Here is a 55,808-nt window from a genome sequence, read left to right on the forward strand (position 1 = left end):
CAGCCGCTTACCGACCGGATCGAGCCGGACGACGCGGTCCGGGACGCCGCCGACTCCTGCCCGATGGAGGCGATCACCGTCTCCGACGCGGCAACCGGCAGCCAGATCGCACCGGACCTCTGACCGTCGGCACCCGGCTGGGCCGGGCTCGGGCGCGGCCGGGCTCGGGCGCGGCTGGGGTGGGCGCGGCTGGGCTCGGGGGCCGCTGAGGTCGGGCGCGGTCAGAGACTGCCCAGCAGCCGGGTCACGGTGATCTCGATGACCACCCGGTCGGGGTTCGGTCGTGGCGGACGGTACCGCTCGGTGTAGCGGCGCTCCGCCTCCCGTACCGCGGCCGGGTCGGTCCGGACCACCGCGCGGCCCTCGATGGTCAGCCACCGTCGGCCGTCGACGTGGCAGACCGCCACCGCCGTGCCGGGCGCGGCGGCGACGAGCCGGGCCTTGCGCGAGGTGCGTGAGGTGATCACCCGGGCCAGCCCGGCTCCGGCGTCGAAGGTCACCCCGACCGGTACGACGTGCGGCGTGCCGTCCGGCCGCACGGTGGTCAGCGTGGCGAGATTGCGTTCCCCGCAGAACCGGGCGACCCGGTCGTCCCGCGGGTCCAACCGGTGGTCGACCGGGGCTCGTGACATGCCCCGATCATGACACGGGCCGGTGCTCCGGCGCGGTGACCGCCGGCCTGCCGGCGACCCGCCGGCGGTGCGCCAACCGGGTCAGGTAGATCAGGGCCGCCGCGAGCACCCCCATGTCGTCCAGGTAGATCGGGTCCGGCAACAGGTCGACCGGCAGGACGGTGTAGGCAAGCGCCCCGTAGAAGGCGACCCGGCCACCGGCGCCCAGGCTGCCGAGCATGCGTCGGGTCCGGATCACCCGGACGGCCAGCACCACGGCACCGGTGAGGGTCGCGAGGGCCACGACGGCGCCGGCGACGACGAGCAGCCAGGTCTCCTGGGACATGGCTAGACGCTAACCCACCGTCGGGGCGTACGCCGCTTCCCTCGGCGGCCGGGGCGCGTGGCGCGTCCGCCAGGCCCGCCGAGGCGGCCAGGAGCTTGCCCCGGGACATCCGGGCCGGATCAGAAGGCGGGCACCGCGGCGCGTCCCCGGGCCACCGGTGCGGCCGGCAGCACCGGCGCGGTGACCTCCACCGGGTCGACACCGGGCAGGAGCGAGTGCTCCGACTCCGGGGCCGGCTCGGTCGCGGCGAAGGCCTCCTGCCGCAGGCTGCCGGCGGCGGCGACCGCCAGCTCGGCGGCCTGCCAGGCGGCCCGCTCCCGCTCCTGCGCCGTCCGGTGCCGCTCCTGCAGGTTCGCCAGCACCGCCCGCCGCAGGAACAGCTCCTGCTCGACCGGGTGCCGCCGTGGGTCCCAACCGTTGCGGTGCGCGAAGACGTCACTGAGCTGCTCCACCGACAGCTCCCGACGCCAGTACGCGTCCAGGGCGGTCCGGTGCAGGAAACGCTCGCGGTCGGCGTACTCGGCCGGGGTCCGGACGGTACACGGCAGCGGCAGCGCGGCGGCTACCGAGAGCCGCTGGACGTCCGCCTCGACGTCCTGGTACGCCTGCCAGGCGGCCTCCACCTCGTCCTGGGCGGCGAGCCACTCGGCCCGGTGGCGCTGGGCGGTGGTGACCGCCCGTTCGGCGGCCACCGCCACCTCGGCCGCGTACCGTTCCCGGTCGCGGTCCTCCTCGGCCCGTTCCAGGGTGCTCGGCAGGGCGGCCTCGCGGATCCGGCGGGCGACGTCGACGCCGACGCCACCCGGGCGGAGCACCAGCACGGCGACGGTGGTCGCCACCACGGCGATCAGGGCCAACCAGATGGCGGCGGCCTGTGGCACGTCGATCAGTACGGCGGAGAGGACGGTCTGCATCACCAACACCTCGTGATGGTCGAAGGAGGAACTGCCGATCGGGGTGCCCGGGTGCGCGGGGGTCGAACCGCTCGCGGCCGGGCTGGGCACGAGGGGTACGGCACCGACGGATCGTCGCGGGTGGGCCGACGGTGGGCGCAGCGGCGGCTGCGGGGGCCAACCGGGACGGGTGCCGGTGCGGCCGGCCGCCGGTCGGCGGCGTCGGCCGGTCAGGCCAGCGGGGGACCGCGCCGGGCGGGCAGACCCCGGACCGGCTCCGCCGCGGGCACCCGCACGGGCACCGGCACCACGGCCGGGGCGGTGCCGTCGACCCGGGGGGACGACGGCTGCTGCGGGAGGGCCACCTCGGTGACCCGATCCAGGCCCGGGGAGTCCGACCACGACTGCGCCCCGCCGTCGACCGCGAGGTGGTCGACGGGTCCGGTGCGGCTGTGGACCGGGCCGCGGTGGCCGGTCCCGAAGGGACCGTCGAGCACGAGGCGGCTGTCGGTCACGAGGCGGCCGTCGAGCACGAGGCGGCTGTCGGGCGCGGTGGCGCTGCCGGACCCGGCGGGTGCGGCGGACGCGGGCGGACCGGAGAGCGCGAGGGCCGCGCCACCGAGGCCGAGGGTGAGCACCAGGAGGGTCACCGCCAGGCGGGTCAGCTCCCGCAGCGTCACCGGCCACAGGGGGCGGGTGGACGTCACGGGCGGCATCCCACCAACCTAGCGCCCCGGCCCGGCCGGGACCAACCACGTGACCGGACCCATTCACTCCCTTGTGGACGCCGGCACCGGATGGCCCTTTGTCAACCGAGGTGGACGTACCTGGTGGGTCGGCCCGCACCCCGGGGTACGCCGTCAGTTACGACCGTGGGGTTGCCGTGGCCCGGAGGCGCCCAGTTGCTGATCGGTGGCAGCCGGCCGGGTGGCGGTGGTCGGCGGTGTCTGTCCAGGGTCCGGCGCGGCGGCCGACCGAAGGGCGGCGATCTCCGCGGTCGGTGCGGACGGCGACTTCCGAGCGATGAGCTTGTCGATGTGTGCGTCCGTGCCGAACGAGCCGACGTCGATCGCACCCACCCGCAGGTAGTTGTTGATCAGATCCTGGGTCTGCGGGGGGCAGGCCGGCGGGTAGGAGCCATGGTTCAGGACGTTCTTGATCGCGGTGTCCGGGTGGAGCGTCGTCCCGTCCGCGCTGGTGGCCGAGGCGGGCAGGGGCTTCTTCCAGTTCGCGGGTTCATCCAGGTGCTTCATGATGAACTCGCCGAGGTTCTCCCAGTACGTCGCCGGAGACGCCGGGTTGCTGTCCGCTTTTCGTGGCATGGCAGGCACGACGTGTCACCCGGGTTCCGGGTTCAGCCGCGGTGCCGACTTGTTCGGTGACCGGCGGTGAGGCTGGTCACCCGGTGGCGGTCCGGATCCGGTCAGGAGGGCGGGGCGGCGGGGGTGGATCGGGGTGCGGCATCGGCGGTGAAGAGGGCGAGCAGGTCACCCACCTGGCGGTCCGCCTCGGCCGGGTGCCGGAAGTGGCCGTCCGGATTGACGGTGTACTCGTTGCGCCGGCCCACCCGGGTGCGCCGCAGGTAGCCGCCGGCCTCCAGGTCGGCGACGATCGCCTGGGCGGCGCGCTCGGTGACCCCTACCTCGTCGGCGACGTCCCGGAGCCGGGCGGTGGGGTTACGCGCGATGGCGAGCAGGACGTGCGCGTGGTTGGTGAGGAAGGTCCAGTGCCGGGTGCTCCCGCTTCCGCGTGGTGTCGTCGCCATGTCCGTCAAGATACGACCAGCCTTCACGATCGTCGTTCGCGAGCCGGTCGACGTGAACCGTCGTCCCGACACCTGAAATGCATATCACGTATAGCTTGACGTGTCTTGCGCTGCGTGTGAACGTGGTGGCGGACCGCGTCCGTGGCGGACGGGGTCGACCGGTCACCTTCCGAAGGGTGAGGACGTTGATCTCCACTCCGTCGACCGGGTCGCAGTCGGACCCGGAGCTTCCTCCCGCCCAGCCGCCGTCGGCACAGCCCGATCCGCCGCAGACCCCGGAACAGGCGCTCGCCGAGCTGTACGCGGGCAACCGCAGGTTCGTCACCGGTACGCCGCGGCACCCCAACCAGGACGTCGGACACCGCACCGCGGTCGCCGGTGAACAGCACCCCTTCGCGGTCATCGTCGGGTGCTCCGACTCCCGGCTCGCCGCCGAGATCATTTTCGACCGTGGGCTGGGTGACCTCTTCGTCGTGCGGACCGCCGGCCACACCACCGGGCCCGAGGTGCTGGGCAGCGTCGAGTACGCGGTGACGGTCCTCGGCACGCCGCTGGTGGTGGTGCTGGGGCACGACTCGTGCGGTGCCGTGCAGGCGGCCGCGACGGCGGTCAGCACCGGGGCCCGGCCGCCGGGACATCTCGGCGCGGTGGTCGACGCGGTGGTGCCCAGCCTGCGCCGGGCCGCCGCCCAGGGAGTCGACGACCCGGCCCGGATCATCGACATCCACATCGCCCAGACCGTCGAGGAGCTGTTGGGCAACTCGGCCGTGCTGGCCGCCGAGGTGGCCGCCGGCCGCTGCACCGTGGTCGGCATGTCCTACCAGCTGGCCGCCGGAGAGGTGCGGACGGTGGCCGCCGCCCCGGCCGCCGGCTGACCCCGCCCACACCGGTCAGGACAGGCGAACGGGCCGCCCCCGCGTGGGGGACGGCCCGTTCGGTGTCTCGGGGTGGTCAGAGCAGCGAGACGTGTACGTGGTCGGTGTGGTTCGACGGTCCGCTGTAGGAGCTCCAGCCGGTGGCCGGGAACCAGATCTGCCGGTTCCAGATGACGTAGTAGATGCCCAGCCGGTCGGCGTTGCGTACCAGGAACGCGGTCAGGTTGTTGCCGTACATCCGGGTGTCGTTGTTGTGCCAGGGCGCGAAGCCGCTGTTCTGCAGCGACCAGTCACAGGCCCGGCCCTTGGGGTGCTCCCACGGGCCACCGGGGCGGTAGCAGCCGACGAACCGGTCGAAGCCGGCCCGCTTGACCTCCTTGTACATGTGCAGCGTGCGCGCCGTGATGCAACCGGAGGTGGTGGGGTCGTTCTCGGTACAGCTCATCGGGCGCCAGTTGCCGTTGGCGTCGCGGCCCGGGGCGATCTTGGCCACCGGTGACGTGGCCACCACCAGGCCCCCGGTCAGGCCGGTGCCGCCGACGAGGGCGAGCGACTTCTCCGCCTCCCGCTTCTGCTTGGCCATCACCGAGGCCTGCTTCTGCTGCTCGCGTACCTCGGCGTCCAGGGCCTGCTTGGCCTGATCGGCCTTGTCCTTGACCGTCTGCACCTCGGCCAGCTTTCGGGCGTTGACCATGTTCAGCTCGTCGAGCGCCTGGGCCCGCTGGACGAACGAGTCCGGCGCGTTGCTCTCCAGCAGCATGGCCATCCCGCCGATCCGGCCGCTGCGGTACGACTGGGCGGCGATCCGACCGACCTGCGGGGCCAGCTCGTCCAGCTCGTTCTGGGCGCGGCGCACCTCCATGTCGAGCTGCAGCTGCCGCTTCTTGGACTTCTCCAGCTTGGACTTGGCCTGGGTGTAGCTGCGGTTGGTCGTCTCGATGACGTCGTTGAGCAGCTTCGAGTCGCCGTCCTCGTGCCCCGAGGGCTGGGCGGGCTGAGCCATGGCCGGCAGCGGGCCGGAGAAGATGGCCAGTGCGGTGAGCACGGCCGCCGCCGGCGTCAACCAGCGGCGTAGGAGTGCCGTCACAGTCGTCCCTTCCGTCGGCCGCCGACCGGGTTAGCTGACGGGTTCGGGACGGAAGTGGCCCCTACCGCTGGTGCGGATTCACCCCATGTACCTGGTTCCCCGGCTCGCCGTTCGGCGATTGGGCGGCGGTACCGCTGGCGCGGGTGCGCGCCTTCGGCGGTGACCGGCAGCGAGGTTACCCGAGAGTCGGCGCTGGGATCTACGTCCGGATGCCGACTCAACGCGTAATTTCTCCGCGATGTCGCGTGACCAGTGATGTGCTTCTCATCAATGGAGTCGTCGGCGGTCACGCTGAGGAGTGTCACCATGCGGTGTCGGTGCTCCTTTCTTGGTCGGGCCACCTCGCGGGGGCGTCGGGGGACTGACTGGCGGCCCGGGGTGCGCTCAGTGCCTGGAGCGCGTCGTCCCGCGGTGCGGGCGGGCGGGCCGAGCCGGTGCCGCCACCAGGCGGGGTGGGGGCTCCGGCGGTGGTGGCGGCCCGGTCGGTGGCGGTGCCCCGACCGGCGGCGGTCACCAGCGCGGCGAGCGCGGTGGTGAGCGGTACGGCGGCGATCAGCCCGAGCGTGGCGACCGCGCTACGGACGATCTCCTGGGCCAGGAACTCGCTGGTCAGCACCTGACTGACCGGTCGGGAGTCGGCGACCAGCAGAAGCAGCAGAGGCAACGACGCGCCCGCGTACGCCAACACGATGGTGTTGACGACGGACGCGATGTGCGCCCGGCCGACCCGGGTGGCCGACCGGTAGAGCTGGAGCCGGGACAGTCCCGGGTTCGCGTGGGCCAGTTCGGTGACCGTGGCGGCCTGGGTGACCGTGACGTCGTCCAGCACCCCGAGGGAACCGATGATGATCCCGGCGAGCAGCAGCCCGTGCAGGTCGACGTTGCCCTGGAACATCGACAGGGTGGTGGCCTCCTCGGTGCCGTACCCGGTCAGGTGGGTGGCGGCGGTGGCCGCGCTGCCGAGCAGACCGGTGACCACCAGGCTGCCCAGCGTGCCGAGCACGGCCACCGAGGTCTGGGCGCTGATGCCGTGGGTGAGGTACAGCACCACGAACATGATCAGTGCGGCGCCGACCACCGCGACCAGCAGCGGTGACCGGCCGGCGCTGATGCCGGGCAGCACGAAGGTGAGCAGGATGGCGAAGCTCGCCACCAGGCCACCGAGCGCGGCCAGGCCGCGCCACCGGCCGAAGGCCACGATCGCGGCAGCGAAGAGGACGGCCAACCAGATCAGCGGCTTGCCCCGCTGGTGCTCGGCGATGTTGTAGCTGCTCGACTCGGGGTCGGCCGGATCGGTCAACTCCACCAGGACGATCTCGTCACCGACGGCGATGGTCGGCGCCCCCGGACCGTCCGGGATCGGCGTCTCGACCTGCTGCCCCTCGTCGGGTCCCTGCTCGACCCGGACGGTGGCGGTGCCGCACGGGCCCTCGGGGGCGGACGCGGGGCCCTCCGGGGTCGGCGCGGCAGGTGGGCACGCCTCGGTCACCACCCGGGTCACCGTGCCGTGGTACCGGGGCACGTCCCCGCCCCCGTCGACCTGCGGTGCCCGGTCCGGCCAGAGGATCAGCGCGGCGACCAGGGTGACGAGGAAGAGCGGCACCACGGTCGCGACGAGGACCCGCCGTACCCCCGGCGGGGTGGGCGGGGCGGGACGGCTGTGGTCGGCACCCATCTGCGACTCTCTCCAAACGATCCACGACGGATTACGTGTCGCCGCGCCGGTCGGTTCACTCGGCCGGCACACCGGTCCGGTTCGCGGCGTTGCGTGCCGGAGTGGTCACGGACTGCGAACCGGGGGCGGCGGTGGGACCCGGATGCCCGTCGCGGGAATGGTAGCCACTCGGCCGACGGGTGCGGAGGTTGTGGGTCAGCCGCGCTTCATCAGCCGGCCGACGGCGGCCATCATCTCGGTGGCCATCTCGTCGGCGTGCCCCTCGGCGGCGCCCTCCTGCATGCAGTGCCGGGCGTGCCCGTCCAGCAGGCCGAGAGCGACCTTGTCCAGGGCGGCCTGGATCGCCGAGATCTGGGTCAGCACGTCGATGCAGTAACGGTCCTCGTCCACCATCTTCTCGATGCCCCGGACCTGACCCTCGACCCGGCGCAGCCGAGCGAGAAGCTGGTCCTTGCTGGCGGTGTAGCCCCGGGTGGGGGGCGTCGAAGTGGTCATGTTCGCCAGGGTACGCCCTACCCCCGGCGGGTATTCCAGGACAAATTACCCCTACCCGGTAGTGGTTGAGATACCCCCCATGGGTATATGGTGGGCTCCGGTCGAGAGGAGTACGGACATGGTCACCGACATCTACCAGGTGCAGGGCATGACCTGCGGGCACTGCGTGCAGGCGGTGAGCGCCGAGGTCGGCGCGCTGGCCGGGGTCGACGAGGTCCAGGTGGACCTGGCAAGTGGTCAGGTCACCGTCACCAGTGCGGAGCCGCTGGACCCGGCCGCCGTCCGGGCCGCCGTCGACGAGGCCGGTTACGACCTCGTGGACCGGTGAACACGGCGGCCAGGCTGGCCGGGTTCCTGCTCGGCCTCGTGGTGGTCTTCGGTGCGGCGTACGGGGTCGGCCAGGCGGTCGGCCCCCGCACCCCCGGCACCCCACCCCCGGCCAGCCCCAGCCTCAGCCCTTCGGGTTCACCCGGCGTGCCGGGTCACGGGCACAACTGACGGGAGCGGAGTGTGACCACCACCGGCAAGCCCCTGGAGTCGGCACCCCACCGGATCGAACTGGCCATCGGCGGGATGACCTGCGCCTCCTGTGCCGCCCGGATCGAGAAGAAGCTGAACCGGATGGACGGGGTCACCGCCACGGTCAACTACGCCACCGAGAAGGCCACTGTCGACTACGGCGCGGCGACCACCCCGGACGACCTGATCGCCACGGTGCGCAGGACCGGCTACACCGCCGCCCTGCCGCCCCCGCCGGCCCCCGCCGCCGAGCCGACCGGCACCGGCCCGACCGCCGCAGGATCGACCGCCGCCGCCGCTGGGCCGGCCGATCCGGTGCGTACCCGGTTCTGGGTGTCGGTGCTGCTCAGCGTCCCGGTGGTGGTGCTGGCGATGGTGCCGGCCTGGCAGTTCACCTACTGGCAGTGGCTGTCGTTGGTGCTGGCCGCACCGGTGGTGGTCTACGGCGGAGCGCCGTTCCACCGGGCCGCCTGGGTCAACCTGCGCCACGGCGCGGCGACCATGGACACCCTGGTCTCGCTGGGCACCCTGGCCGCGTTCGGCTGGTCGGTCTGGGCGCTCTTCCTCGGCACCGCCGGCGAGCCGGGCATGACCCACCCGTTCAGCCTGGCCATCTCCCGCACCGACGGCGCCGGCAACATCTACCTGGAGGCGGCGGCCGGGGTGACCACGTTCATCCTGGCCGGCCGCTACTTCGAGGCGCGGGCCAAGCGGACCGCCGGGGCGGCGCTGCGCGCCCTGCTGGAGCTGGGTGCCAAGGACGTCGCCGTGCTGCGTGCCGGGGTGGAGACCCGGGTGCCGGTGGGCCAGCTGGTGGTGGGTGACCGGTTCGTCGTCCGCCCCGGCGAGAAGATCGCCACCGACGGCGTGGTCGACGAGGGCACCTCCGCCGTCGACGCGAGCATGCTCACCGGTGAGTCCGTACCGGTGGAGGTCGGCCCCGGTTCGGCCGTGGTCGGTGCGACGGTCAACGCGGGCGGCCGGCTGGTGGTCACCGTCACCCGGGTCGGCGCGGACACCCAGCTCGCTCAGATGGCCCGGCTGGTGGAGCAGGCCCAGACCGGCAAGGCGGCCGTGCAGCGGCTCGCCGACCGGATCTCCGGCGTCTTCGTACCGATCGTGATCGCACTCGCCGTCGGCACCCTCGGCTGGTGGCTCGGCGTCGGCGCCGGACCGGCGGCGGCCTTCACCGCCGCGGTGGCGGTGTTGATCATCGCCTGTCCCTGCGCGCTCGGCCTGGCCACGCCGACCGCTCTGCTGGTCGGTACCGGCCGGGGCGCGCAACTCGGCATCCTGATCAAGGGGCCGGAGGTGCTGGAGTCGACCCGACAGGTCGACACCGTGGTGCTGGACAAGACCGGCACCGTCACCACCGGCCGGATGACGCTGGTGGATGTCGTACCCGCCGCCGACCAGGACCGCGCCGAATTGCTGCGGCTGGCCGGCGCCGTGGAGGCCGCCAGCGAGCACCCGATCGCCCGCGCCATCGCCACCGCCGCCGAGCGGTCCACCGCCCCGGAGCCCGCCGCAGCGGCCGAGCAGCCCACCGCCGAGGGTTCCGCCCCGGCCGCCGAGCAGCCCACCGCTGCGGTTCCCACCGCGGCGGCCGTCGGGAAGCCGGGGCCGGCCGGGTTGCCGCCGGTCAGCGGGTTCGCCAACGTCGAGGGGCTCGGTGTCACCGGGACGGTGGAGCGGCGGCAGGTGCTGGTCGGTCGGCTCCGGTTGGTGCGCGAGCGCGAGGTCGACGTACCGGTGGAGGTGCGGCGGGCGGTGACCGAGGCGGAGGCCGGCGGCCGGACGGCGGTGGTGGCGGCCTGGGACGGCCGGGCCCGGGGCGTCCTCGTGGTGGCCGACGTGGTCAAGCCCACCAGTCGGGCCGCGATCGACCGGCTGCGGGCGATGGGCCTGCGGCCGGTCCTGCTCACCGGGGACAACGCCACCGTCGCCCGGGCCACCGCGGCCGAGGTGGGCATCGACGAGGTGATCGCCGAGGTGCTGCCGGCCGGCAAGGTCGAGGTGGTCGAGCGGCTGCAGGGCGAGGGCCGGGTGGTGGCCATGGTCGGTGACGGGATCAACGACGCCGCCGCGCTCGCCCGGGCCGACCTGGGCCTGGCCATGGGTACGGGCACCGACGTGGCCATCGAGGCGAGCGACCTGACCCTGGTCCGGGGTGACCTGACCGCCGTACCCGAGGCGATCCGGCTTGCCCGGCACACCCTGCGGATCATCCGGCAGAACCTGTTCTGGGCCTTCGCCTACAACGTGGCCGCCCTGCCACTGGCCGCCGCCGGCCTGCTGAATCCCATGATCGCCGGCGCCGCGATGGCCTTCTCCTCGGTCTTCGTGGTGGCCAACAGCCTGCGCCTGCGTGCCTTCACGCCCTGACCTGCCGACAAAAGTGTGCCGGCCGGGGGTTGGCGGCCGGCACCGAGGGTAAATCAGAGCCAACAGCGATGGCTTTGATGACGGTAGGAGTTGATAACGATGGGTTTCGACGACAAGGTTGACAACACTGGTCAGAACGTGGCTGGCAAGGTCAAGGAGGGCGCCGGTCGCGCCACCGACAACGAGCGCCTGGAGGCCGAGGGTCGCAGCGACCAGACCGGCGCCAAGCTCAAGCAGGCCGGCGAGAAGATCAAGGACGCCTTCAAGAGCTGAGCCAGCCCCAGGAGTACGCGCACCACTGTGCCGGGTCGATCACATCGACCCGGCACAGTGCTAACGTCGCCCGGCAGCTCGGTCGGCACGGAGTCCTGGCCACGTACGACGGGTGGGGACACGGCGTCTACACCCGTGGCTGGCAGGACCCCGACACCCAGGGCTGCATGACGACCGTGATCGACACCTACCTGATCACCACCACCCCACCCACCCACGACACCCACTGCCCCGCCATCGAGCCGCGTTGAGATCGTGGACGGTTTCCGCCCGTGGGACCGTCCACGATCTGTTCGGTGCCGGGGTCGTTAAACCTTTTGCTGGTGGGGTCCGTCCTTATGGGTATGGGTGTGGGGGCGGCAGGGCGGCGTGGTGGCGGGCGACAGCGGGCGGCCACAGGGCGGCGCGGTAGCGGGCTGGAGCGGGCGGCGGGGTTGCCCCGGTCGCACCGGCGGCGGCGTCGCAGGGCCGGTGGGCTGCCGGTGGCGGTGGTGGCGGCGCTCGTCCTGGTCACCGGTGGGGTCTGGACGGCGGACAACGGCGGGTTCGACGCGTTGCTTGTCGACGGGGTCGCCACCGGCCGCCCGGTGGCCGGGGCCGCCGCTGATCCGGCCGGCGCGGTCGGCAACCCGGTCCGTACGGCGGCGACCGCCCCTCCGGAACCCACCCGGGCCAGCCAACCGGGGCCCACCTCGGGCGCGACGGCTGCGACCAGCCAACCGGTACCTGGCACCCCACCCGGGAGCGACCAGGCCGGCATCAGTTTCCCGCAGCGGGGCACCGAGCGGTGGAGCTTCGCCACCGTCCGGGGCGAGGTTGCCGGCAACGCCGGTGAGCTGCTGCGTTACCGGGTCGCGGTCGAGGATGGCATCACCAACCTCGATGTGGAACTGTTCGGCCGGGAGGTCGCCACGATCCTCGCCGACGAGCGGGGTTGGACCGCCGACGGGCGGTGGCGGCTGCAGCGGGTCGGCGCGGGCAGCGCTGCCGACTTCACCATCCACCTGGCCACCCCGGTCACCCGCAGCCGGCTCTGCGGCGACCTCACCGACCGCTACACCTCCTGCCGCAACGGCGACCGGGTGGTACTCAACGTGGCCCGCTGGGTCAACGGGGTGCCGCACTTCGGCGACGACCTGGAGACCTACCGGCGATATCTGGTCAACCACGAGGTGGGGCACCGGCTCGGGCGCGGCCACGAGTTGTGCCCGCGCGCCGGCGGGCCGGCCCCGGTGATGCAGCAGCAGACGTTGGGGCTGCACGGCTGCCTCCCCAACGCCTGGCCCCAGGTCGCCGGCCGGCAGCTCACCGGCCCCTCCGGCCAGTACGACGACCCGATCCCGAGCGGAAGCTGACCCCCGGCCTGGCCTCGGCGGCCCGGCCTGGCCTCGGCGGCCCGGCCTGGCCTCGGCGGCCCGGCCTGGCCTCGGCGGCCCGGCCTGGCCTCGGCGGCCCGGCCTGGCCTCGGCGGCCCGGCCTGGCCTCGGCGGCCCGGCCTGGCCCCGGCGGCCCGGCCCGGCGCCGGCGCTGCCGTTGTGGAACCGGCGGAAGCTGACCCCGCCCGGCGTGGGTCGGTCAGGCCAGCGCCGCCACGGCGGCGTCGGTGCCGCCGCGCCAGAGCGTGCCGACCTCGCCGAAGCCGGCCGCGCGCAGGGCGTCCAGGTGCCAGGTCGCCGGGGGCAGCCATTCCTGGCGGTGCTCGGCGGGGTAGATCCGCTGGCGTTGCTCGGCCAACGGGCCGAGGGTGGGATCGGCCGCGACGTGGGCCCACCAGTCCGGCCAGGAGAGCACGGCACCGGCCTGGTACCGGGTCGCGCGGCGGCTGGTGGCCCAGTCGGCCAGCCGCTCGGAGAGGGTGGGCAGGCCGTCGTCGGGCATGTGGTCGGCGTTGACGAAGAGCCCGCCGGGGCGCAGGATCTGGCGGATCTCGGCGTACAGGGCGGTCACCCGGTCCGGGGGCAGCCAGTGCAGGGCGGTGGCGGTGAAGACCGCGTCGTACCCGGAGTGGGGTAGTGCGCTCGACCACCGCGGGTCCCGCAGGTCGGCGCGGACGACGGTGGCCCGCCCGGCCAGCGACGCCTCGGCGATGCCGAGCAGGACCGGGTCGATGTCGGCGAGGGTCAGTTGGGCCTGCGGGAGGCGGGCCAGGGCGCGCAGGCTGATCGAGCCGGTGCCACCGGCCAGGTCGAGCAGGCGTGGGGTGGCGGAGTCGGCGACGGCCTCGACCGCGTCGAGGAGCGTGGCGAAGCGGTGCTCGCGGTCCGGCATGAACGCTTCCTGCTGCCGATCCCAACTCTCCTGCCAGGCGGTTGCTTCGTAAGGAGTCACGAGTCCGAAGGTAGTTACATCGGGGGGTCAAGTCCAGGGCTTGTTGCAAAGTGTTGGCAATTGCTCCGGCCTGCTCGCCGCCGGGGGTGCTTGCGTCCCGGGCCGACCCTCGCTAACGTACAACCGCATGGTTGTAGGTGAGCTGGGCGAGGCGGAGGTCGACCGCATCTTCCACGCCCTGGCCGACGCCACCCGGCGCGACATCGTCAACCGGGTGCTGCACACCGGACAGTCGGTGTCGGCGCTCGCCCGGCACTACCCGATGAGCTTCGCCGCGGTGCAGAAGCACGTCGCGGTGCTGGAGCGGGCGGCGCTCGTTACCAAGGAGAGGCGCGGAAGGGAGCAGGTCGTGCACGGCAACCCGGAGGCCCTGCGTAAGGCGGCCCACCTGCTTCAGGCGTACGAGCGGATCTGGCGCGACCGGGTGCACGGCATCGACCAGATCCTGAACGAGGACCAGGAAAGGTGACAATCTGATGCCCGTGGTGAGTTCACACCGCGACGAACAGGCGCTGACGCTGACGGTCGTCTCCGAGTTCGCCGCCAGCGTCGAGCGCGTCTGGCAGGTCTGGCAGGACCCGCGCCAACTGGAACGCTGGTGGGGCCCGCCCGGCTGGCCGGCGACCTTCGACCGGCACGACTTCACCGTCGGCGGCCAGTCCCGCTACCACATGACCGGCCCGCAGGGGGAGAAGTCCCGCGGCTGGTGGACGATCACCGCGATCGAGGCGCCGTACCGGCTGGAGTTCGACGACGGCTTCGCCGACGACGACGGTGAACCGGTGGCCACCGACGTGCCCACCCACGCCAGCGTCACCCTGACCGCGACCGGGTCGGGCACCCGGATGACGAGTGTCACCCGCTTCGCCAGCCTCGAACAGCTCGAACACGTCCTCGCCATGGGGGCCGAGGAGGGCTTCCGGCAGGCGCTCGGGCAGATCGACGACCTGTTGGCCGCCGCGGCGCGCTGAACCGCGCCCCGGCATCTGGAATCGGAGGGATCCACCCGGTGAGAAAACTGATCGTGAGTACGTTCCTGACCCTCGACGGGGTCATGCAGGCACCCGGCGGGCCGGGTGAGGACGACGACGCCGGCTTCGCCCACGGCGGTTGGTCGGTCAACTACTGGGACGACACGATGAACGAGGCGATGGGGGCGGCGATGGGCAAGCCCTTCGACCTGCTCCTCGGCCGTCGGACCTACGACATCTTCGCCGCGCACTGGCCGCACGCCCCGGAGGACGAGGCCAAACCGCTGAACGACGCCACCAAGTACGTCGTGTCGCGGGGCCGGCCGTCGCTCGCCTGGCGCAACTCCGTACTGGTCGAGGGGGAGGCCGCCGCCGGGATCACGGCGCTCAAGCAGACCGACGGGCCGGAGCTGCAGGTACACGGCAGCGGGGACCTGATCCAGACCCTGCTGCGCCACCAGCTCGTCGACGAGTACTTCCTGTGGATCTTTCCGGTCGTGGTCGGTGCGGGCAAACGCCTCTTCGCCGGGGGCACCGTGCCCGCCGGGCTGAACCTCGTCGACAGCACGGTCTCCAGCACCGGCGTGCTGATCGGCAGGTACGTGCCGGCGGGCGAGATCGTCACCGGCTCGTTCGAGCTGCCGTGACCGTGGGCGGGCACCCCGCTCACGGTCACGTGACCCTGGGCGGGCACCCCGCTCACCGGCGATCCGGTTGAGCGTCCGCCCCGTCGAGGTGCAACAACGATCGGCTCAACGGCTGTCGGGCCGAGGTCAGCAGGGTGGTGGCCGGCCCGTCCTCGATGACCCGACCGTCGTGCAGCACGGCGACCCGGTCGGCGAGCCGGGCGACCACGTCCCGGTCGTGGGTGATCACCAGCAGGGCGAGCCGCTCCACCCGGCGTAACCCGTCGACGAGGGCGAGGATGCGGTCCCGGGTGACCGCGTCCAGCCCGGCGGTGATCTCGTCGCAGACCAGGACCCGGGGCTCGGCGAGCAGGGCCCGGGCCAGGGCGGCCCGATGCAGCTCACCGCCGGAGAGCCGGCCCGGATCCCGGGTCACCAGGGAACCGGTCAACCCCACCCGCTCCAGAGCGGCCCGCGCCCCCTTCCGGGCCGCCGCCGTCGACCGACCGTGCAGTCGTACGGCCGGGCGGGCGACCTGGTCGACGACCGGCCGCCAGGGGTCGAAGCTGGCCCGGGCGTCCTGGAAGACGTACTGCACGGCGGCCAACTCGGCGAGGCGCCGCCGGTCCACGGTGGCGGCCAGGGGACGGCCGGCGAGGGCGACGGTGCCCGTACGCGGTCGGTGCAGGCCGACGACGCAGCGGGCCAGAGTGGTCTTGCCACTGCCGGAACGGCCGACCAGGGCGAGGCACTTCCCGGCGGCGAGGTCGAGGCCCACTCCTTCCAGGACGGTTCGCCGCCGCCCGGCGGACGAGTGCTCGGCGACCAGCCCGACAACCGCGAGCACAGCCTGTCCGTCGACGGTCCCCGCTTGGCCGGTGCCGGTCCCGGCCTCGACGACGACGGTCCCGGCTTGGCCGGTTGCGGTCCCGGCCTCGACGGTGGTCCCGGTCTGGTTGGTGGCGCTGTGGGCCTCGACCGGCCGGGTGGCGAGGAGCCGGCGGGTCCACTCGTGGCGGCCGGCGGCGAAGACCTCGCCGGTCGGGCCGTACTCGACCGGCTCGCCCCGGTGCAGCACGAGCAGTTCGTCGGCGACCATCCGGACCAGGTCCAGGTCGTGGCTGAGCAGGACGACCGCGATCCCACCCCGGGCCAGGCCGACCAGCTCGGTCGCCACGTCGCGTCGGGTGAGGTTGTCCTGCCCGGTGGTGGGTTCGTCGGCCACCAGCGACCGGGCCCCGGCCAGCAGGGCGTGGGCGATGACCAGCCGCTGCTGCTGACCGCCGGAGAGCTGGTGCGGAAAGCGACGCAGCAGGTCGCGGTCGTCCGGCAGGGAGACCCGCCGCAGGGCGGCGCGGGCCGCGGCGTGGACCCGGTGCCGCCGGGCACGTCGGGTACCGCCCGGTGGCATGTGCCGGCCGGCGATCTCGTGCAGCACCGCGCCGACCCGGCGGACCGGGTTGAGCACCGCCGCCGGTTGCTGCGGCACGTAGGAGATACTGCCCGCCGGTGGCGGGGTCTCGGGCGTGACGGTACGACCGGCGACCTCGATCCGGCCGGTGAGCCGAACCCCCGGGCCGGCCTCGCCGAGCAGGGCCCGGCCGAGGGTGGTCTTACCGCTGCCGGAAGCCCCCACGACAGCGAGTACCCGCCCGGCCGCCAGGGTGAACGAGACATCGTCGAGCAACCGGTGCCGCCCGGCCTCGGCCCGCAGCCCGGCCACCCGCAGCACGGTCCGGCTCACCGGCCCGCCTCCGCGTCGCCCCGACCACCGCGCTCCCCGGTAGGCCCGCGCTCTGCGGTAGGCCCGCGCTCTGCGGTAGCGCCGTGCTCTGCGGCGTGGCTGCGGTCCGCGTCGAGCCTGCGGTCCGCGTCGAGCCTGCGGTCCGCGGCGCGGTTGCGGTCCGCGTCGAGCCTGCGGTCCGTGGTGAGAAGGGGACCCTTCTCTACCGAATGCGTTAACAAGGGGCCCTTCCTTACAGAGAGGGTGTCGGTTAGGAGGTTTAGGCCGATGGCCAGGGCGATGAGCAGGGTTGCCGGGGCCACGACCGCCCAGGGTTGCAGGGCGAGGCCGGCCCGGTTGCGGTCGACCATCACCGCCCAGTCGGCGGCGTCCGGGGCCACCCCGATGCCGAGGAAGCTGGCGGTGGCGACGAGGTAGAGGGCGCCGATGAAGCGGACCCCCGCGTCGGCCAGCAGCACCCGCCGGACACCCCGGCCGACGTGGCCGACCGCCCGTCGCCACCAGCTCTCCCGGTACAACCGCAGCGCCTCCATGCCGGGGCCGTGCGCGAACGGCAGTGCGGCGGCGCGGCTGATCCGGGCCACCTCGGGCAGGCCGATCACGGCGACGATCACCACCAGGGTCGCCGGTCCGCGCGGCGCGGTGGCGGAGAGCAGGATCAGCAGCAGCAGTGACGGGATCGCCAACAGCAGGTCCAACGGCCGCATCAGCAGCTCGTCCAGCCAACGTCGGCGGGTCGTCGCGGCCCACAGTCCCAGGGGCACACCCACCAGGTACGCCAGCGCCGTGGCCGCCACCGCGACCCCGACGACGGACCGCCCGCCGAGCAGGAGCTGCCCCCACACGTCGCGCCCGACGAAGTCGGTGCCGAGCGGTCCGTCGCCGGTGAACGGCCGGCCCCGGTCCGCCGGGTCGCCGGCCAGCACCGGCCCGACCAGGGCCACCAGCAGCGGTACCGCGAGCAGCACCGCCCCGGCCACGGCCCGCGACCGGCGTCGCCGGGATCCGGCGGAGTCCGGGTCGCCCGGGGAGGCCAGTTCAGCGGGGTGTGGCCCGGGGCCGGTGCGGTCGTCCTCCGGCGCGGTCACCGCAGCGCCCCGGTGCGTGGGGCCAGCCGGAACGCGACCAGGTCGGCGACGAGGTTCACGGTGACGGTGGTGGCGGCGACCAGTACGCAGAGTGCCTGAATGGTGGGGACGTCCCGGGCGGTCACCGCGTCGACCAGGGCGGTGCCCAGCCCGGGGATGACGAAGACCGCCTCGACGACGATGACCCCGCCGAGCAGCCAGTCGGTGGTCCGGGCGAGTTGCTGTACGACCGGGGCGAGGGCGTTCGGCAGGGCGTGTACCAGCCAGAGCCGGTGCCCCGGCACCCCGAGCCGGCGGGCGTGCCCGACGTACGCCGAGCCGGCCGCCTCGATCATCCCGGCCCGGGTGAGCCGACTGATCGAGCAGATCGGCCGGGCCAGGAGCACGACCAGCGGCAGGATCAGCACGGCGGGCCGGGACAGCAGGTCGCCACCGGTGCCGACGGCGGTCGGCGGGAACCAGCCGAGGCCGACGCCGAAGACGGCGACGAGCAGGACCGCCAGGGCGAACTCCGGCACCGCGTACAGGCCGACGACCACTGCGGACAGGGCCCGGTCGAGTCGACCGCCCTCGCGTCGGGCGGCGAGCACGCCGATCCCGATGGCCAGCGGCACCAGCAGCGCCAGGGTCAGCGTGGCCAACAGCACGGTCGGGCCCAGGTTGGCCACCAGCACGCCGGAGACCGGTCGCTGGGAGACCAGCGAGACGCCGAGATCACCCCGGAGCAGGCCGGTCAGCCAGCCCAGGTACCGCTGCCAGGCTGGCTGGTCCAGCTCCAACTGGGCGCGGACCAGTGCGATCCGTTCCGGGTCGGGGTGGTCCCCGGCGATCACCACGGCGGCGTCGCCGGGCAGCGCCTCGGTCAGGACGAAGACGACGGTGGCGACCCCGACGACCTGACCGAGGCCGAGCAGCAGCCGTTGGGTGGCGTACCGGGGCAGACTCAACCGAGCCAGACCTTGTCGAAGCGGGCCCAGTCCAGCGTGTTGGCCGGGGCGTCGGCCGACACCCCACCCACCTGCGGCGCGGCGGCCACCAGGAAGTCGGCGAAGCCCCAGATCAGGAAGCCGCCCTCGGCGTGCAGCATCCGCTGCATCTGTCCGTACGTCTGTCGTCGGGTGGCCTCGTCGGGGCTGGAGACGGCGCGGGCGTACAGGGCGTCGAAGTCGGGTCGGGTCCACCGGGTGGCGTTGGTGGTGCTGTCGGTGAGCAGCCGCTGGGAGATGTGCGTCTCGATCGGCATCGCCCCGGAGCGGTAGCAGGCCAGTACCCCGTCGGTGAGGATGTCCCGCCAGTAGGTGTCCTTGTTGCCGGTGGTCGGCACCACCGTCAGCCCGACCTTGCCGGCCTGCTCGGCCAAGCCGCTGGCGGCCTCGACGAAGCCGCTGGCCACGGCGGCGGTGTCCAGTTTGACGGTAAGTCCCCGGGCGCCGGCCCGGTCGATCAGGAAGCGGGCCCGGTCCAGGTCCGGCGTGCGTTGCGCGATGTCGTCGGCGTAGTACTGGTAGCCCTTGCCGAACAGGTCGTTGCCTACCTGTCCAGAACCGGAGAGCACCGTCTCGACCAGTTGCTGCCGGTCGGTCAGCAGGAACATCGCCTCGCGCAGGTCCCGGTTGTCGAACGGCGGCCGGTCGACCTTCATGGTGAAGCCCTGCATGGTGCTGTTGGGCATCCGGGTGATCGTCACCCGGTCGTCCCGCTGGTACGTCCGGGCGGTGGTGGGGGTGATGTCGTGCGCGTACTCGACCTGCCCACCGAGCAGGGCGTTGATCCGGGCCGACTCCTCGTTGGCGAGCACGTACTCCAACTCGTCGAGGTACGGCGCGCCGTCCCAGTACCCGTCGAAGCGGCGCAGCAGCAGGGAGCGTCCCGGCTGGAAGGAGTCGAAGCGGAACGGGCCGGAGCCGACCGGTTGCGCGAAGTTGTCCGCGCCGGCCGGCACCACGTACGCGCCGAAGGCGGCCAGCAGGTTGGGGAACTCGGCGAACGGGCGGGTGAGCGCGAACTCGATGGTGCGGTCGTCGACCGCCCGGCTGTTCGGCAGGTCGAGCAGGGCCAGGCTGGCGCGGGCCCGGAAGGCGCGCTTCGGGTCGGTGATCCGGGCGTAGCTGTGGAGCACGTCGGCGGAACGAACCGGCTGCCCATTGTGGAAGGTCGCCTCGCGCAGGCTGACCCGCCAGCGGGTCAGGTCACCGTTGGGCTCCCAGCCGCTGGCCAGCCGGGGCCGGATCGACACGTCGGGGCCGTAGTCGGCGAGTTTGTCGAACATCGCCTTGGCCCGGGACGCCTCGACGAAGAGGTTGGCCAGGTGCGGGTCGAGGGTCTCGTTGGCGCCGCCACCGGCGAAGGCCGCGCGCAGTCGGCCGCCCCGGCGGGGGGTGCCGGCGGCGTCGGGTGCCGGTTCGTCGCCGCCGCAGCCGGTCAACGCGGCGGTGGAGAGGGCGACCGCGCCGCCGAGCAGGGCCCGCCGGCTCAGCGCCGGCAGGTGGGTGGTCGAGGGGTACATGCGGAATGGTCCTTCCTGAGCAGGGTGGTTCGGGCCGGCGGCGGCCTCGGGCGGCGCCGCTCGGGCCGTGGATCGGGCGGGAGTTGAGGGCAAGCCGGGCCGTGGGTCGGGGCGAGGCGGGCGTTGGATCGGGGCAGGTCGGGCGGGAGGTCAGGGCAGGTCGGGCGGTGGGTCAGGCCGGGTCCGGTCGGCGCGGCGGCGGGCGACCAGGTGCAGCCGGTCGCCACGCAGGTCGGTGCCGAGCGCGGCGTCGGCCCGCCAGGGCGGGTCGGTACGCGGGCCGGGGTGGTCGAAGAGGGCCAGCACCTCGAAGCCGGTGGTCTCCAGCAGGTGCCGCAGCTCCATCGGGAAGAGCAGCCGCCAGGCGGAGGTCTGCACCAGGGGGTCGGCGCATTCCGGCCAGGTCCACGTCCGCCTCCGTCGCAACAGCTGCTCAGCGTGATCTATCCACAGCAGAGTGTGCGATGTGTACGGGGTTCCGCGCCAGAGCACGGTGCGGGTTCGTACCCCGTCGAGCAGTTCGGTGTTGCCGAGGAAGAACGCGCCGTTGCGCGACTCGGTCACCAGCAGCCCACCCGGGGCCAGCTGGGTGTGGCACCGTTCGAGGAAGGCGACCAGGTCGGCGTTGGTGTGGCAGTAGAGCAGCGCGCTGTCCAGGCAGCTGACCACGTCGAAGCGTCCGGGCAGGGCGAACGAGCGCAGGTCCGCCTGGACGAAGTCGACCCCGGGGTGCCGGGCCCGGGCGTGGGCCAGCATCCGGGCCGAGGTGTCGATCCCGGTGACCGTCCAACCCCGCCCGGCCAGGTGACCGGCGTCCCGGCCGGTGCCACAACCGGCGTCCAGCAGCCGCCACCCGACCCCCGCCGGGCCGGCCGCACCGGTCCGTCCTGACGCCACGCGGGCCACTCCGGCAGCCGTCGGTTCGCTGTCGGTCGGGGCGGCGAAGCGGGTCACCAGGTCGGCGACGAAGCTGGCGGCCAGGTGGTCCGGGTCGGGGAACTGGGCCTCGTACAGCTCGGGGTTGTCGGTGAGCAGGTTGGCGGTGGCGACCGTCGGTCCGGTCATGCCCGGCCCTCCCCGGCGACGGCGGGGGCGGGGGCGACGGCCGGCGCGGCCGGGGTGGGGGCCGGGGCGAGCCGGCCCGAGCGGTGCAGCAGCCAGACCGCGCCGGCCGAGGCCAGCCCGAGCGCGGCGCAGCACAGCCAGGCCACCGCCGGTACGCCGGTCGCACCGCCGCCGCTGTCCATCGCCCGGCCGACGGCGGCGGTACCGGCCGCCGCGACCACCCCGGAGACCAGGTAGAAGAGGCCGAAGTAGGTTCCGGTGAGCCCGGCGCGGGCGAACTCCGGGATCAGCTCCAGCACGAACGGCTGGGCGACGAGCACCCCGACGGCGAGCAGCAGGGCCGCGCCGAGCACCGGCAGCAGCCGTACCGGGGCCGGGCCGGGCAGCGACACCAACGGCAGGAGGAAACCGCCGCCCAGCACGGCCAGGCCGAGCGCGATGGCCGGCCCCCGGGCCACGTGCCGTTGCAGCCAGCCGGTGACCGGCACCTGCCAGGCCAGGGTGGCCACGGTGGAGACGACGAAGAGCGCCGCCACCGCCGCCGGGTGCCCGCCGACCTGCTCTGCCTGCACCGGCAGCACCAGGTAGAGCTGGTTCTGTGAGGCGTACAGGGCGCTCAGTGCCAGGGTGAAGAGCAGGAACCGGCGGTCGGTGACGCACTCCCGCCAGTCGCCGAGCACGCTCTGCCCGCTGGCCACCTTCGGCTGCGCCGGCAGGACCAGGGCCTGGGCGACGGTGAGCACCGCGAAGACCCCGGCGGCGGCGAGCGCGGCGGCCCGGAAGTCGACGAGCAGCAGCGCCCCGCCGAGCAGCGGGCCGACCAGCGCCCCGGCGCTGGCGAAGACGTTGAACAGGGCGAACGCCTCGGCCCGCCGCTCCGGCGCGGCCTGGGCCAGGTAGGCCCGGACCGCCGGGTTGAACAGCGCCCCGGCCAGCCCGGAGAGCACCGACGCGGCGAGCAGCACCGGCAGCGACATCCCGACCGCGAACAACCCGAACCCGACGGTACGCAGCGCGCAGCCGGCAATGATCACCCCGCGTGAGCCGAGCCGGTCGGCGGCGGTGCCGCCGAGCAGGAAGAGCCCCTGCTGGCTGAGGTTGCGCACACCGAGGATCAGCCCGATCAGCGCGGCGGAGAGCCCCACGTCGTCGGCGAGGTACCCGGCGAGGAAGGGCAGCAGCAGGTAGAAGCCGACGTTCACGCCGAACTGGTTGACCACCAGCAGCTGGATCGCGGCCGGGAAACCGCGCAGGGTACGCCAGGTGGCGCTCACCGGATCACCTCCGCGGCCGGCTGGATCGACGCGGCCGGCTGGATCGACGCGGCCGGGTGGGCCGACGCGGCCGGGTGGGCCGACGCGGCCGGCTGGGCCGACGCCGTCGGGTCGGGCGGCGGTGCCGACCCGGCCGGGTCCAACGGGTCGGGGCGGCGGGGCGTCACGCCCAGACCGGGCGTGCCGGTCGGGCGTAACGTCCCGTCGTGGCCACCGAGGCCGGTCCACGGGTCGTCGGCCAGCAGCAGGTGCCCGTCCAGGTCGACCCAGCGGGCGTACCCGGCGAGGTGCAGCGCCGGGGCGATGCCGAGCGAACTGGCGACCAGGCAGCCGAGCATGACGGCCAACCCGTGCTCACCGGCGGCGGTGACCATCCGGGTGGCGGCCCGGATCCCGCCGCACTTGGCGAGCTTGATGTTCACCCCGGCCACCACGCTGGCGAGTCGGGGCAGATCGGCCTCGGTGGCCGCGTCCTCGTCGGCGACCACCGGGACCGGGGTCCGGGCGGCCACCCAGGCCAGCCGGTCGAGCTGACCGGCGGCGATCGGTTGTTCGACGGCGTCCAACCGGTACCCGGCCAGCGCGTCGAGCCGCCGGACGGCCGCCTCGGCGGTCCAGCCGCCGTTCGGGTCGAGCAGCAGCCGGGCATCCGGGGCGGCGGCCCGGACCGCCGCCACCCGGGCCACGTCGTGGTCGTCGCCGGCCTTGAGCTTCAGGATCCGGAACCCGGCGGCGACCAGCCGCCCGGCGACCCGACCGGCCTCGGTCGGGGAGACCAGCCCGATGGTATACGCCGTCGGCACCGCACCCGGCGCGGGTGCCCCGACCAGCCGGTGTACCGGTCGACCGGCCAGCCGGCCGAGCAGGTCGTGCAGGGCGGCGTCGAACGCGGCGGCGGTCCCCGGGTGCAGCCCGGCGACGACCGCGGGTAGTTCGGTGTGGAGCGCCTCCGGGGTGGCGTACCCGGTGGTCCGCGACCGCAGCACGGTCAACCCGGCGTGGATCCGGTCGAGGCCCAGGCCGGCGAAGACGCTGGTCACCACCTCGCCGTACCCGGTGTGGCCGGCGTGGTCGAGGCGGACGGTGACCGCGTCCCGCCGGTCCATCGTGGAGCGGGAGATCCGTAGTGGTTCCCGCAGCACCAGCGGAGAGCTGCGCCAGGACATCGTCACGCCCATGCCGCCACCTCGTGCCTCGTCCGGCGGGGGCGCTCCCGGGTCGGATCGACCACCGTGCGGCAGCGGCTCCACCGGGTCACCTCGACCGCCCTGGGGTGCGGGATCTCCACCGGGTGACCCCGGGTCGGGCCGAGCAGCCCGTGCCGGACGCACCAGTCGTCGTCGAAGATCGTCTCCAGGTACCGGTGCGGGCCGTCGGGGAAGACCGCCAGCACCCGGGCCGCCGGCTCGGTACGGGCCACCCAGGCGGCGACCCGGGCCACCGCGCCGGTGCTCCAGCCGCCGGTGACGAAGGCGTGACGGGCCAGCGAGCGGCAGCTCTGCACCGCCTCGTGCGGGCCTACCCAGTGCACCTCGTCGAAGGCGGCGTGGTCGACGTTGCCAGGATGGATGCTGCTGCCCAGCCCGCGCATCAGCCGGGGCCGGGCCGGCTGGCCGAAGATGGTCGAGCCGACCGTGTCCACCCCGACCAGGCGCAGCCGGGGCCAGCACCGGCGCAGCCGTCGGGCCAGCCCGGCGCTGTGCCCGCCGGTGCCGACGCTGCACACCAGCACGTCCGCCTCGTCGACCTGGCCGAACAGCTCCTCGGCGAGGCCGGCGTACCCGGTGGCGTTGTCCGGGTTGTGGTACTGGTCCGGCCACCACACCCCGGGCGTGCCGGCCCGGATCGCGGCCAGCCGGTCCAGCCGGGCCTGCTGCCAGCCGCCGACCGGATGCGGTGCGTCGACCACGTCCAGCTGTGCCCCGTACGCCCGCAGCAGCGCCCGCATCGACGGCTCCAGCTCCCGGTCCACGACCAGGCGTACCGGGTGCCCCAGGGCCTGCCCGGCGAAGGCCAACCCGATGCCGAGGGTGCCGCTTGTCGACTCGACCACCGGTGCACCCGGGCGCAGGTCACCCCGGGCGCGGGCGGCGGTCAGCATGGCCACCGCCGCGCGGGCCTTCATCCCACCGGGGCTGGCCCCCTCCACCTTGGCCCGGAACCCGCCGTGCCGGTACGGCAGTGGCGTGTCCACGACCACCACCGGCGTCCCCCCGACCAACCCGAGCAGCTGCGGCGCGCTCACGCGCTCGGCATCGGCGTAGCTCATGGCTCGCTCGCGTTGCCCGCTCACGCCGTCACCCGGTAGCGGTAGAGGGTGGTCGGGCCGCCGTCGAGCCAGAAGAACGGGTACGGCTCGGCCGACACGGCGGTCAGCCCCGCGCCGAGGAAGCACGGCAGCACCGCGCTGCCGGTCTGGGCGAACGCGACAAGCGGCTTCCCGGTGTCCCGGGCATGGTCGAGCAGCGGTTCGAAGGTGCCGTTGCCAAGCGTCATCCCGGAGACCAGCAGCGCGTCGGCCTCATCGAGCAGCGGCATCGGGTCGGGCCGGCTCGGCTCGCCCCACTCGGTACTGCCGCCCGCCCGGTCACAGGGCAGGTACCGCAACCCCCGCTCGCGCAGCGCCGCGAGCAGCGAGTTGACCACCCCGACCACCAGCACCGTCGCCCCCGGCCCGACCGGCAGCAGATCGACCACGGCCGCCGCCCGCGCCGTCGACTTGGCAAGCGACGACCCACCGGGCAACGACACCCGCTCGGCCTGCGACGCCCGCTCGGCCTGCGACGCCCCGCCGGGCAGCGACGCCGACTCGGCTCCGTTGTGTGGCCGGACCCCCATCAGGTACGCGTCCAGCACGGCCACCCGGACCGGTGGCAGCGGATGGGCGAGCAGGTCGGCGACGGTGTGCCCGACGCAGTCGTACGCCACCTCGTCGGGCAGTTCACCGGGCTCGACGGCGCAGGAGCCGACCGCCGCGCCGACCCGCAGACTGAGTACGTGATTGCGGTACGCCCGACCGCGCCCCGGATGCCGGGCCCCCTGCCGGGTGACGAACCCGACGCTCACCCGCTGGCCGGCCGGATCCACTCCGAACCGCCCGGCCACCACCGCCGCCACCACCTCGTCCACGGACCGGTACGCCGCCGTGGTCGCGGCCCTCATGCCGGGGCCCCGGTCAGCTCGTCGGCGTACCGGACGGCCAGCCCGGAGACGAGTTCCTCGGCGGCGGCGAGCGCCCCGGCACCGGTGGTGTCCACCGTCGACACGTGCCCGAGATACTCGTTGTTGCTGCTCGCGTCGCCGGTGCGGTGCCCGGCCGGCTTCACCGAGTGGTCGACCACCCGGGGGTCGTCGGTCAGCCGGTCGGTGCCGGTGATCCCGGCGACGGTGCCGGCCCGGGGTGGCAGCAGGAACGAGATGGCGGCGCTGCGTACCCCCGTGTCGGTGGGGGTGAGGTCGGGCCGCTCACCGAGGGCGAGCTGGGCGTACACCATGGGTAGGTCGATGCCGGTGACCCGGCGGACGAGTTCGGTGATCTGGTTGCCGGCGGGCCGGGGGTTGATCTCGATGACCCGGGGCCCGGCCGGGGTGAGCCGCAACTCGGTGTGGGCCACGCCCCGGTCGAGGCCGACGGCGGCGAGCGCGGCGACGGCGGTCTCGGCGGCGGCCCGGCTGGTCTCCGCCGGCAGGTCGGCGGGGAAGAGGTGCCCGCTCTCCACGAACCACGGCGCGCCCGCGAGCCGCTTCCCGGTCACCCCGACCACGGTCGTCACCGACCCGGTCGCGGCGGCGGGCACGGTGACCGTCTCGACGCTCACCTCCGGACCGGTGAGCAGCTCCTCCAGCAGGACCAACGGCACCCGGGGCTGCCGGCGGGCGTTGACCGGGAACCCGGCGAGCGCGTCGAAAGCGGCCCGCAACCCGGCCCGGTCGTCGACCCGCCGGACGTGCATCCCGGCGCAGAGGTCGACCGGCTTGACCACCAGCGGGTACCCGATCTCCTCGGCGGCGTCGAGGGTCTCGGCCCAGCCCTGCGCCACGGCGAACGCCGGCCCCGGCACCCCGGCCCGGCGCAGCGCCTGGCGGGCCAGGTCCTTGCGGTACGCCCGCTCGACCGCCCCGGGCGCGGCACCGGGCAGCCCGAGCCGCTCGGCGATCCGGGCCACCGTGCCGAGGTAGTAGTCACAGGAGGTGAGCACCCCGTCGAAGGCGAGCGTCTCGTGCAGCTTGGCGACGTGAGTCAACAGCGCCGGTACGTCGTTGGTCTCGGTGGTGAGCACGTTGTCGGCGGCGAGCAGCGGGTGGACCGTGCCGGGGGGTGTGGCGCGCAGGTAGTGGTGCAGGTCCCGGGTGAGGAACGTGAACCGGTGCCCGCCCTCCCGGATCGCCCTCGGCAGGAGGCCGCTCATCGCGCCCACCCAGCTCTCCACCACCAACAGATGACCCATCCCGACTCCTCACCCGTGCTCCCCTGGACACTCCCATCTTGTTGGAAACGGTTTTCGATTGCAAGAAGCTCGGCGTGTCGCCCGCCCCCGCGCCGCCCGCTTTGCGGCAAAGATATTGGAAGAAATCGGCCCCTATGGGGGCACATTTCTTCCAAGATCTTTCCCGGGGGAGCGGCCCCGCCGCGCCGCACGAACGACGGGCGCGCGTTCGCCGCGCTGCGTGGGCGATGGGCGTGCGTTCGTCGCGCTGTGTGGGTGGCGGGCGTGCGTTCGCCGCGCCGTCTGAGCTGTCGCAGACACCTTGCAGGCATCAAAAAGGGCAAATAGGAAATAAAACCGTTCTACTTCTCAGCCAACCCCACCACCCCCGCCCCGATGCCCGCCCCGATGCCCGCCTCGGCGGGCATCGGGGTAGATCTTGGACACTTACCGTCGTATTTGGACGGTAAGTGTCCAAGATCTACCCACTGGGTCGGGTACGGAGCGAGCGTGCCGGGGGAGGGCGGGAGTCGGGCGTTCGACGGGTCAGGTCTTTGGCCCGCCGCAGGCGCCTGAGCTGTCGCGGGTGCCCGGCGGGGGTAGGCGGGGCAGGTGGTTCGTGCTCCGGTCAGATCTCTCCGCGTGGTCCAGGCTCGGGGTCGCCGGGGTCGCCGGGGTCGTCGGGGTCGTCGGGGTCGTCGGGGTCGGGGTCGTTGGAGTCGACTCGGGGGGCGGCGGAGGTCAGCCGGGCTGCGGTGGATCGACGGAGTCGTCCGGTGGGGGCGTGGTGGCCCAGAGTCGTACCCGGGTGGCGGTGTGCAGGACGTCGCGGGCGGCGTCGGCTACCGGGCACCCTGTCGTGCGGCAGGTGGGGCAGCGTCCGTCGGGACCGGGCCGGTGTTGGCGGAGGACCTGGCGGGCGGTGAGGATCAGCCGGTTGTGGATCTGGGCCAGGCTCAGGAACGGGCCGGTCATCAGCCGACGCCGAGGGTGATGGCGAGGTGGGTGATGGTGGTCGGGGTGCGTGGGTCGCGGGCGAGGTGGGCGAGGAGGTCGCGGCCGGCGGGTCGGTGGCGTACCTCGGCGGGTGCGGTCCGGTCGGCTTCGGCCAGGAGCCGTCCGGCTGTGAAGGCGTCGTCGGTGTGCAGGTGGGCGCGGGCGGCGTCGAGGAGGTGGGCGGCGCGGTGTTCGGTGGCCAGCCAGCGCCAGCCGTCGCGACGGATGCCACTGTGGTGCCAGGCGATGGCCTGTCCGGCGTCGCCGAGGTCGACCGCCGCCGCGGTGCGGGCCAGCGTGACAGCGGTCGGCCCGAACCCGGTCCAGTGGTGATCAAGGCCGTCGCCGACCTCGGCGGCCAGCCCGGCGGCCTCGTCGAGCAGCTCCGCCACCGCACTGTCGTCACCGTCCTGAGCGGCGGCCAGCGCCGCCTGCACCAGCAAGGTCCCACACAACGACAGGTCCGCACCCCGCCCGGGTACGCCCGCGGTGACCCGGTACGCGGCGGCGAGCATCGCCGACTTCGCCACCCGTACCCGACCGGCGGCGCGTAGCACCTGCCCGAGCTGCACGGCGGCTGCCGCCACCAGGCTCCGGTCCCCGGTGGCGGCGATCATCGCCCGGTCGGCGGCCAGCCATGCCGACTCGGGATCGCCGAGCTTGACCAGCAGGGCTGCGGTGAGCCGGTAGGTGTGCACCAGTGGCACCCAGCCGGCGGCGGGATCGGCGGCGTGGGTGCGCTGGGCATCACCGAGCAGATCGGGCAGCAGACCGACCAGAAGCGGGTACCGGGCGTACTGGAAGGTCGTCCACGCGTGCCCGACCTGCCGGGCCAACCGGCCGGCGGACAGCACCGGGCGGCTACCCGGCGGCCGACCGAGCGGAACCTCGTAGCGCGACAGGGCAACCCGGATACGTTCCACCTCATCGACCCGGGTGCTCACCTCGACGGGCCGGGCGTCCCGACCGAGCAGCACCGCCGGGTCGATCCGCAGCACCGTGGCGATCTCCTGAAGGGTGGAGACCTTGTCCAGGGCCCGGACCCCGCGCTCCACCTTGTCCACCCAGCTCTTCGACTTGCCGAGCCGGTCGGCGAAGACCTGCTGCGACAACCGACGCCGACCCCGCCAGTACGCCACCCGCCGACCCACCGGCAACTCACCCACGACCACGCCGCCCGGCCCGAACTGCGACCACCCGGGTCGTCTCCTCGACCGGAATCCGCTCCGCCTCGGCCAGCGCGAGTATCCGCTGGCGGGCCGCCTCGTGCTCGGCCGCCTGGATCTGCTCACCCAGGCTCCTGGCCGGCTTGTCGTCACCCACTGCCACCCCCACGGGAAGGGGCGCGCCAAGGTGCTCTTGGAAGGATCGCCGCCGGCGCGCCCGGCTTCGGTTACCTGCTGAGAAACAGCAGGTAACCGCTCCGCCACAGGTTGCAATCACAGAGAGTTGGCGGACAGGTGCGGAAAGTGCGATTCGAAGATCCGGATTCAGCGACTCGGACGTGGCGTACCAGTCAGCGTGCGCAGCCCATCAGCTCAGTCAGGTCCGCCAGCTCGTCCGTCATCGCTCGACGGCGACCCAGCGCGATGGCGTTCACGATGTCCCGCGCGTACCGCTGCTGGCGCAGCCAGGTAGGTGCCGTGCCGCTCAGCTGTGTCAACACCGCAGTTGCCTTGCCATACCGCCGCAGTTCCGCGTACGCCCACGCCAGATCCAGACGATGCCGTCGCCACGCAGACTTGCTGATGGTGGGTACGGGCGGGATCAGTGCCGACAGCTCCAGCACCCGCCCTGCGTCACCGGCCACGGCCGCCGCCTCCGCCCGCTGCATCTGCACCTTGGCGGTGTCGAACCCGCCCACCAGCATGAGGTGGTCGGCCGCCGGCACCCGTTCACCGATCCGGACCGCAGCGGCAGCGGCGACGCCCACCAGATCGGCCACCTCGTCTGGCCGGTTGTCCCTGGCCTGGGCTGCGGCGGCGCTCAACAACAGCCACCCCCACGCGGCAAGATCGGCCGGCGTCGCCCGAGACAACCGTGGCTCGACCTCGTCGGCGGTGACCACCGCCAGCTCCGCTGCCTCACCGATGCGGCCTTGGCGCATCAACAACCAACACATCGTCCGGATGACGGTCGCCGCCACGACCTGATCCCCGGACCGCTGCGCCCCGTCGAGCGCTCCAGAAAGCGCGATCTGTGCCAGGTCGTCCGCCCGCAACTGGATCAGCAGTCCACCGGCCAGGTGGTGGGCGCGGGCGAGCAGGTCGTACGCCTCGCACTGTCGCTCGTCATCGGCAAGACCGACGGCCGCACGCGCGTTCACTAGCAACGATGGCACGACTCGCAACGCGGCGGCGTAGTCACCAGCGCTGTAGACCCGGTCGGCAGCGTGGAGGTTGCCGCGCAATACGTCGAGGCTGGGCGGCTCGGCCGTCGGCACGACGAGCGGAGCACCGCTGATCCCTCGCACCGGGGCCACGACCCGGCGGATCTCCGCCAACGACAGCTGCCGGTGGCCGGGTTCCCCACGTGCGGCGGCCTGCGATGCGTCACCGAGCAACGCGGACGTCGACACACCCAGAGCACGGGCAAGTGAGTGCAGCGTTTCGAGCCGAGCCGCGCCACGGCTGCCCTGCTCCAGTTTCCGGATCACCTCGACGCTGATCCCGGACCGCTCGGCAAGCTGCTCCTGCGTCAGCTTGCCCTCACGACGGATCGCCCCGAGGCGATCACCGACAGTGGGCTGGGTCATGCCATCTCCCGCAGACGCGATGAGCAACCACCGCCCGACCCGACGGGCTGCTACTTCGGACGGTACACCTGAAGCCGGGCGCAGAGAGTACCCGAACGCATGCCCTCGGTTGAGGCTTCCCTACTCGCTAGGAAGTCCGCGCCTCTGTTCTTGACGCCTCGACCAGGAGCCGGCCGATGTCCGCCACCCGCTGGACCGCCCGGTGAGACTGCGCCCGACGAGCCAGCTCCAACGCCCGCCCGGCCGTCTCGGCCGCCTGCTCGACCTCCCCGGCCTGAAGCAGGCTCTCGGCCAGCCAGGTGAGATACAGCGACGTCTCGCGAGGTGTGTCCGGGCCGTAGTGAGCGGTCACCCGGGCCAGGATCGGCACCGCCCACAGCGGCCGACGCAACTCCGTCCACACCCGGCCCGACATGATCTCCACCTCGTCGGGAGTCAGCCAGTACGCCCATGGCGGCACAACCTCCGGGTCACGGCCCGCGTACGCCTCCTCCACCATGCCCAACGCACGCTCGGCCAAGTCCCCCTCACCGACACGGGCGTGCGCCCACGCAACCCGTTCCAGCAGCAACGCGCGGCCGGTGGCCTCAGCCGCCTGCCGGCCACCGGCGTACGCGGAACGAGCTAGGGTGACCGCCTCGCGCCGATCCCCGACGTTCGCTTCGAGATAGCTCAGGGCGCTGAGACAGTTGGCCGCGCTGGCCGGGTCCCCCGCCGCATGCGCGGCCCGCATGCCAGCCAGGTAGAAACGGCGGGCGTCGACCAGCCGGCCGGTATCCGCAGCGACGAACCCGGCAAGCTGCCCCAGGTCCGCGACCGCTCCGAGCAGCCGACGCCCGACGGCCTCGACGTGGTTGCCCTCCCGCAACAGCACGGCGGTGGCGTCCAACTCGGCGACGACCATCGCGTACGTCTCGGCACCGCCGACGTGATCGTCCAAGCGGCGCAACTGCCGGACCCGACGCTCGACCCGGTCCACCGTCTCGGCACCCACTCGCCGGCCGGCGTTCAGTTCGTAGCGCTGCGGCGGGTCGGCGATCAACCACTGGTGCGCCAACTCGACAGCGTTCTCCGGGGTCGGTAGAGCGGTGACCAGCAAATCGGCAAGCTCTTCGGCGTCCTGCTGCCGCCACCGCGTGCCACAGCCGATCGTCCACCGTCCGCCCTCGCCCAGAACCGCCAGCGCGGCAAGCTCCCCGTTGCCGTCCAGCGCGGTGTCCAGCGCCTGGGCGGCCTCCGGCGTGGGCAGTTTCCGGCCGTGTGCCAGATCGTGGAGGTAGCTCTTGCCGTAGTAGGTGCGGGCCGCGAGCGCGCGGTAGGTGACGCCCTGTTCGTTGAGCAGCTCACGCAGACGCACCGCGAAACGCGAAGACGCCGACATGTCGAAAGCTCCCGGGTACGGGGTCGGGACGGCGGCGGCAACCAGCCACCACCTCGACGGTAGCCCGGTCACCTACCGGAGACTGACCCCACACACCGTCTTGCGGACAAGAGCGGACAGCCGGCCGGATCGGTTCCGCGCAGCGATGGCCCGGACCCACTCCACCGACTGCGCCGCGCCGTCGCGCTCACCGATCGCCAACTGCGCGGCGGCAAGCTGACACACGTACGTGCCGGTCCAGTCAGCCGACGCCGAATCGGCGTCCAGCCCGGCAAGCCCTGCGGTCAGCAACTCCACCGCCCGCTGATGCTCACCTAACACCGCCCGGGTGGTCCCGGATTCCAGATCGAAGAACGCCCGGTCCCGGTAGTAGTCCCACGGCGGCATTTCCCCCTGGTACTCCAGCGCGGCAATCGCCCGATCATCGGCCGCCACCGCCGTACTGACCGCCGCCTGCCGGTCACCAACCAGGACGTACGCCCGAGCCAACTGGTAGTGGTCGTACGCGATCTGCCCCGGCGACATACCCGACCTGCCCAACGCCGCCCGGGTGACCCCAAGCAACGCACCCACGTCGCCGGACTGCCCGGCCAGATCCGCCCGGAACGACAGCACCGTGCCCAGCAGCGCGTCATGACCGCTCTCCACGGCCCACTCCAACGCCTGATTCAGCCAGTGCCGCGACCACACGTGATCACCAGTGGCGATGCCCAACCACCCTGCGAACTGCGCCCACTGCGCCGCCTGGCCGATCAACTGGATGCGCATCTCATCGTGTGCCTCGCTGACCATCCGGCTGACCAGATCCAGGTTGGCCTGCACCGCTGGCATGACCGCCGCCGCACCGAGAACGTCATCGAGCCGACGGTGACTGGCCAACAGCGCCGCCAGCGCGTCGACCGTCGCCGGATCGGTCCGGGTCGGATGGCCGGCAGCGAAGGCGATCCGGTAGGCACCATCGTCCGGCAACCTCAACGGCCGAGCCAACACGGCCAACCGACCATCCGCACCGAGGGCATCATCCAGCCGTTGCGCCACGTCCGCACTCGGCTGCCGCCGTCCGGCTTCCAGATCATGAAGTTGACTCTTGCTCTGGTACACCACAGGCGCCAACGCGCGCAGCGAGAGCCGTGCACCGGAACGCAACCGACGCATCTCGGCACCGAAACGAGGATCGGCGATGGGCGACACGACACCCTCCATTGGACCGCTCGAACGGTGGCCCATCGAATTATTCCAGCGGGCCCACCACTTCGGACGCTACACCCAGAGCATCCGCAACGTCACGCCGCGCATTTCGCCGAGCCGAGCCCATGCGCTGTCGTAAATCCACCGCTCGTCGAAGATCACGAATGGCGGCATCGCTTGCCCCTCGCCATGCGCGGGGCCATCTTGCCCGCTCCCGTGAGACAGGAGTGTCTGCGATCTTCCTTGCGGCCGAAACCATCGGAAGTCGATCTTGAGGCGGTTGTTCAGGTGGGCCAGGAGAGCGGCATGATCGACTTGCAGGTCACTGTGCGATTCGCTTCCTCGATGACATACGAGCACACCACCACCTCGCCGTCGGAAATCGAGAGCGGTACGTGGCCCCACCACAGGTTCGAGAAGCCGGGCTCCCTTCGGACTCCCTGGTACGGGTCTTCGAAGCGGGACAGCACCCATGCCGTCACCAGGTTGATCAAATCCTGATCGGGTTGCTGGGTGCTGATCCACAGATCAAGGTGCTGCTCGAAACCACGGAGGTGCCATAGTGATGGATCAGACACTGCTGGTGAACCTCGCCCGGAGTGAATCGAGGTTGTCCGGGTTGGCGGGCCGCTCATCGGTCACCGATTCAGCGAGCCACTCGTGCAGGCGCTCGCTGTCGAACACCGGTTCCTCCGCGTCGGAAGTCGGAGCACCGGTGGTGGCGAAATAGTCCCGGATCCACTCGTTACGGATGGTGGCGCTGGCCTGAGGACTCCGGTTGCTGTCGGCGAGTTGCCAGGGGCGCTCGCCGTGGCTGAGGTTCTCCAGATCGTTGCCGGTCAGCTTGCCGTACCGGGAGATCACGTACCCGATGGTGTTGAGCTCGGCCTCGCCCAGCCCTCGACGAGGTGGTGGGGGTTGCTGGTTCTTCTCGTCGCGCCACAGGGCGGCGACGACCGGGCCCATGTCCCAGGCAGCGATCGTCTCACCGAACAGCGGTCGGTCGAAGGTGGCGAGATGGTGGCCCTGGCAGTAATACAGCAGCTTGTGCAGCTTCTTGGCCCCGAGGCCGGGAAGGCGGCGGCGAAGTTCGGCGGCGATGTCATGGGCGGAGGCGGCCATGCGTCCAGTCTACGGACGGGTCTGACATCGGGGTGCCAACGAAACGAGGGAGTTTTGCGATCGACATGGCCTCTGAGCTGGCAATTCATGAGTTTTCCTCGGCTGTTGCCGGGCCGGGGCAGGCCGGGTAGCGGGTGGCGGGATCGAGGAAGAGGAGTTGGGCGCGTTTCTCGGGCAGGTCGATCTGCGGGCCGGGGACGAAGCCGGCCCCGACCAGCCGGGCGATGGCCCGCTCGTTGCGGGCGTCCGGTTCGGCGAGGATCCGGGTCCGGCCCGGGGTGCTGAGCACGAAGTCGAGGAAGACGCGCAGCAGCGTGCCGGTGAAGCCGGGCCGCACCCCGTCGGGCGGCGGCGGGCCGATCATCAGGTGGATGCCGAAGTCACCGGGGCGGACGTCGTAGCACTCGCCGACCGGGTCGTGCTCGGGCTGGTACGTCTGGAAGAGCGCCACCGGCACCCCGTCGAGCCGCAGCAGGTACGCGTGGTGGGTGTCGAGGGAGTCCAGGTACGCGTAGATCTCGCCTACCCGTTCCCGGTCCAGGCCGCGCATCCCCCAGAACCGGGCCCGTTCCTGGCCGACCCAGGAGTGGATGGTGTCGAGGTCGGCGACCGGGTCGACGGGGCGGATGGTGACCCGCCCGAAGCCGGGCACGTCCGTGGTGGAGCCGAGCCGGCCGGCGTCGGTGACCACGGGCAGCAGGTCGCCGACCGCCCAGTGCGGGAGTTGGTCGCGGTGGTGCGGGTCGCCGGGGACGCCGCTGGCCCCGAACGGCACCACCCACCGGCTGGCCGCCCGGTCGTGCAGGTCCCAGGCGTACCGGGCCACCGGCACCCGGAACGCCAGGTCGGTGACGCCGGGGACGCTGGAGGTGGAGAGCACGCAGTCGTGGTCGCCGGCGAGCCCGGGGAACTCCTCGGCCGGCCCGGCCGGCACCCGCCACGGCGCGGGCCGGTGCCGGTCACCCCAGACCACGCTGGGGTCGAGGTCGGCGGCGGCCTGCTCCAGTCCGGCCCGCAGCGCCGCGTCCCGGTCCAGCTCGGGCAGCGTCGCGCTGGCGAGCAACGGGTTCAGCGCGAACCCGACCCGCGAGGTCAGCGCCAACCAGGGCCGGAACACCTCCGGGTACGGCAGCGGCCCGGCCAGCCCGGCCAGTGGCGGTTGGGCGGCGAGATGGCGTACGACGGCGTGCCGGAGGGTCGCGTACGCGACGGCGTCGGTGCTGTCGGCGGTCATCCGCCGGTCCCAGTTCAGCAGTCGGTCCCGGAGTGCGGCGACTGCGGGGGTGAGCCCGTCGAGGCCGGCGAGGCGGGTCAGCAGCGGCTGTGCCGAGGGCAGGTACGTGTCGGTGTGGATCTCGGCCATCCGCTCGGCCGTCCAGCCGGTGCCCGCGTCGAGCAGCTCGGCGATCCGGTCGGCCCGGTGTGGTGGGGCGAACTCCACCCCGTACGGCGTGGCCAGGCCGCGCTGGTTGGCCATCACGGCGAACCCGTCGACCTCGGCGCGGGCGATCGGGGCGTGCCAGCCCTGCCAGGCGTACCGGGGCTCCCAGGCCGGCACCACCCGTCGGCCGTTGTCGCGGTGTCGGCGCGGGACCGCCCCGGCGACCCGGTGCAGCAGCCCGCCCTCGGTGTCGGCGGCGAGGACCACGTTTACCGGTTCCGCCCAGCCGTCGAGGGCCCGGTCGACGTCGGCCACGGTCCGCGCCCGCAGCAGCGCCGGCAACACCGCGAAGCCCAGCTCGCCCCGGACCCGGGGTGGGTAACGGAGACTGATCGCCGCCGGGCGGTCGCCGGCCCCGCCGTCGAGACCGCCGCTATCCGCCCCTTCGGAGCCGGTGGACGCGCGATCGAGGCCGCCGATGATGATGGGGCCGCGTTCGGTTTCGAGCACTTCGATCTGGACCGGGTCGGCGTCGGCCACCTCGATCGTCTCGACGTGGGCCGTCGCGTCCGCCCAGCCGTCGGGGCCGAGGGCCTGGACGCCGGTGGGGGTGCGGCGCAGCCGTTCGGCGTACAGGTCCTGGTAGTCGGCCATCGCGTTGGTGATCGCCCAGGCGACCGGGCCGGCGTGGCCGAAGTGGGCGATGCCGGGCACCCCGGGCACGGCGAGGCCGAGCACGTCGTACTCCGGGCAGGTGAGCCGGACCTGCTGGTAGACGTTGGGGTCCTCGGCGATCCGGTGCGGGTCACCGGCGATCAGCGGGCCGCCGGTGGCGGTCCGCGTGCCGGTGATCAGCCAGCCGTTGCTGCCGGCGGTGGCCGGCCCGTCCAAGGCGAAGAGGTCGATCGCGGCGTCGCCGAGGTGGCGGGCGACCTCGGTACGCCAGAGCTTGCCGGGGAAGCCGGCGAAGAGGATGTGCGCCGACAGCCAGAGCGCCAACGGCACCCACGGTTCCCACCGTCCGGGGCGGAGCCCGGTGGCGGCGAACTCGGGGGCCCGCTCGGCACCGGCGGTGAGCCCGGCGTTCACCCCGTCGACGTACGCGCCGACCCAGGCGGCGGTCTCCGGGTCGAGGTTGGCGTGGCAGCGGCGGGCGGTGTCGGCCAGCCGGGCCCGGCGGGCGAAGGTGTCCCATTCCACAGCGGTCACACCGAGGAAGGTGGCGCTGGTGCCCTGGGCCCGGTGCCGCTCCACCTCGAGCTGCCAGGCCCGGTCCAGGGCGGTGGCCCGACCCTGGGCGTACGCCAGGGTGAGGTGGTCGGCGGCGCGCAGCTGCGGGATGCCGTGCGGGTCCCGCAGGACGTGCGGGACGCCGGGCGCGTCCGGGGGCAGGTGGTCGGCGGTGACGGACAGTGTTAGCTCCCGTGCCTCGGAGTGTCGGATGGCCTTGACAAGGCCTTAGGTTAGGTTAACCTAAGTCGCTGTCGCCGGCTGCCCCTGGTCGGAACGCGTGTCGAAGTCCCGGGCTCCGGGTCGGCAACCAGGGGTGACGCCGGCCGACGTATGTCCACTGTAGATCGTGGAGGAACTTTCATGACCGTTTCCGGGCAGCCCGTCGGGGCCACCACGGCCCGCGCGCACCTGTTCAACGACGGGTCGGTGGCGCAGTACCGGCGGATCCTGGCCAGCGGCGTCGACCGGGTGGCGACCCGGGTGGCCGGCGTCGACCGGCCGTTCACCGGGATCAGCCCGGACCGGTTGGCCGGCGAGGTCGACGCGGTGGACCTGGACACCCCGCTCGGTGAGCCCACGGCGGCGCTGGACGAGCTGGAGGAGCTGTACCTGCGCGACGCCGTCTGGTTCCACCACCCCCGCTACCTGGCCCACCTGAACTGCCCGGTGGTGATCCCGGCCCTGCTCGGCGAGGCCATCCTGAGCGCGGTCAACTCCTCGGTGGACACCTGGGACCAGAGCGCCGGGGCGACCCTGATCGAGCGTCGCCTGATCGACTGGACCGCCGGCCGGATCGGCCTCGGCCCGGCCGCCGACGGAGTCTTCACCAGCGGCGGCACCCAGTCGAACCTGCAGGCCCTGCTGATCGCCCGCGAGGAGGCCATCACCAGCGCCATTGCCCGCGCCGGCACCGGCCCGGCCCGCGCCGGTGCCGCCGGCCCGGACCGGAGCCCGGCCACCCTCGGCCCGACCGTCGGCCCGGCCACGGTCGGGACGGCGCGGGCCGAGCTGCTGCCCCGGCTGCGGATCCTCGCCTCCGCCGCCGGGCACTTCAGCGTGCAGAAGTCGGCCACCCTGCTCGGCCTCGCCCCGGACGCGGTGGTCACCGTGCCCACCGACGCCACCCGCCGGATGGACCCCGCCGCCCTCGCCCGCGAGGTCGAGCGCTGCCAACGCCAGGGCCTGGTGGTGATGGCCGTGGTCGCCACCGCCGGCACCACCGACTTCGGCTCGATCGATCCGCTGCCGGCAATCGCCGACGTCTGCGCCACCACCGGGGTACGGCTGCACGTCGACGCCGCGTACGGCTGCGGGTTGCTGGTCTCGCCGACCCGCCGGCACCTGCTCGACGGCATCGAGCGGGCCGACTCGGTGACCGTGGACTACCACAAGTCCTTCTTCCAGCCGGTCTCCTCCAGCGCCCTGCTGGTCCGCGACGGTACGACCCTGCGGCACGCGACGTACCACGCCGACTACCTGAACCCGGCCCGCGCGGTGGCCGAACGCATCCCCAACCAGGTCGACAAGAGCCTGCAGACCACCCGCCGCTTCGACGCGCTCAAGCTCTGGCTCACCCTGCGGATCATGGGAGCGGACGCGCTCGGCGAACTCTTCGACGAGGTGGTGGATCGGGCCGCCGAGGCGTGGCGGATGCTCGACGCCGACCCCCGCTTCCAGGTGGTGACCCGCTCCCAGCTCAGCACCGTCGTCTTCCGCTGGCAGCCGACCGGGGAGACCGACGAACTGGTCGACGGCCTCGACGGTCCCGACGCGGCCGGGGCGGAGCTTGTCGACGCGGCCAACCGGTACGCCCGGCAGGCGCTGGCCGCCTCCGGCGCCGGGATGGTCGCCGGCACCGTCGTCGACGGTCGGCAGTACCTCAAGTTCACCCTGCTCAACCCGGAGACCACCGGCTCGGACATCGCGTACGTGCTGGACCTGGTCGCCGCCCACGCCCGCCGGTACGTCCGCGAGCACCGGCCCGCCGCGCTCACCTGCCCCGTCGGATGACCACCCGTACTCGCCTGGAGCACCCCATGTCCCGCCACGACTTCGTCGCCATCGGCCTCGGGCCGTACAACCTGGGGCTGGCCTGCCTCACCGAACCCCTCACCGACCTGGACGGGGTGTTCCTGGAGGCCCGGCCGGACTTCGACTGGCACCCGGGGATGCTGCTGGCCGGCACCCGGCTGCAGACCCCGTTCCTGGCCGACCTGGTCACCCTGGCCGACCCGACCTCGCCGTACTCCTTCCTGGCCTACCTGAAGGAACGCGGCCGGCTCTACCCGTTCTACATCCGGGAGAGCTTCTACCCGCTGCGCAACGAGTACAACGACTACTGCCGCTGGGCCGCCGGGAAGCTCTCCACTGTCTTCTTCGGCCACCGGGTGACCGACGTGCGCTACGACGCCGCCGAGGAGTGCTACACGGTGACCGCCACCGTGGTGGCCACCGGGGAGACCACCACGTTCGCCGCCCGGCACCTGGTGCTCGGCACCGGCACCCCGCCGTACCTGCCGCCGGCCGTCCGGGACCTCGGCGGGGACCTGGTGCACAGCTCGGCGTACCTGCCGAACCGGGCGGCGCTGCGGGCCCGGCGCAGCGTCACCGTGGTCGGCAGCGGCCAGAGCGCGGCGGAGATCTACCACGACCTGCTCACCGACCAGGACGAGTACGGCTACCAGCTGAACTGGGTGACCCGCTCGCCCCGGTTCTTCCCGCTGGAGTACACCAAGCTCACCCTGGAGATGACCTCACCGGACTACGTGGACTACTTCCACGCCCTGCCCGAGCCGACCCGCTACCGGCTGGAGGCCGAGCAGAAGAACCTCTTCAAGGGGATCAACTCCGACCTGATCAACGACATCTTCGACCTGCTCTACGCCCGCAGCGTCACCGGGCCGGTGGACACCCGGCTGCTCACCAACACCGAGCTGACCCGGGCTGAGCACCACGACGGGCAGTACACGCTGCGCCTGCGGCAGACCGAACAGGACCGCGAGTTCACCCTGGACACCGAGGGGCTGGTGCTGGCCACCGGCTACCGGCACGAGGTGCCGGAGTTCCTGACCGGCATCGCCGAGCGGCTCCGCTTCGACTCGCACGGCCGCTTCGACGTGGCCCGCAACTACAGCGTCGACCACACCGGGCGGGAGGTCTTCCTGCAGAACGGCGGCACCCACACGCACAGCATCACCTCACCGGACCTGGGCATGGGGCCGTACCGCAACTCGTGGATCATCCGGGAGCTGCTCGGCCGGGAGCACTACCCGATCGAGCAGAGCATCGCCTTCCAGGAGTTCGGCGTACCCGGTCAGGCGGCGTCGTGACGGCGGAGACCTTCCGGCGGGTCGACCGCCGGCTCGGCGCGTTCGCCCTGCGCCCGCTCGACCCGGTGGCCGACGCCCCGGTGCTGCACCGCTGGGTGACCCACCCGAAGGCCGCCTTCTGGCTGATGCAGGAGGCCGACCTGGCCGCCGTGGTGGCCGAGTACCGGCGGATCGCCGCGCATCCGCACCACGAGGCGTACCTGGGGCTCTGGGACGGCCGGCCGGCGTTCCTGGCCGAGCGGTACGACCCGGCGCACGTCGAACTGGTCGGCCGCTACGACCGGCAGGAGGGTGACGTGGGGATGCACTTCCTCTGCGCACCGGCCGAGCAACCGGTCTCCGGCTTCACCCTGGCCGTGATCACCACGGTGATGGCCTGGCTCTTCGCCGACCCGACCGTGCGGCGGGTGGTGGTCGAGCCGGACGTGCGCAACACCGCCGTGCAGGCGCTGAACGCCGCCGTCGGGTTCACCGTCGTCGGCACCGTCGCGCTGCCCGACAAGGAAGCCCTGCTCAGCACCTGCACCCGCGCCGACTTCCAGGCCCGCCACGAAGGAGACATGCCCGCGTGAACCCCGTCGACGCCGTCGCGCACCTGACGCCGGAGCACTGGGCCACCGCCAACCGGCACCTGGTCCGCAAGGCCCTCGCCGAGTTCGCCCACGAACGCCTCATCACCCCCACCTGCAAGGAAGGGCCCCTTGTACAACAGAAAGCGATAACAGGGGGCCCTTCCTTGCAGTACGAGGTGGGTGGTGACGACGGGAGCGTGACGTACCGGTTCGCGGCCCGACGGCTGGCGCTGGAGCACTGGCTGATCGATCCGGCGAGCATCACCCGCTGGCGGGGGGACGAGGAGCTGCCGCTGGACGCGGTGGAACTCTGCACCGAGCTGCGGGGCGCGCTCGGGCTGACCGACGAGATCCTGCCGGTCTACCTGGAGGAGATCAGCGCCACCCTGGCCAGCGCCGCGTTCCGCCTGCACCGGCCCGCACCCGACGCGGCCACGCTGTCCCGCGCGGACTTCCAGGCCGTCGAGGCCGGCATGACCGAGGGCCACCCGTGCTTCGTGGCCAACAGCGGCCGGCTCGGCTTCGGCAGCCACGACCAGCACCGGTACGCCCCGGAGGCCGCCGCCCGCGTCGAGCTGATCTGGCTGGCCGCCCAGCGCGAGCACTCCACGTTCAGCTGCGCCGCCGACCTGGACTACGACAGCCACATCCGGGCCGAGCTGGGGGAGCCGACGCTTGCCCGGTTCGCCGCGTCCATGGCGGGGCTCGGGTTGGACCTGGCCGACTACCACCTCATCCCGGTGCACCCCTGGCAGTGGTGGAACAAGCTGTCGGTGACCTTCGCCGGTGAGGTGGCCACGCGGCGGCTGGTCTGCCTCGGCGCCGGGGAGGACGAGCACCTCGCCCAGCAGTCGGTGCGTACCTTCTTCAACGCCACCGCCCCGCACCGGGACTACGTCAAGACGGCGATCTCGGTGCTGAACATGGGCTTCATGCGGGGGCTCTCGGCGGCGTACATGGCGGCCACCCCGGCGATCAACGACTGGCTGGCCGGGCTGATCGCCGGCGACGAGGTGTTCCGGGCCACCGGGTTGTCGATCCTGCGGGAGCGGGCCGCCGTCGGCTACCACCACCGGCAGTACGAGGCGGCCACCGACCGGTACTCGCCGTACCGGAAGATGCTGGCCGCGCTCTGGCGGGAGAGCCCGGTGCCGGGCCTGGAGCCGGGGCGGCGGCTGGCCACCATGGCCTCCCTGCTGCACGTCGACTCCGCCGGCGGCTCGTTGGCGGTGGCGTTGATCGAGGAGTCCGGACTGACCCCGGCGGAGTGGCTGCGCCGCTACCTGGACGCGTACCTGACCCCGCTGCTGCACGCCTTCTACGCCCACGACCTGGCGTTCATGCCGCACGGGGAGAACGTCATCCTGGTCCTTGAGGACGGCGTCGTGCAGCGGGTGATCTTCAAGGACATCGCCGAGGAGATCGTGGTCTTCGACCCGGACGCCGAGCTGCCGCCGCTGGTCGGGCGGATCCAGGTACGGGTGCCGGAGTCGGAACGTCTGCTGGCGATCTTCACCGACGTCTTCGACTGTTTCCTGCGTCACCTCGACGCCGTGCTCACCGGGGCCGGGGTGCTCACCGGGGAGGAGTTCTGGCGGACCGTCGCCGAGTGCGCGCTCGCCTACCGCGACCGGGTGCCGCACCTGGCCGAGCGCTTCGACCGGTACGACCTCTTCGTCGAGGAGTTCGCGCTCTCCTGCCTCAACCGCCTCCAGTTGCGCAACAACCGGCAGATGGTGGATCTCGCCGACCCGTCGGCCGCGCTGCAGTTCGTCGGCACGCTGCGTAACCCCATCGCGGCGTACCGTCCGGCACCGGCACCGGCCTGACCGGGGCGCGTCGCGGACCCGACGGTCAGCTCGTGGAGTGGTCGGCCCGGCGGGGGAAGGTGGCCCAGATGTGCTTGGTGGTCTCGGTGGCGTACCAGCCGACGTCGACGGAGAAGCTGCGGGCCAGCAGCAGTCCCCGGCCGCCCGAGCCCTCGGGCAGGGTGTCGGAGAGCTCCGGCAGCGGGGTCAGGTCGTGGTCGGCCACGTCGAGGACCAGGCAGTCGTCGGCGCGCAGCAGCCGGACGATGGTCGGCGGCAGCCCGTGCCGCAGGGCGTTGGTGGCGAGTTCCGTCGCCACCAACGCCATCTGCTCGGGCACCTCGTGCATCTGCTCGCCGTCGACCAGGGCGTTACCGGTCAGCTCCCGGTGGATGGCCACGCGGAGGTCACGTAGTTCGGCTCCGCTGGTCAACGTCCAGCGTTGCACTTCGACCGCGTCGGGCGCGGGAGGAGACGTGCGGAGCGGCGTCATGGTCCAGACTTACCCTGGGTAGTCGGAATCCATGCCTGCTCCGCGCCGTCCCCACCGAGACGTGGGTAACTCAGCTCAGCGGCTTGCCGCCGGTGACCCCGAGCACCTCACCGGTGATGTAGCTGGACTCTCCGGCGGCGAAGAAGACGTACGCCGGCGCCAGCTCGGCCGGCTGCCCGGCCCGGCCCAGCGGGGTGTCGCCGCCGAACGACTCGACCTTCTTCTCCGGCATGGTGGCCGGGATCAACGGCGTCCAGATCGGCCCCGGTGCGACGCAGTTCACCCGGATACCCCGGTCGGCCAGGTTCTCCGCCAGCGCCTTGGTGAAGTTGACGATGCCCGCCTTGGTGGTGGCGTAGTCGAGCAGCTGGAACGAGGGCTGGTACGCCTGGATCGAGGCGGTGTTGATGATCGTCGCGCCCTCCTTCATGTGCGGCACGGCGGCCTTGCTCAGCCAGAACATCGCGTACAGGTTGGTCTTGAAGACCCGGTCGAGCTGCTCGGTGGTGATGTCCAGCAGACCGCCCTCCTGGGCCATCTGGTACGCGGCGTTGTTGACCAGGATGTCCAGCCCGCCCAGCTCGCTCACCGCCTGCTCGATGACGGCCTGGCAGTGTTCCTCGTCACGGATGTCGCCGGCCACCGCCACCGCCCTACGGCCGGCCTCCCGCACCAGCCGTACCGTCTCCCGGGCGTCCTCCTCCTCTTCGGGCAGGTACGTGAAGAGCACGTCGGCGCCCTCACGCGCGTACGCCAGGGCGACCGCCCGGCCGATCCCCGAGTCGCCGCCGGTGATCACCGCGCGTCGATCGGTCAACTTGCCCGTGCCCTGGTACGACTCCTCGCCGTGGTCCGGCTCGTCCGGCATCCGGCTGGTCTTTCCTGGGGGCTCCTGCTGCCCGCCTGACTGCTCTTCCGGGGAACGGTACTGCTCCTGCGGATCCTGCGACTCGTACTGGTTCTGGCTCATCTCTGGTCCTCTTCCGGGGCCGGGTGCGTACCGGCTATCCCTTCCCCGTCAGGGCGCGCTCAATCCGGTCCGGTGTGGGGCAACGGGCGCCGCGCGGTGGGTCTACCATCACCCAGGGCCGCGCGCGTCGTGACGCGCGCTACCCGGTAGGTCGGAGTCCCGTCCACTCCGGATCGCACCCCGTGGCGACACCCGCAACCGGTCGCCCTCGTTGAGCGTCCGACCCGGTGAAGACGATCACCGCTCAGAAAGAGAGCATGACCATCGCTACGAACGCGCCCAAGATCAGTGTCGTGGTGCCGGCCTACAACCCGGGACCGCACATCGAGAAACTGGTCTCCTCGCTGCTGCGCCAGTCGTTGCCGGCGGAGGAGTTCGAGGTGATCGTCGTCGACGACGGCTCGACCGACGAGACGCCCGCCCGGCTGGACGAGCTGGCGGCCGAGCACCCGCACTTCCACGTGGTGCACATCGAGAACTCCGGTTGGCCGTCGCGCCCGCGCAACATCGGCATCGAGCGGGCCCGCGGCGAGTACGTCTTCTTCGCCGACGACGACGACTGGTTCGGCGACGAGGCCCTGGAGCGCCTGTACGCCTGCGCCACGGAGCACGACAGCGAGATCGTGGTCGGCAAGATGGTCGGTCACGGGCGGGGCGTGCCCCGGGAGCTGTTCCGGAAGAACCGGTTCGGGGTGACCCTGGCCGACGCGCCGCTTGTCGACAGCATGACCTGCCACAAGCTGTTCCGGCGGTCCTTCCTGCTGGCGCACGAGCTGCGCTTCCCGGAGGGGCGGCGACGGCTGGAGGACCACGTCTTCGTCATCCGGGCGTTCCTGCTGGCCAGCCGGGTCTGCGTGCTCTCCGACTACGCCTGCTACCACCACATCCGCCGGCAGGACGCCGGCAACGTCACCGCCGTGCGGATGGAGCCGGCGGGCTACTACACCAACCTGCGCGAGGCGCTCGACATCGTCGACAGGTACACCGAGCCCGGTGCGCTGCGCGACCGGCTGCACCGGCGGTGGCTGCGCAACGAGATGATCAGCCGGCTCTCCGGCAAGCCGATGCTGGAGGCCCCCGAGGACTGGGTGGCAGAGGTCGCCCGCGAGGTGCGCGACATCATCACCAAGAGGTTCGCGCCCGGGGTCGCCGCCGGGCTGCCGCCCCGGCAGCGCGCCGTGGCGTTCCTGGCCGAGCGGGGTCGCCTCAGCGACCTGCGGACCCTGGCCGAGTGGGAGACCGGGGTACGCGCCAGCGCCACCCTGGACCGGCGGGACCTGGCCGGTCACGTCCTGTCGGTGACCGTCTCCGGGCACCTGCTCTCCGGTGACCGGCCGGTCACCTTCGTCGAGGCCGACGGGCGGGACCTGCTCGCGTTGCCGGTGCCCGAGATCGACCCGGACCGGGTGGACTCCACCGTCGAGGTGGGGCGGGCCAAGATGGATCTGCTCGCCTGGCGCAAGGAGACCAAGGAGGAGATCTTCCTCCCGGTGGAGACCCGGACCGAACGCGTCGGTGTGCCGGACGGCCCGCCCGGGGCGTTCCAGCTCGTGCACCGCAGCACCGCGACCATCGACTTCGGCACCTTCAACAGTGGCCGGACGCAGGGCCAGTGGGTGCTGAAGGCCCGGATCCACAACTGTGGCTGGACCATGGACGTCAAGCTGCCCAAACCGGTCCGGATCCCCGCCGACGGCGCCGCTCCCGTGGTGCCGGCGGCCCCGAAACCGGTAAGCCTGCGCCAACGGATCCGGAGCCGCCTACGCAGCCTGATCAGCCGCTGACGTGAAAGGAAGGGCCCCTTCTTAACGCTTTTTGTATAGCGGGGAACCCCTCTCACCGGCCGGGCGGCTAGGCCGTCACCCTGGCCGCGGTGGCGAGACGGGGCACCCGCGCCGGGGTCAGCCGGCCTGCCAGCCCGCCGGGTCGACGCCGCCGGGCACCGGTGCCGCCGGGTCGTAGGGCTGCCGGGTGAAGACGAAACTGCCGAGGTCGAGGTGGGTCACCTCGCCGGTGGCGTCGCGCTCCACCCGCAGCCGCTCGCCGGCGAAGTAGCCGCTGAGCCCCTCCCACCGGCCGTCACCGGTGGGGCGCAGCCGGGTGCCCCGTCCCTGCCGGCCGCTCAGCGGCATCAGCTCCAGGAAGCCGTCGGCCAGCGGGCGCAGCACGTACGGCGAGGGGCCCCAGTACCAGGGCCCGGCCAGCGCCAGCACCTGCGGATCGACCGAGGGCAGGGGTCGCCAGGGTGCCGGGATCCGGGGCTCCCGCTCGGCGACCGTCTCCAGCAGCTCGGCGGTGAGCGCGCCGACGGCGAAACCGGCGGTCACGTTGGCCAGGGCGACCGCGCCCAGCCCCTCGTCGACGCTCACCCAGATCGTGGCCACGAAGCCCGGCATCGAGCCGCCGTGGCCGGCCAGCAGCCGACCGTTGCGGCGCAGCAGCTGCACGCCGAGCCCGTACCCGCCGTCCCAGTCGTGGGCCTCCGGCGGGCTTGCCGGGCGACGCATCTCGGCCACGGTGTCCGGGTGCAGCACCCGCTCGTCCCCGTCGAGCAGGAACGCGGCGAACCGGGCCAGGTCCGTCGCGGTGGACCAGAGTTCACCGGCGGGGGCCATCCGGCCGGTCCGCTCCGCCGGCTCGGGCAGCAGCACGTCGGCCCAGGGGTGCACCGCCCAGCCGGTGGCGTGCGGCGCGACCGGCAGCAGGGTGGTCCGGGTCATCTCGAGCGGCTCCAGCACCTCCCGCCGCAGCACCTCATCCCACGCCTGCCCGCGCAGCTGCTCGACCAGCGCGCCGAGCAAGGCGTACCCGGGATTGGAGTAGTGGTGGCGTCGCCCGGCGGGGTGGAGTTGGGCGTCATCGCCGAGCAGGTCGGTCAGCTCGGGGCGGAGCGAGCCCGGGGTGCGTTCCCACCACGGGCCGGGGGTCTCGGCGGCCAGGCCGGCGGTGTGCGACAGCAGGGTGGCGATGGTGGCCTGGCCGGCGGCCGTGCCGGGCAGGTGGGCGTCGAGCGGGTCGGTGAGGGCGAGCCGCCCCTCGTCGCGCAACCGCATCACCAGGGTCGCCACCATGGTCTTGGTGATCGAGCCGATCCGGTACTGGGTGTCGCCGTCCGGCTCTCGGCCGCCCCCGCCGACGCCGCCCCCGCCGACGCCGCCCCCGCCGACGCCGCCCCCGCCGACGCCGCCCCCGCCGACGCCGCCCCCAGCGGCGTCGCCCCCAGCGGCGTCGCCGGCCACGCTGCCGTACCCCCGCACCCAGGCCGGGCCACCGTCGCGCACCACGGCGGCGACGACCGACGGCGCGCGGCCCTGCACCTGGCCGGTGGCCAGCCGGTGCAGCAACGCACGTCGGGTCTCGGGCAGCAGCTCGGTTCGCAACGTCGACATGCCGGCAACCTACCGGCTGACCGGACGGTTCGGTCACCCGTTTCCCTCCCCGGCGTCCCCGTGGCCCGGCCGGTGGTGAACCGCCCGGGTAGCACCCCGCGCGGGTCGTGATTCCGGAAGAATGTGGTGGTCCCGGGGAGTCGGGCGGCGCGGGTGTCCCGACGGCTGGCCGCCGTCGGCGAGACCGGCGCGGGGGCCAAGGGCGAGGGACGGCGTACCGGAGAGGGGGCGCCCTGATGACGGATCTGCCGACGGGTGGCTTCGGGCGTCGGCTGGACGAGCACGGTGCCCAGGGTGATTCGCCGGCCGGGCCCGGTGCCCCGGGGGAGCCGCCGGCCGGGCCCGGTGACGGGCTGGTCGACAGCGCCGTCTACGCCGCCGGCCGCCGGCTCGCGTCGCCGGGCAGCCTCGCCGAGACGTACCGGTGCATGCAGGAGCGGGCCGGGTCGATGGCCTGGATCGGCCTCTACCGGCCGGGGGCCGCGCAGATCGCGTCGCTGGCCCGGGAGTTCAAGCTGCACGAGCTGGCCGTCGAGGACGCCATCTTCGCCCACCAGAGACCCAAGCTCGAACGGTACGGCGAGACGCTCTTCGTGGTGCTGCGGGCGGCCCGCTACGACGACGTGCACGAGGTGGTCGAGTTCAGCGAGCTGCACCTCTTCCTGGGGCCCCGGTTCGTGATCACGGTCCGGCACGGCGAGGTGCCCGACCTGGTGGCGGTCCGACGGCGACTGGAGGCCGACGCGCAGGTGCTGGCCCGGGGCCCGGAGGCGGTGCTGTACGCGGTGCTGGACCAGGTGGTCGACGGGTACGCCCCGGTGGTGGCGGGGCTGGAGAACGACATCGACGAGATCGAGACCGAGGTGTTCGGCGGCGACCCCAACGCCAGCCGGCGCATCTACCAGCTCAGTCGGGAGGTGATCGAGTTCCAACGGGCGGCCCGCCCGCTGCTCGGCATGATCGGCGTGCTCGCCGCCGGCAGCGGGGCGTACGGCGCCGACGAGGAGTTGCAGCGGCGGTTGCGGGACGTCTCGGACCACCTGACCCACGTGGTGGAGCGGGTGGACGGGTTCCGGCACCTGCTGCAGAACATCCTGACGGTGAACGCGACCCTGGTCTCCCAGCAGCAGAACGAGGAGATGCGCAGCCTGACCGCGGCCAGCTACGAGCAGAACGAGGAGATCAAGAAGGTCTCGGCATGGGCGGCGATCCTCTTCGCGCCGACCCTGATCGGCACGGTCTACGGGATGAACTTCGAGCACATGCCCGAGCTGGGCTGGCGCTTCGGGTACCTCTTCGCGGTGGTGCTGATGGGACTGGTCTGCGGCACCCTGTACCGGATCTTCAGACGCCGGGGCTGGTTGTGACGCCGAGTAACAACCGCGTGAACAGACGTGAATTCGACTACGGCGAGTACGCGTCGACGGCCCGACGCCGGGTAGGATTCCGCCCGGCGCACCCGGATCCGGCCGGGCTGCGCGCACCGGGAGCGACGGGCGAGGGAGGTGGTCACCGCCATGGGTAGCGAACCTCCGAGTACCAACTCGACGACCATCGCCGCCCCCGCGGTCACCACCGGCTGAGCTGTCGCCGGCCCGAGGGGCGTGCCTTCCGCCCACCGGAGCCGAGGAGCCCCTCATGCCCGCGAAGCTGCGCGCTTTCGCCCTGACCAACGCCATCGGACGCTGGACCAACGGCTCGGCTGCGGTCCGGCCGCGTCCCCGCCCGCCGGCACCCAACGGGATCCCGGCGTCGACCAGCCGGCTGGTCGACAGCGCCGTCTACACCGGCGGCCGGCGCTACGCCTCCCCGGCCAGCCTCGCCGAGACGTACCGGTGCCTGCACGAGCAGGACGCGGCGATGGCCTGGATCGGGCTGTACCGGGCCGACGCGGGCCAGATCGCCTCGCTGGCCCGGGAGTTCAAGCTGCACGACCTGGCCGTGGAGGACGCGATCACCGCGCACCAGCGGCCCAAGCTGGAGCGGTACGGCGAGACGCTCTTCGTGGTGCTGCGGGCGGCCCGCTACGTCGACTCCCGGGAGCACGTCGAGTTCAGCGAGCTGCACCTCTTCCTCGGCCCCGGATTCGTGATCACCGTCCGGCACGGTGAGGCCCCCGACCTGGCCGCCGTGCGGCGCCGGATGGAGTCCGACCCGGCGATGCTGGCGATGGGCCCGGAGGCGGTGCTCTACGCGGTGCTGGACCAGGTGGTCGACGGGTACGCCCCGGTGGTGGCGGGGCTGGAGAACGACATCGACGAGATCGAGACCGAGGTGTTCGGCGGCGACCCGAAGGTGAGCCGGCGCATCTACGAGCTGAGCCGTGAGGTGATCGAGTTCCAGCGGGCGGCCCGTCCGCTGCTCGGGGTGCTGGAGAACCTGACCGCCGGCTTCGCCAAGTACGGCACCGACGAGGAGCTGCAGCGCCGGCTGCGGGACGTCTCGGACCACCTGACCCACGTGGTGGAGCGGGTGGACGGGTTCCGGCACCTGCTGCAGAACATCCTGACCGTCAACGCGACCCTGGTCTCGCAGCAGCAGAACGAGGAGATGCGCAGCCTGACCGCGGCCAGCTACGAGCAGAGCGAGGAGATCAAGAAGATCTCCTCCTGGGCGGCGATCCTCTTCGCGCCGACGTTGATCGGCACGGTCTACGGGATGAACTTCGACGCCATGCCGGAGCTGCACTGGCGGTTCGGGTACCTCTTCGCGGTCATGATGATGGGCCTGGTCTGCGGCACCCTCTACCTGATCTTCAAACGCCGCAACTGGCTGTAAGGAAGGGCCCCCTGTTAACGCTTTTGGTAGAGCGGGGCACCCCTCTCACCGACCCCGCTCGGCTGGGGCTCGCGCTGGGCGGATGCCCACCGCGGTTGCCCGCTCGGCGCGGCCCGCGCTGGGTGGTGGAGCCGGACCTGCGGCCAGTGGCGGCACCGTGACCCGGCGGCGCCCTGTTGCGTGCCGCCGGTGCACCCTCGCCGATGGGGCGTGTCGGGTCCTGAGCTTGATCCACCCTGCGTCGCGGATGGTGTGGTATCGATCCCGGCCGGCGGCCCCGGTATCCCGGATGGTGAGTGGATCAAGCTCGGGAACAGTCGCCGGCTGGCCTCGGGAAACGCCGTTGGCTTTCTTGTTCTGGCGGCCTATGGTGGTCCGATGTCGCTCCTGCGCCCTGGCTGCACCGCCGTCACCACCGTGACGGCGGGCCAGCGCGTGCGCGCCTCGGCGGGCAGTGTGCGGGGCCTGGTGCCTGCCGGGGTCAACGCGGGCGGATTGCCGAGCCCGGCTCGGTGTGGCCGCGGGCCGCCGGCAGGTCGTTCCTCCTATCGACGACCGCCAGGGCGAAGCTTCCGAGCTTCGGCCTTTTTCTTTTTCCGGACAACCCGAAAGGACCAACCATGAATATCGATGATCCTGCCGTCGACCAGCGCCGGCTGGCTGACCTGCGAGCGTCACTGACCGCCGGGTACGCGGCCCAGAGCGCCCGCCTCAGGGAACTGACCGAGCTCACCGCGGACACCGGCGACCCGGGCGCGGCGTACGACCACTCGGCGTTGGTGGCCGCGACCCGGACCAGTATCGAGCAGATCAACGGCGCGTTGCGCCGGATCGCGGACGGCAGTTACGGCGTCTGCGAGAAGTGCGCGGTCCGGATCCCGGTGGCCCGGCTGGAGGCGCTCCCACATGCCCGCTTCTGCGTGCCCTGCCAGTCGAAGCAGCACGGCTGACCGGCCCGGCCGTCGCCGTGCGAGGCCCGGGTCGGGCGGTGCGGCGGCGGCCGGGTGCCGAAACACCCGCCACCCCTCGGCCCGGGTGCCGGACCGCCCGCCACCCCTCGGCCCGGGTGCCGAAACCTCGCGGCGGATTGTCGGTGGTCGGCTCTAGAGTGCGGGGATGGCCGAGATCGATGTCAACCAGCTCCGGGTCGTGCTGACCGTCGACGACTTCGACGCCGCGGTGGCGTACTACCGGGACACGTTGGGCCTGCCGGAATCCGCCGCGTTCGCCGGCCCCGACGGCGCCCGGGTGGTCATCCTCGACGCCGGGCGGGCCACGCTGGAGCTGGCCAACGCCGCCCAGGCGCGGTTCATCGCCGAGGTGGAGACCGGGGGTACGCCCACCGGGGCGGTCCGGTTGGCCTTCGAGGTGACCGATGTCGGGGCGGCCACCGACGCGTTGACCGGGGTGGGGGCGCGGTTGGTGGCCGCGCCGGTGCGGACCCCGTGGGGTTCGCGCAACGCCCGCCTGGACGGGCCTGCGGGCGTACCGGTGACGCTCTTCGAGGAGCTGGCGGCCGGCGACGGGCCGGCGGCGTTGGTGGGGCAGCGGGTCGCGGAGCTGGGTGGGGAGGCTGGGGTGCTGGCGCGGACGGTCGACCTGGCGCAGCGGCACGGGGCGGCCGGGCAGCTGCCGTTCGTGGCCGTGGTGGCGCGGGCCGGCACGGTGGTGGGTGCCGGGCTGAACACCACGTTGACCGATCATGATCCGTCGGCGCACGGTGAGGTCACCGCGATCCGGGACGCCACCCGACGGACCGGGTCGGCGGATCTCGGCGGCGCGGTGGTGTACTCCAGCTGCGAGCCGTGTGCGATCTGTCGGACGGTGGCGGCCGCCGCCGGGGTGCGGGAGATCGTCTTCGCCGCCGGCCGGCACGACGTGCCGGCCGCCATCGACGCGACGCCGGAGGCCACCGGCGGGTTGATGGACGCGGTGACCGCGCGACTGCCCGGGATCGCCCGGCGCGGCGAGGCCGGCCTGTCGTCGGCCGAGCTGGTGGCACCCGTCGAGGCCTACCTCGCCGCCCGTGCTGCCGGGTGACAGGCCCTGGTCAGGGCACCCAGACGCTGTTGGGTCGGAAGGTGCCGAGGTCCGCGATCCCGCTGTTGGCCGCCACCTGGTACGGGCCGCCGGCGCAGTTGTCCAGGGCGAACAGGGCAGCCGAGGAGTTGCCGCCGTTGAGTACCGAACGGGCCCGGTCGCCGAAGCCGTGGCTGACCAGGCTGACGCAGGTGCCGCCCGAGGTGGTCGACGAGGCGGTGAACCGGGTGCCCTGGTAACCGGTCTGGTCGAACAGGCACACGGTCCTGCTGAACGGACAGTCACCGGCGGCACGTGCCGTGTCGGCAGCGTCGGTGGCCGGAGCGGCGATGACCACAGCGCCGGTGGCCGGAGCGGCGGTGGCCACAGCGCCGGTGGCCGGAGCGGCGGCGGCCGGAGTCGCCGCCGCGACCACCGCCGTGCCGGTCAGGGCCAGCGTGGTCAGGGCCAGCGTGGTCAGGGCGTACCGCACGCCGTTGCGCATCGACATTCCGATCCCCTATCGAGTGGCTCGCACAAACCGACCGCCGGAGATTAGCACTCGTCGATGGAGGTGGGGGATTGGTCGGGCTCGACTGCGGGGCACATCGCGACCAGGCAGGATCGGGGAATGACCGAACTCTTTCCGCCCATTCCGTTGTCCGCCTGGCAGCCGACGAAGGAGACCCTGCACCGCTTCATGCAGATCGTCGGCAAGATCCGCCTGGACCAGGCGCCGTCGCGCAACCACTGGTGGCACGTGCCGTTCCACGTGACCGGACGCGGCATCACCACCCGGCCGATGGGGCGGGACAAGGTCTTCGCCGTCGACTTCGACTTCGTCGACCACCGGCTGGTGGTCAACACCCTCGCCGGGGAGTCGGTGTCGTTTCCGCTGGTCGGGCTCTCGGTGGCGGCCTTCCACGAGCGGCTCTTCGCCGCGTTGGCCTCGCTCGGCATCGACACCGAGATCTGGGCCGTGCCCTTCGACCTCGGCGACAGCACCCCGTTCGCCGAGGACACCGGGCACGACGCGTACGACCCGTTCTGGGTCACCCGGTACTGGCAGGTGCTCAGCCAGGTGGGGCTGGTGCTGGAGGAGTTCGCCGGTCATTGTTATGGCAAGACCAGCCCGGTGCACCACTTCTGGCACACCTTCGACCTGGCCGTCACCCGGTTCTCCGACCGGAAGGTGCCGCAGCCGGCCGAGGCGGATCCGGTGACCCGGGAGGCGTACTCGCACGAGGTGATCAGTGCCGGGTTCTGGTTCGGCGACGACAACGTGCCCGAGCCGGCCTTCTACTCGTACACCGCGCCGGAGCCGGGCGGGCTGACCGAGGAGCCGCTGCGGCCGGCGCAGGCCCGCTGGGTGGCCAGCCGGGGTGCGCACCTGGCCCTGCTGACCTACGACGACGTCCGGGCCGCGGCCGATCCCCGCGCGGCGGTGCTGGACTTCCTGGAGAGCGCCTACCAGGCCGGTGCCCGCCGTGCCGGCTGGAACGTCCCCGAGTTGCGTACCCCGCGCGCCCCGGAGTGACCGGAGGGTAGGCGAGCAGCACTCATATCCGATAGTAGTTGTCCGACTGCATTCAGCTATCTCTCAGTTTCCGGTGCTAGCTTCCCCGGCAGACCCGATCCACTGAGGACGTGCTCGATCTCCTTTGCTGGCAAGGGTTTGGCGTGAATTCGGTTCACGTCACGTTCGTCTGATCGTCGTCGAGGGAGAAGTGCGTGGTCTTCAAGAAGATGCTGGGTGCCTTCGGAGTCGGTGCGCCCAGCGTCGACACGGTCCTGTCGAATCCGGACACCCGGCCGGGGCTGCCGCTGGACGGGCAGGTGAACCTCACCGGCGGCAGCCACGATGTCGAGATCGACCAGATCGTGGTCGGGCTGGTCACCCGGGTCGAGGTCGACGGTGCCGAGGAGGGGCACGACGCGGTGCTGGAGTTCCACCGGGTGCCGGTGGCCGGCGGCCTCACCCTGCGCGAGGGGCAGCACCTGTCCCTGCCGTTCCAGGTGCCGATGCCGTGGGAGACCCCGGTGACCGCCCTGTACGGGCAGCGCCTGCACGGCATGACCATGGGTCTGCGTACCGAGGTCGCCATCCGTGGTGTCGTCGACAAGGGTGACCTGGACCCGGTCCAGGTCCACCCGCTGCCGGTGCAGGAGCGCATCCTGGAGGCGTTCGGCCGGCTCGGTTTCCAGTTCAAGGGCGCCGACCTGGAGTACGGCCGGATCTCCGGCCTGTCCCAGGCGCTGCCCTTCTACCAGGAGATCGAGTACTACACCGCCCCGCAGTACGCGGACGGGATCAACGAGGTCGAGTTGACCTTCGTGGCCAACGAGTACGGCGTGGACGTGGTGCTGGAGTTCGACAAGCGGGGTGGCCTCTTCACCGGCGGGCACGACTCGTACGGCCGGTATCAGGTGGCGCACGCCGACGCCGACCGGGTCGACTGGGCCGCCCAGGTCGACGGCTGGCTGCGGCAGGCCCTGACCCAGCGGCAGGGGTTGCTCGGCGGCCCCGCGCCCTACGGCATGCCCCCCGCCCAGCCCGGCTACGGCCAGCCCGCCTACGGCCAGCCCGGCTATGCCCAGCCCGGTTACGGCCAGCCCGGTTATGGCCCCGGGTACGGCCAGCCGGGACCTGCCCCCGGGTACGGCCAGCACGTGGAGCACCACGAGCAGCGCGGGCCAGGCATGGGCGCGGTGGTGGCCGGCGTGGCCGGCGGTGCGGCGCTCGGTTTCGCCGGAGGCATGATCGCCGACGAGGTCTTCGACTCCTTCGGTGACGACGAGGCCGAGGCCGAGGCCGGCGAGGCCGACGAGGACGAGGGCTAGGCCCGGCCCGGCGCTCTGACCGGCTCTCTGTGGCCTGTGGCGCGGCGGGCCGGGTTCATCCCGGCACGTCGGTCCTCAGTGGACCGGGTGCATCGCAAGATGATCTAATTGAGTAGGTTTAACCGGATCCGGTCGGTATTGCGCCGATCGGTGACTCAGAAGGAGTTGTGCATGCCCGTCACCGCCGACCTCACCAAGCTTGTTGACAAGGCGTACCAGGACAAGACCCTCGCCGAGCTGGTCGACGCCCCGGTTGCCGCCCTCGCCGGGGTCAGCGAAGGCGACGCCAAGCTGCTCAAGCAGGCCTTCAACATCACCACCGTGGGTGACCTCGGCCGCAACCCGTACTTCCGGACCGCCGAGGCGCTGGTCGCCCTCACCGGTAACTGACCCGGACACGCAGGCGGGTGCCGGGGCGGTTCGCGCTCACCGGCATCCGCCGCGCCGTCGGGGGTGTTAGCTGCTGCCGTGTCGAGCATCTATGGCGCTCTTTAGGTTGCTATGATGCTGGCGTGAACCTCAAGGAGTGGGCGGCGTCGACCGGCATCGCGTACATCACTGCTCGGCGGCAGTACGCTGCCGGGACGCTGCCTGTTCCCA

The 55,808-nt window shown here is 72.6% G+C and carries 58 protein-coding genes, 1 pseudogene and 1 riboswitch (2 of these 60 cut by a window edge); of the genes and pseudogenes, 25 read left to right on the top strand and 34 right to left on the bottom strand.

Features of this window, described 5'->3' with window-relative positions:
• Positions 1-123, top strand: the 3' portion of a protein-coding gene (locus tag ACN28G_RS28720) for a ferredoxin (protein ID WP_091433785.1). Its footprint begins 114 nt before the window's first position; the window shows 123 of its 237 coding nt (coding positions 115-237); its start codon lies beyond the left edge, outside the window; the stop codon is at positions 121-123.
• Positions 124-221: 98 nt separating this feature from the next.
• Here the strand turns inward: ACN28G_RS28720 and ACN28G_RS28725 are convergent, their stop codons facing one another.
• From ACN28G_RS28725 to ACN28G_RS28750, 6 genes are all read right to left on the bottom strand, one after another.
• Positions 222-632, bottom strand: a complete 411-nt coding sequence (locus ACN28G_RS28725) for a pyridoxamine 5'-phosphate oxidase family protein (protein WP_421480767.1) — start codon at positions 630-632, stop codon at positions 222-224.
• A gap of 7 nt (positions 633-639) precedes the next feature.
• The gene (locus tag ACN28G_RS28730; RefSeq protein WP_091433791.1) at positions 640-957 is read right to left on the bottom strand and encodes a DUF1232 domain-containing protein; all 318 of its coding nucleotides are present in this window, start codon (positions 955-957) and stop codon (positions 640-642) included.
• Between the two features lie 119 nt (positions 958-1,076).
• Positions 1,077-1,961 (bottom strand): hypothetical protein, encoded by an 885-nt coding sequence (locus ACN28G_RS28735; protein WP_421480768.1) that lies wholly within the window; start codon positions 1,959-1,961, stop codon positions 1,077-1,079.
• Between the two features lie 119 nt (positions 1,962-2,080).
• Positions 2,081-2,566, bottom strand: coding sequence for a hypothetical protein (locus ACN28G_RS28740; protein WP_421480769.1), 486 nt, complete (start codon positions 2,564-2,566; stop codon positions 2,081-2,083).
• 144 nt (positions 2,567-2,710) lie between these two features.
• Positions 2,711-3,172 carry a hypothetical protein gene (locus ACN28G_RS28745; protein WP_421480770.1) on the bottom strand — a complete coding sequence of 154 codons (462 nt, stop codon included), beginning with the start codon at positions 3,170-3,172 and terminating at the stop codon, positions 2,711-2,713.
• Between the two features lie 101 nt (positions 3,173-3,273).
• Entirely contained in the window at positions 3,274-3,615 is a 342-nt protein-coding gene (locus ACN28G_RS28750) for a helix-turn-helix transcriptional regulator (protein ID WP_421480771.1), read from the bottom strand.
• 296 nt (positions 3,616-3,911) lie between these two features.
• On the opposite strand from ACN28G_RS28750, the gene ACN28G_RS28755 reads away from it, so the two are divergent.
• Positions 3,912-4,490: a carbonic anhydrase gene (locus ACN28G_RS28755; protein ID WP_229688416.1), complete on the top strand. Its 579-nt coding sequence runs from the start codon at positions 3,912-3,914 to the stop codon at positions 4,488-4,490.
• A gap of 76 nt (positions 4,491-4,566) precedes the next feature.
• On the opposite strand, the gene ACN28G_RS28760 is transcribed toward ACN28G_RS28755, so the two are convergent.
• From ACN28G_RS28760 to ACN28G_RS28770, 3 genes are all read right to left on the bottom strand, one after another.
• Complete coding sequence (locus ACN28G_RS28760; RefSeq protein WP_091433804.1) at positions 4,567-5,577, bottom strand: coiled-coil domain-containing protein; 1,011 nt, start codon at positions 5,575-5,577, stop codon at positions 4,567-4,569.
• Positions 5,578-5,581: 4 nt separating this feature from the next.
• Positions 5,582-5,712: riboswitch (cyclic di-AMP (ydaO/yuaA leader) on the bottom strand.
• A 166-nt stretch (positions 5,713-5,878) separates the two neighbouring features.
• Positions 5,879-7,252 carry a YibE/F family protein gene (locus ACN28G_RS28765; protein WP_091433805.1) on the bottom strand — a complete coding sequence of 458 codons (1,374 nt, stop codon included), beginning with the start codon at positions 7,250-7,252 and terminating at the stop codon, positions 5,879-5,881.
• Between the two features lie 195 nt (positions 7,253-7,447).
• A complete protein-coding gene (locus tag ACN28G_RS28770; RefSeq protein ID WP_091433807.1) occupies positions 7,448-7,747 on the bottom strand; it encodes a metal-sensitive transcriptional regulator in 300 nt (99 codons plus the stop codon).
• Positions 7,748-7,865: 118 nt separating this feature from the next.
• Between ACN28G_RS28770 and ACN28G_RS28775 the strand changes: the two genes are divergently transcribed.
• The 6 genes from ACN28G_RS28775 to ACN28G_RS28800 all read left to right on the top strand — a co-directional run bounded on the left by ACN28G_RS28775 (position 7,866) and on the right by ACN28G_RS28800 (position 12,279).
• Complete coding sequence (locus tag ACN28G_RS28775; protein ID WP_091433809.1) at positions 7,866-8,075, top strand: heavy-metal-associated domain-containing protein; 210 nt, start codon at positions 7,866-7,868, stop codon at positions 8,073-8,075.
• On the top strand, positions 8,072-8,245 hold the full coding sequence (locus ACN28G_RS28780) for a hypothetical protein (protein WP_175440421.1): 174 nt from the start codon (positions 8,072-8,074) through the stop codon (positions 8,243-8,245). Before ACN28G_RS28775 ends, ACN28G_RS28780 begins: the two co-directional genes overlap by 4 nt.
• 12 nt (positions 8,246-8,257) lie before the next feature.
• A complete protein-coding gene (locus ACN28G_RS28785; protein ID WP_091433812.1) occupies positions 8,258-10,651 on the top strand; it encodes a heavy metal translocating P-type ATPase in 2,394 nt (797 codons plus the stop codon).
• A 99-nt stretch (positions 10,652-10,750) separates the two neighbouring features.
• Positions 10,751-10,924, top strand: a complete 174-nt coding sequence (locus ACN28G_RS28790; protein WP_091433814.1) for a CsbD family protein — start codon at positions 10,751-10,753, stop codon at positions 10,922-10,924.
• 38 nt (positions 10,925-10,962) lie between these two features.
• Positions 10,963-11,175 carry an alpha/beta hydrolase gene (locus ACN28G_RS28795; RefSeq protein ID WP_268239701.1) on the top strand — a complete coding sequence of 71 codons (213 nt, stop codon included), beginning with the start codon at positions 10,963-10,965 and terminating at the stop codon, positions 11,173-11,175.
• A 240-nt stretch (positions 11,176-11,415) separates the two neighbouring features.
• Entirely contained in the window at positions 11,416-12,279 is an 864-nt protein-coding gene (locus ACN28G_RS28800) for a DUF3152 domain-containing protein (RefSeq protein WP_308472683.1), read from the top strand.
• Positions 12,280-12,499: 220 nt separating this feature from the next.
• Here the strand turns inward: ACN28G_RS28800 and ACN28G_RS28805 are convergent, their stop codons facing one another.
• Positions 12,500-13,252, bottom strand: coding sequence for a class I SAM-dependent methyltransferase (locus tag ACN28G_RS28805; RefSeq protein WP_091433818.1), 753 nt, complete (start codon positions 13,250-13,252; stop codon positions 12,500-12,502).
• A gap of 127 nt (positions 13,253-13,379) precedes the next feature.
• Between ACN28G_RS28805 and ACN28G_RS28810 the strand changes: the two genes are divergently transcribed.
• Genes ACN28G_RS28810 through ACN28G_RS28820 form a run of 3 tightly spaced genes read left to right on the top strand, consistent with a single transcriptional unit; the run spans position 13,380 to position 14,870 of the window.
• Complete coding sequence (locus ACN28G_RS28810; RefSeq protein WP_091433819.1) at positions 13,380-13,721, top strand: ArsR/SmtB family transcription factor; 342 nt, start codon at positions 13,380-13,382, stop codon at positions 13,719-13,721.
• 7 nt (positions 13,722-13,728) lie between these two features.
• Positions 13,729-14,223 carry an SRPBCC family protein gene (locus ACN28G_RS28815; protein ID WP_421480772.1) on the top strand — a complete coding sequence of 165 codons (495 nt, stop codon included), beginning with the start codon at positions 13,729-13,731 and terminating at the stop codon, positions 14,221-14,223.
• Between the two features lie 53 nt (positions 14,224-14,276).
• On the top strand, positions 14,277-14,870 hold the full coding sequence (locus ACN28G_RS28820) for a dihydrofolate reductase family protein (RefSeq protein ID WP_421480773.1): 594 nt from the start codon (positions 14,277-14,279) through the stop codon (positions 14,868-14,870).
• 52 nt (positions 14,871-14,922) lie between these two features.
• Here the strand turns inward: ACN28G_RS28820 and ACN28G_RS28825 are convergent, their stop codons facing one another.
• From ACN28G_RS28825 to ACN28G_RS28920, 20 genes and pseudogenes are all read right to left on the bottom strand, one after another.
• Positions 14,923-16,593 (bottom strand): ABC transporter ATP-binding protein, encoded by a 1,671-nt coding sequence (locus ACN28G_RS28825; RefSeq protein WP_421480774.1) that lies wholly within the window; start codon positions 16,591-16,593, stop codon positions 14,923-14,925.
• Positions 16,590-17,681 carry an ABC transporter permease subunit gene (locus ACN28G_RS28830; RefSeq protein WP_421480775.1) on the bottom strand — a complete coding sequence of 364 codons (1,092 nt, stop codon included), beginning with the start codon at positions 17,679-17,681 and terminating at the stop codon, positions 16,590-16,592. Before ACN28G_RS28830 ends, ACN28G_RS28825 begins: the two co-directional genes overlap by 4 nt.
• A complete protein-coding gene (locus tag ACN28G_RS28835) occupies positions 17,678-18,628 on the bottom strand; it encodes an ABC transporter permease (protein ID WP_421480776.1) in 951 nt (316 codons plus the stop codon). The genes ACN28G_RS28830 and ACN28G_RS28835 overlap by 4 nt, the downstream gene beginning before the upstream one ends.
• Positions 18,625-20,187 carry an ABC transporter substrate-binding protein gene (locus ACN28G_RS28840; protein WP_421480777.1) on the bottom strand — a complete coding sequence of 521 codons (1,563 nt, stop codon included), beginning with the start codon at positions 20,185-20,187 and terminating at the stop codon, positions 18,625-18,627. Before ACN28G_RS28840 ends, ACN28G_RS28835 begins: the two co-directional genes overlap by 4 nt.
• A 150-nt stretch (positions 20,188-20,337) precedes the next feature.
• Positions 20,338-21,252: a class I SAM-dependent methyltransferase gene (locus tag ACN28G_RS28845; RefSeq protein ID WP_421480778.1), complete on the bottom strand. Its 915-nt coding sequence runs from the start codon at positions 21,250-21,252 to the stop codon at positions 20,338-20,340.
• On the bottom strand, positions 21,249-22,526 hold the full coding sequence (locus ACN28G_RS28850; RefSeq protein ID WP_421480779.1) for an MFS transporter: 1,278 nt from the start codon (positions 22,524-22,526) through the stop codon (positions 21,249-21,251). Before ACN28G_RS28850 ends, ACN28G_RS28845 begins: the two co-directional genes overlap by 4 nt.
• On the bottom strand, positions 22,523-23,704 hold the full coding sequence (locus ACN28G_RS28855; protein ID WP_421480780.1) for a dipeptide epimerase: 1,182 nt from the start codon (positions 23,702-23,704) through the stop codon (positions 22,523-22,525). The genes ACN28G_RS28850 and ACN28G_RS28855 overlap by 4 nt, the downstream gene beginning before the upstream one ends.
• Positions 23,695-24,795 (bottom strand): PLP-dependent cysteine synthase family protein, encoded by a 1,101-nt coding sequence (locus tag ACN28G_RS28860; RefSeq protein ID WP_421480781.1) that lies wholly within the window; start codon positions 24,793-24,795, stop codon positions 23,695-23,697. Before ACN28G_RS28860 ends, ACN28G_RS28855 begins: the two co-directional genes overlap by 10 nt.
• Before the next feature lie 20 nt (positions 24,796-24,815).
• Positions 24,816-25,688: a Rossmann-like domain-containing protein gene (locus tag ACN28G_RS28865; protein WP_421480782.1), complete on the bottom strand. Its 873-nt coding sequence runs from the start codon at positions 25,686-25,688 to the stop codon at positions 24,816-24,818.
• Entirely contained in the window at positions 25,685-26,974 is a 1,290-nt protein-coding gene (locus tag ACN28G_RS28870; protein WP_091433844.1) for an ATP-grasp domain-containing protein, read from the bottom strand. Before ACN28G_RS28870 ends, ACN28G_RS28865 begins: the two co-directional genes overlap by 4 nt.
• A gap of 720 nt (positions 26,975-27,694) precedes the next feature.
• Positions 27,695-27,928, bottom strand: coding sequence for a hypothetical protein (locus tag ACN28G_RS28875; protein ID WP_421480783.1), 234 nt, complete (start codon positions 27,926-27,928; stop codon positions 27,695-27,697).
• A complete protein-coding gene (locus ACN28G_RS28880) occupies positions 27,928-29,115 on the bottom strand; it encodes a helix-turn-helix domain-containing protein (protein WP_421480784.1) in 1,188 nt (395 codons plus the stop codon). The genes ACN28G_RS28875 and ACN28G_RS28880 overlap by 1 nt, the downstream gene beginning before the upstream one ends.
• Positions 29,108-29,272 carry a hypothetical protein gene (locus ACN28G_RS28885; protein WP_175440379.1) on the bottom strand — a complete coding sequence of 55 codons (165 nt, stop codon included), beginning with the start codon at positions 29,270-29,272 and terminating at the stop codon, positions 29,108-29,110. Before ACN28G_RS28885 ends, ACN28G_RS28880 begins: the two co-directional genes overlap by 8 nt.
• A 193-nt stretch (positions 29,273-29,465) precedes the next feature.
• A complete protein-coding gene (locus ACN28G_RS28890) occupies positions 29,466-30,704 on the bottom strand; it encodes a helix-turn-helix domain-containing protein (RefSeq protein WP_091433848.1) in 1,239 nt (412 codons plus the stop codon).
• Between the two features lie 127 nt (positions 30,705-30,831).
• Positions 30,832-32,061, bottom strand: coding sequence for a helix-turn-helix domain-containing protein (locus ACN28G_RS28895; RefSeq protein WP_175440422.1), 1,230 nt, complete (start codon positions 32,059-32,061; stop codon positions 30,832-30,834).
• A gap of 96 nt (positions 32,062-32,157) precedes the next feature.
• Positions 32,158-33,276 (bottom strand): helix-turn-helix domain-containing protein, encoded by a 1,119-nt coding sequence (locus tag ACN28G_RS28900; RefSeq protein WP_175440423.1) that lies wholly within the window; start codon positions 33,274-33,276, stop codon positions 32,158-32,160.
• Between the two features lie 281 nt (positions 33,277-33,557).
• Positions 33,558-33,851, bottom strand: a complete 294-nt coding sequence (locus ACN28G_RS28905; protein WP_091433854.1) for a hypothetical protein — start codon at positions 33,849-33,851, stop codon at positions 33,558-33,560.
• Positions 33,844-34,395, bottom strand: coding sequence for a Panacea domain-containing protein (locus tag ACN28G_RS28910; protein ID WP_091433856.1), 552 nt, complete (start codon positions 34,393-34,395; stop codon positions 33,844-33,846). Before ACN28G_RS28910 ends, ACN28G_RS28905 begins: the two co-directional genes overlap by 8 nt.
• A gap of 85 nt (positions 34,396-34,480) precedes the next feature.
• Complete coding sequence (locus ACN28G_RS28915; RefSeq protein ID WP_421480998.1) at positions 34,481-35,047, bottom strand: GNAT family N-acetyltransferase; 567 nt, start codon at positions 35,045-35,047, stop codon at positions 34,481-34,483.
• 15 nt (positions 35,048-35,062) lie between these two features.
• Positions 35,063-37,084, bottom strand: a pseudogene (locus ACN28G_RS28920) (penicillin acylase family protein); the annotation flags it as partial.
• Here ACN28G_RS28920 and ACN28G_RS28925 point away from each other — a divergent pair.
• The 5 genes from ACN28G_RS28925 to ACN28G_RS28945 all read left to right on the top strand — a co-directional run bounded on the left by ACN28G_RS28925 (position 37,019) and on the right by ACN28G_RS28945 (position 42,739).
• The gene (locus ACN28G_RS28925; protein WP_229688402.1) at positions 37,019-37,195 is read left to right on the top strand and encodes a hypothetical protein; all 177 of its coding nucleotides are present in this window, start codon (positions 37,019-37,021) and stop codon (positions 37,193-37,195) included. The pseudogene ACN28G_RS28920 and the gene ACN28G_RS28925 overlap by 66 nt on opposite strands.
• Positions 37,196-37,369: 174 nt before the next feature.
• On the top strand, positions 37,370-39,019 hold the full coding sequence (locus ACN28G_RS28930) for a pyridoxal phosphate-dependent decarboxylase family protein (RefSeq protein ID WP_421480785.1): 1,650 nt from the start codon (positions 37,370-37,372) through the stop codon (positions 39,017-39,019).
• A gap of 26 nt (positions 39,020-39,045) precedes the next feature.
• Positions 39,046-40,338, top strand: coding sequence for a lysine N(6)-hydroxylase/L-ornithine N(5)-oxygenase family protein (locus ACN28G_RS28935; protein WP_091433862.1), 1,293 nt, complete (start codon positions 39,046-39,048; stop codon positions 40,336-40,338).
• A complete protein-coding gene (locus ACN28G_RS28940; RefSeq protein ID WP_421480786.1) occupies positions 40,335-40,910 on the top strand; it encodes a GNAT family N-acetyltransferase in 576 nt (191 codons plus the stop codon). Before ACN28G_RS28935 ends, ACN28G_RS28940 begins: the two co-directional genes overlap by 4 nt.
• The gene (locus tag ACN28G_RS28945) at positions 40,907-42,739 is read left to right on the top strand and encodes an IucA/IucC family protein (RefSeq protein ID WP_421480787.1); all 1,833 of its coding nucleotides are present in this window, start codon (positions 40,907-40,909) and stop codon (positions 42,737-42,739) included. The genes ACN28G_RS28940 and ACN28G_RS28945 overlap by 4 nt, the downstream gene beginning before the upstream one ends.
• 25 nt (positions 42,740-42,764) lie before the next feature.
• On the opposite strand, the gene ACN28G_RS28950 is transcribed toward ACN28G_RS28945, so the two are convergent.
• A complete protein-coding gene (locus ACN28G_RS28950; RefSeq protein ID WP_091433867.1) occupies positions 42,765-43,211 on the bottom strand; it encodes an ATP-binding protein in 447 nt (148 codons plus the stop codon).
• Positions 43,212-43,281: 70 nt separating this feature from the next.
• Positions 43,282-44,181: an SDR family oxidoreductase gene (locus tag ACN28G_RS28955; RefSeq protein WP_091433868.1), complete on the bottom strand. Its 900-nt coding sequence runs from the start codon at positions 44,179-44,181 to the stop codon at positions 43,282-43,284.
• Between the two features lie 257 nt (positions 44,182-44,438).
• On the opposite strand from ACN28G_RS28955, the gene ACN28G_RS28960 reads away from it, so the two are divergent.
• On the top strand, positions 44,439-45,965 hold the full coding sequence (locus tag ACN28G_RS28960) for a glycosyltransferase family 2 protein (RefSeq protein ID WP_421480788.1): 1,527 nt from the start codon (positions 44,439-44,441) through the stop codon (positions 45,963-45,965).
• Positions 45,966-46,082: 117 nt separating this feature from the next.
• On the opposite strand, the gene ACN28G_RS28965 is transcribed toward ACN28G_RS28960, so the two are convergent.
• Positions 46,083-47,570, bottom strand: a complete 1,488-nt coding sequence (locus ACN28G_RS28965; RefSeq protein WP_421480789.1) for a serine hydrolase domain-containing protein — start codon at positions 47,568-47,570, stop codon at positions 46,083-46,085.
• 236 nt (positions 47,571-47,806) lie between these two features.
• Here ACN28G_RS28965 and ACN28G_RS28970 point away from each other — a divergent pair, with 236 nt between their 5' ends.
• The 4 genes from ACN28G_RS28970 (at position 47,807) to ACN28G_RS28985 (ending at position 52,388) form a co-directional block, all read left to right on the top strand.
• Positions 47,807-48,937 carry a magnesium and cobalt transport protein CorA gene (locus ACN28G_RS28970; protein ID WP_091433871.1) on the top strand — a complete coding sequence of 377 codons (1,131 nt, stop codon included), beginning with the start codon at positions 47,807-47,809 and terminating at the stop codon, positions 48,935-48,937.
• Between the two features lie 271 nt (positions 48,938-49,208).
• Positions 49,209-50,348 (top strand): magnesium and cobalt transport protein CorA, encoded by a 1,140-nt coding sequence (locus ACN28G_RS28975; RefSeq protein ID WP_091433872.1) that lies wholly within the window; start codon positions 49,209-49,211, stop codon positions 50,346-50,348.
• 620 nt (positions 50,349-50,968) lie between these two features.
• On the top strand, positions 50,969-51,298 hold the full coding sequence (locus ACN28G_RS28980) for a TraR/DksA family transcriptional regulator (protein ID WP_421480790.1): 330 nt from the start codon (positions 50,969-50,971) through the stop codon (positions 51,296-51,298).
• A gap of 166 nt (positions 51,299-51,464) precedes the next feature.
• The gene (locus tag ACN28G_RS28985; RefSeq protein WP_421480791.1) at positions 51,465-52,388 is read left to right on the top strand and encodes a deaminase; all 924 of its coding nucleotides are present in this window, start codon (positions 51,465-51,467) and stop codon (positions 52,386-52,388) included.
• A gap of 10 nt (positions 52,389-52,398) precedes the next feature.
• On the opposite strand, the gene ACN28G_RS28990 is transcribed toward ACN28G_RS28985, so the two are convergent.
• Positions 52,399-52,878, bottom strand: a complete 480-nt coding sequence (locus tag ACN28G_RS28990; protein ID WP_421480792.1) for a peptidase inhibitor family I36 protein — start codon at positions 52,876-52,878, stop codon at positions 52,399-52,401.
• Between the two features lie 120 nt (positions 52,879-52,998).
• Between ACN28G_RS28990 and ACN28G_RS28995 the strand changes: the two genes are divergently transcribed.
• The 4 genes from ACN28G_RS28995 to ACN28G_RS29010 all read left to right on the top strand — a co-directional run.
• Positions 52,999-53,904 (top strand): DUF5996 family protein, encoded by a 906-nt coding sequence (locus ACN28G_RS28995; RefSeq protein ID WP_421480793.1) that lies wholly within the window; start codon positions 52,999-53,001, stop codon positions 53,902-53,904.
• A gap of 194 nt (positions 53,905-54,098) precedes the next feature.
• Positions 54,099-55,208 carry a sporulation protein gene (locus tag ACN28G_RS29000; protein WP_421480794.1) on the top strand — a complete coding sequence of 370 codons (1,110 nt, stop codon included), beginning with the start codon at positions 54,099-54,101 and terminating at the stop codon, positions 55,206-55,208.
• Between the two features lie 171 nt (positions 55,209-55,379).
• Positions 55,380-55,598 (top strand): hypothetical protein, encoded by a 219-nt coding sequence (locus ACN28G_RS29005; RefSeq protein ID WP_091433878.1) that lies wholly within the window; start codon positions 55,380-55,382, stop codon positions 55,596-55,598.
• Between the two features lie 122 nt (positions 55,599-55,720).
• Positions 55,721-55,808: the 5' end (the start) of an IS607 family transposase gene (locus ACN28G_RS29010; RefSeq protein WP_421480999.1), read on the top strand. Its footprint extends 494 nt past the window's final position; only the first 88 of its 582 coding nucleotides appear in the window; its start codon is at positions 55,721-55,723; the stop codon falls past the right edge of the window.

It is taken from the genome of Micromonospora sp. WMMA1923, assembly GCF_049179195.1.
In the GTDB taxonomy this organism is placed as follows: Bacteria; Actinomycetota; Actinomycetes; order Mycobacteriales; family Micromonosporaceae; genus Micromonospora; species Micromonospora yangpuensis.

Bases quoted from the DNA above. Each gene is read 5' to 3' on its own strand.
- ACN28G_RS28725 (WP_421480767.1), bottom strand. From the start codon at position 632: ATGTCACGAGCCCCGGTCGACCACCGGTTGGACCCGCGGGACGACCGG.
- ACN28G_RS28730 (WP_091433791.1), bottom strand. From the start codon at position 957: ATGTCCCAGGAGACCTGGCTGCTCGTCGTCGCCGGCGCCGTCGTGGCC.
- ACN28G_RS28740 (WP_421480769.1), bottom strand. From the start codon at position 2,566: ATGCCGCCCGTGACGTCCACCCGCCCCCTGTGGCCGGTGACGCTGCGG.
- ACN28G_RS28745 (WP_421480770.1), bottom strand. From the start codon at position 3,172: ATGCCACGAAAAGCGGACAGCAACCCGGCGTCTCCGGCGACGTACTGG.
- ACN28G_RS28750 (WP_421480771.1), bottom strand. From the start codon at position 3,615: ATGGCGACGACACCACGCGGAAGCGGGAGCACCCGGCACTGGACCTTC.
- ACN28G_RS28765 (WP_091433805.1), bottom strand. From the start codon at position 7,252: ATGGGTGCCGACCACAGCCGTCCCGCCCCGCCCACCCCGCCGGGGGTA.
- ACN28G_RS28770 (WP_091433807.1), bottom strand. From the start codon at position 7,747: ATGACCACTTCGACGCCCCCCACCCGGGGCTACACCGCCAGCAAGGAC.
- ACN28G_RS28775 (WP_091433809.1), top strand. From the start codon at position 7,866: ATGGTCACCGACATCTACCAGGTGCAGGGCATGACCTGCGGGCACTGC.
- ACN28G_RS28790 (WP_091433814.1), top strand. From the start codon at position 10,751: ATGGGTTTCGACGACAAGGTTGACAACACTGGTCAGAACGTGGCTGGC.
- ACN28G_RS28810 (WP_091433819.1), top strand. From the start codon at position 13,380: ATGGTTGTAGGTGAGCTGGGCGAGGCGGAGGTCGACCGCATCTTCCAC.
- ACN28G_RS28815 (WP_421480772.1), top strand. From the start codon at position 13,729: ATGCCCGTGGTGAGTTCACACCGCGACGAACAGGCGCTGACGCTGACG.
- ACN28G_RS28840 (WP_421480777.1), bottom strand. From the start codon at position 20,187: ATGTACCCCTCGACCACCCACCTGCCGGCGCTGAGCCGGCGGGCCCTG.
- ACN28G_RS28845 (WP_421480778.1), bottom strand. From the start codon at position 21,252: ATGACCGGACCGACGGTCGCCACCGCCAACCTGCTCACCGACAACCCC.
- ACN28G_RS28855 (WP_421480780.1), bottom strand. From the start codon at position 23,704: ATGGGCGTGACGATGTCCTGGCGCAGCTCTCCGCTGGTGCTGCGGGAA.
- ACN28G_RS28860 (WP_421480781.1), bottom strand. From the start codon at position 24,795: ATGAGCTACGCCGATGCCGAGCGCGTGAGCGCGCCGCAGCTGCTCGGG.
- ACN28G_RS28865 (WP_421480782.1), bottom strand. From the start codon at position 25,688: ATGAGGGCCGCGACCACGGCGGCGTACCGGTCCGTGGACGAGGTGGTG.
- ACN28G_RS28870 (WP_091433844.1), bottom strand. From the start codon at position 26,974: ATGGGTCATCTGTTGGTGGTGGAGAGCTGGGTGGGCGCGATGAGCGGC.
- ACN28G_RS28875 (WP_421480783.1), bottom strand. From the start codon at position 27,928: ATGACCGGCCCGTTCCTGAGCCTGGCCCAGATCCACAACCGGCTGATC.
- ACN28G_RS28890 (WP_091433848.1), bottom strand. From the start codon at position 30,704: ATGACCCAGCCCACTGTCGGTGATCGCCTCGGGGCGATCCGTCGTGAG.
- ACN28G_RS28910 (WP_091433856.1), bottom strand. From the start codon at position 34,395: ATGGCCGCCTCCGCCCATGACATCGCCGCCGAACTTCGCCGCCGCCTT.
- ACN28G_RS28930 (WP_421480785.1), top strand. From the start codon at position 37,370: ATGACCGTTTCCGGGCAGCCCGTCGGGGCCACCACGGCCCGCGCGCAC.
- ACN28G_RS28935 (WP_091433862.1), top strand. From the start codon at position 39,046: ATGTCCCGCCACGACTTCGTCGCCATCGGCCTCGGGCCGTACAACCTG.
- ACN28G_RS28950 (WP_091433867.1), bottom strand. From the start codon at position 43,211: ATGACGCCGCTCCGCACGTCTCCTCCCGCGCCCGACGCGGTCGAAGTG.
- ACN28G_RS28955 (WP_091433868.1), bottom strand. From the start codon at position 44,181: ATGAGCCAGAACCAGTACGAGTCGCAGGATCCGCAGGAGCAGTACCGT.
- ACN28G_RS28960 (WP_421480788.1), top strand. From the start codon at position 44,439: ATGACCATCGCTACGAACGCGCCCAAGATCAGTGTCGTGGTGCCGGCC.
- ACN28G_RS28965 (WP_421480789.1), bottom strand. From the start codon at position 47,570: ATGTCGACGTTGCGAACCGAGCTGCTGCCCGAGACCCGACGTGCGTTG.
- ACN28G_RS28970 (WP_091433871.1), top strand. From the start codon at position 47,807: ATGACGGATCTGCCGACGGGTGGCTTCGGGCGTCGGCTGGACGAGCAC.
- ACN28G_RS28975 (WP_091433872.1), top strand. From the start codon at position 49,209: ATGCCCGCGAAGCTGCGCGCTTTCGCCCTGACCAACGCCATCGGACGC.
- ACN28G_RS28980 (WP_421480790.1), top strand. From the start codon at position 50,969: ATGAATATCGATGATCCTGCCGTCGACCAGCGCCGGCTGGCTGACCTG.
- ACN28G_RS28985 (WP_421480791.1), top strand. From the start codon at position 51,465: ATGGCCGAGATCGATGTCAACCAGCTCCGGGTCGTGCTGACCGTCGAC.
- ACN28G_RS28990 (WP_421480792.1), bottom strand. From the start codon at position 52,878: ATGTCGATGCGCAACGGCGTGCGGTACGCCCTGACCACGCTGGCCCTG.
- ACN28G_RS28995 (WP_421480793.1), top strand. From the start codon at position 52,999: ATGACCGAACTCTTTCCGCCCATTCCGTTGTCCGCCTGGCAGCCGACG.
- ACN28G_RS29005 (WP_091433878.1), top strand. From the start codon at position 55,380: ATGCCCGTCACCGCCGACCTCACCAAGCTTGTTGACAAGGCGTACCAG.